Annotated in this window: 56 protein-coding genes, 1 tRNA gene and 1 pseudogene (2 of these 58 running past the window's edge); 23 read left to right on the forward strand and 35 right to left on the reverse strand. The window is 32.9% G+C overall.

Features of this window, described 5'->3' with window-relative positions:
* The 7 genes in view from scpA to ACFFGA_RS12995 are tightly spaced (at most 46 nt apart) and all read right to left on the reverse strand, a layout consistent with a single transcriptional unit that may run on beyond the window.
* Positions 1–714 carry the 5' end (the start) of a methylmalonyl-CoA mutase gene (gene scpA / locus ACFFGA_RS12965; RefSeq protein ID WP_386064706.1) on the reverse strand. 1,473 nt of this gene lie to the left of the window's left edge, so only the first 714 of its 2,187 coding nucleotides appear in the window; its start codon is at positions 712–714; the stop codon falls past the left edge of the window.
* Entirely contained in the window at positions 711–1,355 is a 645-nt protein-coding gene (locus ACFFGA_RS12970; RefSeq protein ID WP_386064708.1) for a hypothetical protein, read from the reverse strand. The genes scpA and ACFFGA_RS12970 overlap by 4 nt, the downstream gene beginning before the upstream one ends.
* Before the next feature lie 3 nt (positions 1,356–1,358).
* Positions 1,359–2,777 carry a methylmalonyl-CoA mutase subunit beta gene (locus ACFFGA_RS12975; protein WP_386064710.1) on the reverse strand — a complete coding sequence of 473 codons (1,419 nt, stop codon included), beginning with the start codon at positions 2,775–2,777 and terminating at the stop codon, positions 1,359–1,361.
* Positions 2,770–3,096, reverse strand: coding sequence for an FtsB family cell division protein (locus ACFFGA_RS12980; protein ID WP_386064712.1), 327 nt, complete (start codon positions 3,094–3,096; stop codon positions 2,770–2,772). The genes ACFFGA_RS12975 and ACFFGA_RS12980 overlap by 8 nt, the downstream gene beginning before the upstream one ends.
* Complete coding sequence (gene udk / locus ACFFGA_RS12985) at positions 3,096–3,701, reverse strand: uridine kinase (RefSeq protein WP_386064714.1); 606 nt, start codon at positions 3,699–3,701, stop codon at positions 3,096–3,098. Before udk ends, ACFFGA_RS12980 begins: the two co-directional genes overlap by 1 nt.
* A 46-nt stretch (positions 3,702–3,747) precedes the next feature.
* Positions 3,748–4,206: a c-type cytochrome gene (locus ACFFGA_RS12990; protein WP_386064716.1), complete on the reverse strand. Its 459-nt coding sequence runs from the start codon at positions 4,204–4,206 to the stop codon at positions 3,748–3,750.
* Positions 4,203–5,303 (reverse strand): PQQ-dependent sugar dehydrogenase, encoded by a 1,101-nt coding sequence (locus tag ACFFGA_RS12995; RefSeq protein ID WP_386064718.1) that lies wholly within the window; start codon positions 5,301–5,303, stop codon positions 4,203–4,205. The genes ACFFGA_RS12990 and ACFFGA_RS12995 overlap by 4 nt, the downstream gene beginning before the upstream one ends.
* 102 nt (positions 5,304–5,405) lie before the next feature.
* Here ACFFGA_RS12995 and ACFFGA_RS13000 point away from each other — a divergent pair.
* A tRNA-Pro gene (locus ACFFGA_RS13000) sits at positions 5,406–5,480 on the forward strand.
* Positions 5,481–5,520: 40 nt separating this feature from the next.
* On the opposite strand, the gene ACFFGA_RS13005 is transcribed toward ACFFGA_RS13000, so the two are convergent.
* Entirely contained in the window at positions 5,521–5,673 is a 153-nt protein-coding gene (locus ACFFGA_RS13005) for a hypothetical protein (RefSeq protein WP_386064720.1), read from the reverse strand.
* Positions 5,674–5,728: 55 nt separating this feature from the next.
* Positions 5,729–6,208 carry a hypothetical protein gene (locus tag ACFFGA_RS13010; protein ID WP_386064722.1) on the reverse strand — a complete coding sequence of 160 codons (480 nt, stop codon included), beginning with the start codon at positions 6,206–6,208 and terminating at the stop codon, positions 5,729–5,731.
* Positions 6,209–6,367: 159 nt separating this feature from the next.
* Here ACFFGA_RS13010 and trxB point away from each other — a divergent pair, with 159 nt between their 5' ends.
* The 4 genes from trxB (at position 6,368) to ACFFGA_RS13030 (ending at position 10,065) form a co-directional block, all read left to right on the forward strand.
* The gene (gene trxB / locus ACFFGA_RS13015; protein ID WP_386064723.1) at positions 6,368–7,351 is read left to right on the forward strand and encodes a thioredoxin-disulfide reductase; all 984 of its coding nucleotides are present in this window, start codon (positions 6,368–6,370) and stop codon (positions 7,349–7,351) included.
* A 163-nt stretch (positions 7,352–7,514) separates the two neighbouring features.
* Positions 7,515–8,102 carry a YceI family protein gene (locus ACFFGA_RS13020; protein ID WP_386064725.1) on the forward strand — a complete coding sequence of 196 codons (588 nt, stop codon included), beginning with the start codon at positions 7,515–7,517 and terminating at the stop codon, positions 8,100–8,102.
* Between the two features lie 33 nt (positions 8,103–8,135).
* A complete protein-coding gene (locus ACFFGA_RS13025; RefSeq protein WP_386064727.1) occupies positions 8,136–9,413 on the forward strand; it encodes a hypothetical protein in 1,278 nt (425 codons plus the stop codon).
* A 58-nt stretch (positions 9,414–9,471) separates the two neighbouring features.
* The gene (locus ACFFGA_RS13030) at positions 9,472–10,065 is read left to right on the forward strand and encodes a hypothetical protein (RefSeq protein ID WP_386064729.1); all 594 of its coding nucleotides are present in this window, start codon (positions 9,472–9,474) and stop codon (positions 10,063–10,065) included.
* A 7-nt stretch (positions 10,066–10,072) separates the two neighbouring features.
* Here the strand turns inward: ACFFGA_RS13030 and ACFFGA_RS13035 are convergent, their stop codons facing one another.
* From ACFFGA_RS13035 to ACFFGA_RS13060, 6 genes are all read right to left on the reverse strand, one after another.
* Positions 10,073–10,903, reverse strand: a complete 831-nt coding sequence (locus tag ACFFGA_RS13035) for a GIN domain-containing protein (protein WP_386064731.1) — start codon at positions 10,901–10,903, stop codon at positions 10,073–10,075.
* A 185-nt stretch (positions 10,904–11,088) separates the two neighbouring features.
* On the reverse strand, positions 11,089–11,817 hold the full coding sequence (locus ACFFGA_RS13040) for a head GIN domain-containing protein (RefSeq protein ID WP_386064733.1): 729 nt from the start codon (positions 11,815–11,817) through the stop codon (positions 11,089–11,091).
* A gap of 46 nt (positions 11,818–11,863) precedes the next feature.
* Positions 11,864–12,388, reverse strand: a complete 525-nt coding sequence (locus ACFFGA_RS13045; protein ID WP_386064734.1) for a nuclear transport factor 2 family protein — start codon at positions 12,386–12,388, stop codon at positions 11,864–11,866.
* Between the two features lie 83 nt (positions 12,389–12,471).
* Entirely contained in the window at positions 12,472–14,262 is a 1,791-nt protein-coding gene (locus tag ACFFGA_RS13050; protein WP_386064736.1) for a PspC domain-containing protein, read from the reverse strand.
* Positions 14,259–14,600, reverse strand: a complete 342-nt coding sequence (locus ACFFGA_RS13055) for a PadR family transcriptional regulator (protein ID WP_386064738.1) — start codon at positions 14,598–14,600, stop codon at positions 14,259–14,261. Before ACFFGA_RS13055 ends, ACFFGA_RS13050 begins: the two co-directional genes overlap by 4 nt.
* A 106-nt stretch (positions 14,601–14,706) precedes the next feature.
* The gene (locus tag ACFFGA_RS13060; RefSeq protein ID WP_386064740.1) at positions 14,707–15,153 is read right to left on the reverse strand and encodes a DUF4870 domain-containing protein; all 447 of its coding nucleotides are present in this window, start codon (positions 15,151–15,153) and stop codon (positions 14,707–14,709) included.
* A gap of 146 nt (positions 15,154–15,299) precedes the next feature.
* Between ACFFGA_RS13060 and ACFFGA_RS13065 the strand changes: the two genes are divergently transcribed.
* The 7 genes from ACFFGA_RS13065 to ACFFGA_RS13095 all read left to right on the forward strand — a co-directional run bounded on the left by ACFFGA_RS13065 (position 15,300) and on the right by ACFFGA_RS13095 (position 27,228).
* Positions 15,300–15,755, forward strand: coding sequence for a DUF4442 domain-containing protein (locus tag ACFFGA_RS13065; protein WP_386064742.1), 456 nt, complete (start codon positions 15,300–15,302; stop codon positions 15,753–15,755).
* Between the two features lie 101 nt (positions 15,756–15,856).
* Complete coding sequence (locus tag ACFFGA_RS13070) at positions 15,857–16,684, forward strand: TIGR00266 family protein (RefSeq protein WP_386064743.1); 828 nt, start codon at positions 15,857–15,859, stop codon at positions 16,682–16,684.
* Between the two features lie 404 nt (positions 16,685–17,088).
* Positions 17,089–19,635: a DUF8694 domain-containing protein gene (locus tag ACFFGA_RS13075; protein WP_386064745.1), complete on the forward strand. Its 2,547-nt coding sequence runs from the start codon at positions 17,089–17,091 to the stop codon at positions 19,633–19,635.
* A 429-nt stretch (positions 19,636–20,064) separates the two neighbouring features.
* The gene (locus tag ACFFGA_RS13080; RefSeq protein ID WP_386064747.1) at positions 20,065–22,374 is read left to right on the forward strand and encodes a T9SS type A sorting domain-containing protein; all 2,310 of its coding nucleotides are present in this window, start codon (positions 20,065–20,067) and stop codon (positions 22,372–22,374) included.
* Between the two features lie 214 nt (positions 22,375–22,588).
* On the forward strand, positions 22,589–22,786 hold the full coding sequence (locus ACFFGA_RS13085; RefSeq protein WP_008270989.1) for a hypothetical protein: 198 nt from the start codon (positions 22,589–22,591) through the stop codon (positions 22,784–22,786).
* A gap of 226 nt (positions 22,787–23,012) precedes the next feature.
* Positions 23,013–24,506: a helix-turn-helix transcriptional regulator gene (locus tag ACFFGA_RS13090; protein ID WP_386064749.1), complete on the forward strand. Its 1,494-nt coding sequence runs from the start codon at positions 23,013–23,015 to the stop codon at positions 24,504–24,506.
* A gap of 151 nt (positions 24,507–24,657) precedes the next feature.
* Positions 24,658–27,228 carry a T9SS type A sorting domain-containing protein gene (locus ACFFGA_RS13095; protein ID WP_386064751.1) on the forward strand — a complete coding sequence of 857 codons (2,571 nt, stop codon included), beginning with the start codon at positions 24,658–24,660 and terminating at the stop codon, positions 27,226–27,228.
* A gap of 153 nt (positions 27,229–27,381) precedes the next feature.
* On the opposite strand, the gene ACFFGA_RS13100 is transcribed toward ACFFGA_RS13095, so the two are convergent.
* Positions 27,382–28,320 carry a LysR substrate-binding domain-containing protein gene (locus tag ACFFGA_RS13100; protein ID WP_386064753.1) on the reverse strand — a complete coding sequence of 313 codons (939 nt, stop codon included), beginning with the start codon at positions 28,318–28,320 and terminating at the stop codon, positions 27,382–27,384.
* A 105-nt stretch (positions 28,321–28,425) separates the two neighbouring features.
* Between ACFFGA_RS13100 and ACFFGA_RS13105 the strand changes: the two genes are divergently transcribed.
* Positions 28,426–28,905, forward strand: a complete 480-nt coding sequence (locus tag ACFFGA_RS13105; protein ID WP_386064755.1) for a Dps family protein — start codon at positions 28,426–28,428, stop codon at positions 28,903–28,905.
* Positions 28,906–28,993: 88 nt separating this feature from the next.
* Here the strand turns inward: ACFFGA_RS13105 and ACFFGA_RS13110 are convergent, their stop codons facing one another.
* From ACFFGA_RS13110 to ACFFGA_RS13140, 7 genes and pseudogenes are all read right to left on the reverse strand, one after another.
* The gene (locus ACFFGA_RS13110; protein WP_386064757.1) at positions 28,994–29,416 is read right to left on the reverse strand and encodes a DUF2141 domain-containing protein; all 423 of its coding nucleotides are present in this window, start codon (positions 29,414–29,416) and stop codon (positions 28,994–28,996) included.
* 221 nt (positions 29,417–29,637) lie between these two features.
* Positions 29,638–30,969, reverse strand: coding sequence for a DUF58 domain-containing protein (locus ACFFGA_RS13115; protein WP_386064758.1), 1,332 nt, complete (start codon positions 30,967–30,969; stop codon positions 29,638–29,640).
* Positions 30,969–32,021: an AAA family ATPase gene (locus tag ACFFGA_RS13120; RefSeq protein WP_386064760.1), complete on the reverse strand. Its 1,053-nt coding sequence runs from the start codon at positions 32,019–32,021 to the stop codon at positions 30,969–30,971. Before ACFFGA_RS13120 ends, ACFFGA_RS13115 begins: the two co-directional genes overlap by 1 nt.
* Positions 32,021–33,226, reverse strand: coding sequence for a DUF4350 domain-containing protein (locus ACFFGA_RS13125; RefSeq protein ID WP_386064762.1), 1,206 nt, complete (start codon positions 33,224–33,226; stop codon positions 32,021–32,023). Before ACFFGA_RS13125 ends, ACFFGA_RS13120 begins: the two co-directional genes overlap by 1 nt.
* Complete coding sequence (locus tag ACFFGA_RS13130) at positions 33,219–33,908, reverse strand: DUF4129 domain-containing protein (RefSeq protein ID WP_386064764.1); 690 nt, start codon at positions 33,906–33,908, stop codon at positions 33,219–33,221. The genes ACFFGA_RS13125 and ACFFGA_RS13130 overlap by 8 nt, the downstream gene beginning before the upstream one ends.
* A 31-nt stretch (positions 33,909–33,939) precedes the next feature.
* The gene (locus ACFFGA_RS13135; protein WP_386064765.1) at positions 33,940–34,860 is read right to left on the reverse strand and encodes a hypothetical protein; all 921 of its coding nucleotides are present in this window, start codon (positions 34,858–34,860) and stop codon (positions 33,940–33,942) included.
* Positions 34,857–35,865, reverse strand: a pseudogene (locus ACFFGA_RS13140) (stage II sporulation protein M). Before ACFFGA_RS13140 ends, ACFFGA_RS13135 begins: the two are co-directional and overlap by 4 nt.
* A gap of 35 nt (positions 35,866–35,900) precedes the next feature.
* Here ACFFGA_RS13140 and ACFFGA_RS13145 point away from each other — a divergent pair.
* Complete coding sequence (locus tag ACFFGA_RS13145) at positions 35,901–36,626, forward strand: RDD family protein (RefSeq protein ID WP_386064767.1); 726 nt, start codon at positions 35,901–35,903, stop codon at positions 36,624–36,626.
* A gap of 181 nt (positions 36,627–36,807) precedes the next feature.
* A complete protein-coding gene (locus tag ACFFGA_RS13150) occupies positions 36,808–37,425 on the forward strand; it encodes a trimeric intracellular cation channel family protein (protein ID WP_386064769.1) in 618 nt (205 codons plus the stop codon).
* Positions 37,426–37,438: 13 nt separating this feature from the next.
* On the opposite strand, the gene ACFFGA_RS13155 is transcribed toward ACFFGA_RS13150, so the two are convergent.
* The 4 genes from ACFFGA_RS13155 to ACFFGA_RS13170 form a co-directional block, all read right to left on the reverse strand.
* Complete coding sequence (locus ACFFGA_RS13155; protein WP_386064771.1) at positions 37,439–38,065, reverse strand: dioxygenase family protein; 627 nt, start codon at positions 38,063–38,065, stop codon at positions 37,439–37,441.
* Positions 38,049–38,636: an SRPBCC family protein gene (locus tag ACFFGA_RS13160; protein WP_386064773.1), complete on the reverse strand. Its 588-nt coding sequence runs from the start codon at positions 38,634–38,636 to the stop codon at positions 38,049–38,051. The genes ACFFGA_RS13155 and ACFFGA_RS13160 overlap by 17 nt, the downstream gene beginning before the upstream one ends.
* Positions 38,637–38,682: 46 nt before the next feature.
* Positions 38,683–40,827, reverse strand: a complete 2,145-nt coding sequence (locus ACFFGA_RS13165) for a M3 family metallopeptidase (RefSeq protein ID WP_386064775.1) — start codon at positions 40,825–40,827, stop codon at positions 38,683–38,685.
* Between the two features lie 112 nt (positions 40,828–40,939).
* The gene (locus tag ACFFGA_RS13170) at positions 40,940–41,635 is read right to left on the reverse strand and encodes a peptidylprolyl isomerase (RefSeq protein ID WP_386064777.1); all 696 of its coding nucleotides are present in this window, start codon (positions 41,633–41,635) and stop codon (positions 40,940–40,942) included.
* Positions 41,636–41,637: 2 nt separating this feature from the next.
* On the opposite strand from ACFFGA_RS13170, the gene ACFFGA_RS13175 reads away from it, so the two are divergent.
* On the forward strand, positions 41,638–42,279 hold the full coding sequence (locus ACFFGA_RS13175) for an NUDIX hydrolase (RefSeq protein ID WP_386064779.1): 642 nt from the start codon (positions 41,638–41,640) through the stop codon (positions 42,277–42,279).
* A gap of 48 nt (positions 42,280–42,327) precedes the next feature.
* Positions 42,328–43,128 carry a lysophospholipid acyltransferase family protein gene (locus tag ACFFGA_RS13180; RefSeq protein ID WP_386064780.1) on the forward strand — a complete coding sequence of 267 codons (801 nt, stop codon included), beginning with the start codon at positions 42,328–42,330 and terminating at the stop codon, positions 43,126–43,128.
* A 99-nt stretch (positions 43,129–43,227) separates the two neighbouring features.
* On the opposite strand, the gene ACFFGA_RS13185 is transcribed toward ACFFGA_RS13180, so the two are convergent.
* Genes ACFFGA_RS13185 through ACFFGA_RS13195 form a run of 3 tightly spaced genes read right to left on the reverse strand, consistent with a single transcriptional unit; the run spans position 43,228 to position 45,077 of the window.
* Complete coding sequence (locus ACFFGA_RS13185) at positions 43,228–43,860, reverse strand: DUF8845 family protein (RefSeq protein WP_386064782.1); 633 nt, start codon at positions 43,858–43,860, stop codon at positions 43,228–43,230.
* A 4-nt stretch (positions 43,861–43,864) separates the two neighbouring features.
* Positions 43,865–44,359: an RNA polymerase sigma factor gene (locus ACFFGA_RS13190; RefSeq protein ID WP_386064784.1), complete on the reverse strand. Its 495-nt coding sequence runs from the start codon at positions 44,357–44,359 to the stop codon at positions 43,865–43,867.
* A gap of 31 nt (positions 44,360–44,390) precedes the next feature.
* On the reverse strand, positions 44,391–45,077 hold the full coding sequence (locus ACFFGA_RS13195) for a lysoplasmalogenase (RefSeq protein WP_386064786.1): 687 nt from the start codon (positions 45,075–45,077) through the stop codon (positions 44,391–44,393).
* A 210-nt stretch (positions 45,078–45,287) separates the two neighbouring features.
* Between ACFFGA_RS13195 and ACFFGA_RS13200 the strand changes: the two genes are divergently transcribed.
* Positions 45,288–47,438, forward strand: coding sequence for a TonB-dependent receptor (locus tag ACFFGA_RS13200; RefSeq protein ID WP_386064788.1), 2,151 nt, complete (start codon positions 45,288–45,290; stop codon positions 47,436–47,438).
* 165 nt (positions 47,439–47,603) lie between these two features.
* A complete protein-coding gene (locus ACFFGA_RS13205) occupies positions 47,604–48,329 on the forward strand; it encodes an energy transducer TonB (RefSeq protein ID WP_386064790.1) in 726 nt (241 codons plus the stop codon).
* Between the two features lie 85 nt (positions 48,330–48,414).
* On the opposite strand, the gene ACFFGA_RS13210 is transcribed toward ACFFGA_RS13205, so the two are convergent.
* The gene (locus tag ACFFGA_RS13210) at positions 48,415–48,939 is read right to left on the reverse strand and encodes a GNAT family N-acetyltransferase (protein ID WP_386064792.1); all 525 of its coding nucleotides are present in this window, start codon (positions 48,937–48,939) and stop codon (positions 48,415–48,417) included.
* Entirely contained in the window at positions 48,936–49,490 is a 555-nt protein-coding gene (locus tag ACFFGA_RS13215) for a thioredoxin family protein (RefSeq protein ID WP_386064794.1), read from the reverse strand. The genes ACFFGA_RS13210 and ACFFGA_RS13215 overlap by 4 nt, the downstream gene beginning before the upstream one ends.
* Before the next feature lie 91 nt (positions 49,491–49,581).
* On the opposite strand from ACFFGA_RS13215, the gene ACFFGA_RS13220 reads away from it, so the two are divergent.
* Positions 49,582–49,917 (forward strand): tRNA-binding protein, encoded by a 336-nt coding sequence (locus tag ACFFGA_RS13220; protein ID WP_386064795.1) that lies wholly within the window; start codon positions 49,582–49,584, stop codon positions 49,915–49,917.
* 59 nt (positions 49,918–49,976) lie between these two features.
* Here the strand turns inward: ACFFGA_RS13220 and ACFFGA_RS13225 are convergent, their stop codons facing one another.
* From ACFFGA_RS13225 to ACFFGA_RS13235, 3 genes are all read right to left on the reverse strand, one after another.
* Positions 49,977–52,484: a M14 family zinc carboxypeptidase gene (locus ACFFGA_RS13225; protein ID WP_386064797.1), complete on the reverse strand. Its 2,508-nt coding sequence runs from the start codon at positions 52,482–52,484 to the stop codon at positions 49,977–49,979.
* A gap of 83 nt (positions 52,485–52,567) precedes the next feature.
* The gene (locus ACFFGA_RS13230) at positions 52,568–52,957 is read right to left on the reverse strand and encodes a PUR family DNA/RNA-binding protein (RefSeq protein WP_386064799.1); all 390 of its coding nucleotides are present in this window, start codon (positions 52,955–52,957) and stop codon (positions 52,568–52,570) included.
* 70 nt (positions 52,958–53,027) lie between these two features.
* Positions 53,028–54,782: an ABC transporter ATP-binding protein gene (locus ACFFGA_RS13235; RefSeq protein ID WP_386064801.1), complete on the reverse strand. Its 1,755-nt coding sequence runs from the start codon at positions 54,780–54,782 to the stop codon at positions 53,028–53,030.
* A 131-nt stretch (positions 54,783–54,913) separates the two neighbouring features.
* Here ACFFGA_RS13235 and ACFFGA_RS13240 point away from each other — a divergent pair, with 131 nt between their 5' ends.
* The 3 genes from ACFFGA_RS13240 to ACFFGA_RS13250 all read left to right on the forward strand — a co-directional run.
* A complete protein-coding gene (locus tag ACFFGA_RS13240) occupies positions 54,914–56,017 on the forward strand; it encodes a Glu/Leu/Phe/Val family dehydrogenase (protein WP_386064802.1) in 1,104 nt (367 codons plus the stop codon).
* A 127-nt stretch (positions 56,018–56,144) separates the two neighbouring features.
* A complete protein-coding gene (nusB, locus tag ACFFGA_RS13245) occupies positions 56,145–57,056 on the forward strand; it encodes a transcription antitermination factor NusB (protein WP_386064804.1) in 912 nt (303 codons plus the stop codon).
* Between the two features lie 127 nt (positions 57,057–57,183).
* Positions 57,184–57,671: the 5' portion of a DUF1573 domain-containing protein gene (locus ACFFGA_RS13250; RefSeq protein ID WP_386064805.1), read on the forward strand. It continues 64 nt past the right edge of the window; the window shows 488 of its 552 coding nt (coding positions 1–488); the start codon lies at positions 57,184–57,186; its stop codon lies off the right edge, out of view.

A 57,671-nucleotide genomic window follows, 5' to 3' on the forward strand; every position in this document is an offset into this window, starting at 1 on the left:
ACCAGCTTCTTGCATGTGGTAACCCGAAATACTGATACTATTGAATTTTGGCATATACTTACTCGTATATTCAAAAATATCTGAAATGATTTTCATTGACGGAGTAGGTGGATAGATGTACGTGTTTCTCACCATAAACTCCTTTAGGATATCATTCTGAATGGTTCCTGCCAATTGTTCTGGTTGTACCCCCTGTTCTTCAGCTGCAACAATATAAAATGCCATAATGGGTAAAACAGCACCATTCATGGTCATAGAAACAGACATTTTATCTAAAGGAATCTGGTCGAAGAGCGTTTTCATGTCTTCAACCGAGTCTATAGCAACACCAGCTTTACCAACATCACCTACAACACGTTCGTGATCTGAATCGTAACCTCTATGTGTCGCCAAATCAAAAGCAACAGACAATCCTTTTTGTCCTGCAGCAAGATTACGTCTGTAAAATGCGTTACTCTCTTCGGCAGTTGAAAAACCTGCATATTGCCTAATGGTCCAAGGTCTGCGAACATACATAGTTGAGTATGGTCCACGAAGGTTTGGCGCAATACCAGCTACAAAATCTAAATGCTCTAAGTTTTTAATGTCATCCTTTGAATAGGTTGATTTAACATCGATATTTTCAGCAGTTAAATAGGTTTTGCTGTTAGTGTCGGATGTATGACCTGAAGATTTAGAATTGAGTTCTATATGTTGAAGGTTTTTTCTGCTCATAATATCATTTTTTCTAAAAATGGATCAAAATTCACTTCAAAAGGTGCCATTAGATTTATTAATACGGTTTTTTTATTTGAAGAAATAAAATAAGCATGCTGAAATGCTTGTTGTTGTAATTTTTGATTTTCGAGCTTAAAAATGGCTTTGAAAACTTGAGCTTTGCCATTATCATTATGTTTGGCAGTTATCTTGGTAAATTTTAAATCCGTTGCATCAGCTACCATATCTTGATTCTGTCTAATCATACCTAGAATGAACTTTGCGTCTTGTCGAGATATTGGTGTGTAAGGAACTGTATTGATGGTATATGTTGAGTTGATTGAATTATCAAAAAACACATAATGATTGCCTTCCATTTCTCTGATATGTCTAAACCTTGTGCGCTCAATTTCTAAATCTTTATTATTTGGAATCATTGAATCTAGCAATGCCAAATATTCCACAGAAGCATATTTTTTAAATGTTTTTGGCAAGAAGATTTTTATGCCATCATCACTTAACAAATGTGTTTGACCATCAATAGAATCCATGTCTTCAATTTGGGTCCAATTAGAAATTTCTTTTGCAACTTCTAGACATGAGGTTGTAATGACGCAAAGGATGCTCAAAATTACCACTATAGGTTTTCTCAATATCATGTTTTACTCTTCTTTTAATCTATTGATTTCCAATTTCTCTGATAATCTTTTTTCTATAATTGGTTCAATAAGCGTTTTTCGTTTTTCAATTTTTAAAAAAGGACTAATTTCTAACTCATTTTTCATTTTATCAGTAGGGTTTGGATGCTTGTTTGTGCCTAAAAGCACTAATTTTTCAGCATCAAAATCTGCCTGTTCTTTTGAAGCACTTTCTTTAATTTTTCGTTGAATAGTTCCTTCTTTCAGTTGGTTTAAAAATCCACCATTTGCTTCAATATCCTTAAAAAGATTTAAGGCTTTTTCGGCTAATTGTTCTGTAAGACTTTCAATATAATAGGCTCCATCTGCTGGGTTGTTTACCTTGTCAAAATAACTTTCATTTTTTAAAACTAAAAGTTGATTTCTAGAGATGCGCTCTCCAAATTCATTTGAATTATGGTATAAGGCATCATAAGGTAAATTGTAAATAGCATTTGCTCCACCAATAATAGCACTCATACATTCTGTGGTGGTACGAAGCATATTGACGTTGTAGTCATAAATGGTCTTGTTTCGTTTGCTTGGTGTTGCTATTATTCTGCATTCAGGATTAATACCATATTCAGAAGCTAATGTTGACCATAATTGACGTAAAGCTCTAAGTTTAGCAATTTCGAAGAAGTAATTTGAGCCAATTGATACGTTAAAGGTAACATTTAGTGCTTTAGCACTTCGACTCCGCTCAGTGTGACAGTATAGTGATTTTAGTGTTTCTGTATTATGGATATGATCTAGATATTCATTGGCATGTGCAAGTCCATAAGCCAATTGTTGTACAATTGTTGCTCCTGCATTTTGGTATAATGTTATATCAACACTGAGTTGATTGGTGCGTTTAATAATCGTTTCAAACGTTTTGTGGTCTTCATTAAGGTTTTTGAACCAATTACCTGTTTTGGCTAAATTACCTATAATGTCGGTCTGAAAAACTAAAGTGTCATTGGTATTATCGGTAATGCTTGAAGTTGTAGATAGTACGTTATTAATGAACTCGTCCGAAAGAAAATCATAAGATATATCTACAGGAATTTTTGCTAAGTTCATATCCTGAAGCAAGGTCTCAATAGAAATTGTTTCAGATTTAATATGGAATAAAATATGTTCTGCGCCACGGTTAATGGCATCAAGAGCTATTGTATTGGCTACTTTAGCATCAGAAACTTCAATATACTGACAGATGTTCCATTCTGTAGCTTTGCTAGCTGATACTTCTGGAAGTGTTTTAAATTCGTCTGAATGGTAAAACGGTTTTACGTCTATACCCTCATTGGTTTTCCAAATTAAGGTGTCGTTGTAGTCAGCACCTTTTAAATCGACTTGTATTTTTTGTTTCCAGGCTTTTGAAGAAACGCTTTCAAACGCATTAAATAAAGGTTTACTCATCTTGCTTTTGTTTGGCTATGCTGTCTTCATACTCAATGATAAAGATGTCTTCGTTAGGTTTTTTCATGTAATAGTTTTCGCGAGCAGCACGTTCTATACCTTCCTCAGTACTTAGTTCTTTAATAGCTTTGTTGTCGTTTGCCATTTCATTTTTGTAATGCTCTTTCTGGTATTCTAACTCTTCTATATCTGAGTTAAGTTCGTAATGAAATAATAATGAATGCGCATCAAAAAACAGCATCCAAACAATAAAAACAATGAGTACAAGAAGGTAAATATTCTTAAAAGGTTTCAGGTATTTATTGTTTAAAATCTTCATTATAAACGCTCGTTAATTATTGTTTTAACGATATCTACGGCAACAGTGTTGTATTTGTTGTTGGGAATAATGAGGTCTGCGTACTCTTTCATAGGCTCTATGAATTGCTGATGCATTGGTTTTAAGGTATTTTGATATCTTGTGAGTACTTCATCGATATCGCGTCCACGCTCAGTAATATCCCTTTTTAAACGACGAATTAGACGCTCGTCGGAATCTGCATGTACAAATATTTTAATATCAAACAGTTCTCTTAGCTCAGGATTTGTAAGGATTAAAATTCCTTCCACAATCATTACTTTTCTTGGTTTTGTTGTAATGGTGTCTCCTGTGCGGTTGTGTTTTACAAAAGAGTAAACAGGTTGGTCTATGGACTCGCCTTTTTTTAATTGTTTTAGATGACTCTCCAGTAAATCGAAATCTATGGATCGTGGATGGTCAAAGTTTATTTTTACACGCTCTTCGTAGCTTAAATGCGAGGTGTCTTTATAGTAAGAATCTTGAGAAATAACGCCAACTTCGCCTTCTGGAAGTTCATTAAGAATTGTGTTTACAACAGTGGTTTTTCCACATCCTGTTCCACCTGCAATTCCGATTATTAACATTGTTGTTTATAGATTAAGTTAGTTCTGCAAAGTTAGTTAAATAGCATTATTTTTTGATAATATTTGTAACTTCTTCAGCGGTAATGAATTTACCGTAATTATTTCCCCAACTATTGTTGATGTAGTTCATAACATCTGCAACTTCTTCATTGGTAAGTCCAAGTGGAGTCATAACGCTGTTGTATGTTATACCATTAACAATCATTTCGCCAGACATGCCATTCTTTATACCTATGATGCTTTCTTCTTGTTTGTTTTTTAAGTAGTCTGAATCTGCTAATGGAGGAAAGGCCTTAGGAACTCCTTTACCGTTAGCCATATGACATGTAATGCACATATCATCATAAACAGATTTTCCTCTATCCATGCTGGTCTTTAATTCTTTATCAAATTGCGTTGTTATTGATGTTTTTTCAGGATATTCAACTTTGGTGGTTTTCTTTTCTTTTGAGTTACATGAAGCTATTATGAATAACAGCAATAGAAGTTTTATGGTTTTTATCATTTTCTTATAAGTTTTACTATTCCTAAATTTTCTATACCAACATACATATAGCCATCTGGTCCTTGCTCTACACAACGTACTCTACCTAATCCGTCAAGCAAACGTTCCTCTTTCGTTACTTTATTGTTTTTTATGGTACACATGTCTAAATATTGAAATTTTAAAGATCCAACTAAAAGATTACCATTCCAATCTCCATATTTGTCGCTATTAATGAATGCCATACCGCTTGGAGCAATTGACGGATCCCAGTAATGTAATGGTTGTTCCATACCTTCCTTTTCTGTGAGTTCCGTGAATTTTGTACCGCTATAATTTACACCATAGCTTATTATTGGCCAGCCATAATTACTTCCAGCTTTGATTATATTAATCTCATCACCACCTTTTGGACCATGTTCGTGGGTCCAGATTTCTCCTGTTTTTGGATGCAATATCATACCTTGAGGGTTTCTGTGGCCGTAAGAATATATAGCTTTTTTTGCATTTATGCTTTGTGCAAAAGGGTTGTCATTAGGAATAGTGCCATCATCATTTATTCTGTAAACTTTGCCACAATCCCTTGTGATATCCTGAGGGTTAGTATCTCTGTCTCCACGATCGCCAATAGTAAAGTATAAGTAACCAGCATTATCAAAAACTAATCGTGATCCAAAATGTTGTCCTCTTCTAGAATTTGGTTCAGCTTTGTACAACACTTCAAAGTTTGTGAGTTTTTTGTCGTTAAGTTTTGCTCTTGCAATTGTGGTATTTCCTCCGTCACCTTCGCCTTCAGAAGATGCATAAGAAAAATATACCCAACCATTGTCTTTATAGTTTGGGTGCAAAATAATATCCATAAGGCCACCTTGACCACGAACGTAGATGTCTGGCAATCCTGATATGGTTGTTTTATTTCCGTTCTTAAAATGAATGAGTTTGCCTTCTTTTTCATTGATAAGTATTGCTCCATCAGGAAGAAAGGTAAAGCCCCAAGGAATGTTTAAATCAGAAACTACAACTTCGTGGCTATTTTCTTTATTTATAGGGTTTTTATCTTGAGCACAGGTTAGTATGCTAATTAAAATTAAACCAATAATTGGAAGTTTTAACTTCATATTTAAAGCTTGTTTAAGAATGAGTTTCTAAAGTTAGAAAAATGTTATTGGTTTTTAAAGAAAAACTCTATATTTGCAGTCCTTAAAAAGATAGCCAATTTTCGGGGTGTAGCGTAGCCCGGTTATCGCGCCGCGTTTGGGACGCGGAGGTCGCAGGTTCGAATCCTGCCACCCCGACTTTAAGTGAAAAAGCTCAGCAAATGCTGAGCTTTTTTTATTAATACCATTCAAATAATATACCTGAAATTACAACTGCTATTATTAAAATTATCAGTACAGTAATTATAAATCCAGCTCCAAATTTCGTTTTGGTATCTTTTTGTAATAAATAATTTTCTCTGTCTTCGTCTTCTTCTTTTATAAATTTCATGATGTTGTTTTTTAATGTTACTATTTAGATATTGGTTAAAGCTATAAGTATAGTGTTATTCTACTCTAACATAATTTTCAGAGTAAATTCTATTACCTTCTTCATCTAATTCTATTTGCTGAAAGCTGTTTTGTTGAAGTGTTAATTCAAACGTGAATTGTTTTTTCTCAGCTATAACTTGATTCATAACTCTAGAACCAAAATCTAGAACTTCGGTTAGTCTATCTCCATCGTATTTGTAGGTTCCATAGCCAAACCATTCTGATGAGTCAGCTGGTCTGTGCTTACACCACATCACTTTGGTATCTGTGTACATTTTTAATTGCCTAGAACTTGATGAGGTGTCAAAAGAATCCACAACAACGTTATCCTTGTAATTATAAAATCCTGTAAGTTCCCAAGTGCCTTTGAGACTCTTGTTGTTTTCATTTAATGCAGTTTCCGTTTTAGAATTTTCTACATCGCTTTTTGGTTCGTTTTTGCATGAGAAAGTAAACAACAATAACATGCATAAGATTAAAGAATTAGATTTCATAATGGGTTAGGTTTACTATTAAACACTTATAAATTAAGAAATTAAATTGAGATAGAGAAAAGGATTAAGAAATTTTATGATACTATAACAAGTGTTAATAACTTATAAGTAAGGATTTATACAAAAATCCTACTTTTGTCCTGTAATAAAATACAAGATATGTCTGATACAATTGAAAAAGTAAAATGTTTAATAATAGGTTCTGGACCTGCTGGTTATACAGCTGCTATTTATGCATCCAGAGCAAATATGGCACCTGTGCTATATCAAGGAGAACAACCTGGAGGTCAATTAACCACAACTAATGATGTTGAAAATTTTCCAGGTTATCCAGATGGTATTACTGGACCAGAAATGATGATTCAACTGCAAAAGCAAGCTGAGCGTTTTGGTACTGATGTACGTAATGGTTGGATTACTAAAGTTGATTTCTCGGGTGATATACATAAGGTATGGGTTAATGAAGAAAAAGAGATACATGCCTCTACAATAATTATTTCTACAGGTGCTTCTGCTAAATACTTGGGCTTACCTTCAGAACAAAAATATTTACAACTAGGAGGTGGAGTTTCTGCTTGTGCTATATGTGATGGATTTTTCTATAGAAATCAAGAGGTCGCTATTGTTGGTGCAGGAGATAGCGCTTGTGAGGAAGCACATTATTTGTCTAAGTTGTGCAAGAAAGTGACCATGCTAGTGAGAAGAGACGAGTTTAGAGCATCAAAAATTATGGCTAATCGTGTTAAGAATACCGAAAACATAGAGATTCTTTATAACACAGAAACCGATGAAGTTTTAGGCGATGGACAAGTTGTAACTGGTGTTAGAGTATTTAATAACAAAACTGGTGAAAAGCATGAAATTCCTGTTACTGGATTTTTTGTAGCTATAGGCCACAAACCAAATACGGATATCTTTAAAGATTACTTAGATTTAGATGAAACTGGTTATATAATTAATGCAGTACCAGGAACAAGTAAAACTAATGTTGAAGGTGTTTTTGTAAGTGGAGATGCTGCAGATCATGTTTACAGGCAAGCAATAACAGCAGCTGGCACAGGTTGTATGGCAGCATTGGATGCTGAACGTTATTTGGCAGCCAAAGATTCTGATTTTGAAGTTGCAACTTCAACATATAATTAAGATTTTAAATTACAATATAAGAAAAGCCGAAGCTAATTAGCTTCGGCTTTTCTTGTTTTATAATATTTAATGTTAAAATTTCTAGAGAAAATTGTAACATGATTTTTGTCATAATTTATTATGGTTTTTATGTGAATCTTTGCTGAAACATAAAAACATAACCATGATGAAATCAATTAAGTTCCCAATTTTATTTTTAGCAGTTTTATTAAGTGGTTTTTACTCACTTCAAGTTACTTCTCAATCATTTATATTAAATAAAAGCAACTCAACTTTAGAGGTGCATGGTACATCTTCTTTGCACGATTGGCATTTAGAGACCGAAAAGCAATCGGGTGAAATTGTGATTACTAATTCAGATGATTTAGCAATTTCTACTTTAAATTTTTCCGTAGAGACAGAAAGTCTCAAAAGTGGCAAATCTTCAATGGATAAGAATACTTATAAGGCGCTTAAGACAGACGATTATAAAACTATAGATTTCAAGTTCAAATCTATTAAACAAGTAAATAAGCTAGAAAACAACTCTTTTAAAGCCACTATAATTGGCGATTTAACTATCTCAGGTGTTACCAAATCAATTTCACTAGATATAACTCTTAATCTTAATGGAACAAAGGTTTTACTCGAAGGTGAAAAATCACTAAAGATGACGGATTATGGAATTGACCCTCCAAAAGCTTTGTTAGGCACTATAAAGACCGGTGATGCTATTAAAATCATTTTTAAGTCTGAATTCGAAAGTAAATAAAAACACAATAAGTATAAATTAAAATAAAAAATTATGAAATCAATATTAAAACTTACAAGCCTTGTTTTTGTATTAACAATTGGGCTTAATTTATCTGCACAAAATACAAATAAAAGAGATTTGGATAATTATAGACAACCAGATAAAAGAGGTATAAATGTTTTTGAATCGCCAAAAGATTCAGTGACAACCTTTGAAGATGTTTATGTTAGAATAGGAGGGTCTTTTGCATTGCAATACCAAGCTTTAGACAATGAAAATTCAGGTGTTACGCCATTAGCGGAAGTTGGAAGTAATTTTAATTTGGCTACTGCAAATTTAGATTTAGATGTAGCGTTATACGACGGTGTAAGTATGCACTTAAGAACTTATTTATCTTCTAGACACCACCATGAACCTTATGTTAAAGGAGGTTATTTTCAAATAGATAAGTTAGATTTTATAAGCGAAGGTTTTATGGAAGATTTTATGAAACATACAACGATTAAAATCGGACATATGGAGAATAATTATGGTGATGCACATTTTAGACGTAGTGATAATGCACAAGCGCTTTACAATCCTTTTGTTGGTAATTTAATTATGGATTCTTTTACAACCGAAGTTGGAGCAGAGGTGTACTATAATACTGGTAATGGATTTTTTGGAATGATTGGTTTTACCAATGGAAAACTAAATCAAAGCACAACAATCTCTGATGGGTCAACTGGTGGAGCTGCATTTTTAGCAAAATTAGGTTACGATAAACAAATTAATGATGACTTCAGATTCAGATTAACAGGATCTTTATATAATACAGGTTATGCTCCAAACGTATATTTATATTCTGCAGACAGAGCTGGTTCTAGATATTATAGTATTATGCAAGATGCTAGTGCTACTAGCGATAATTTTAGATCAGGACGTTTTGATCCTAGCTTTAAAAATAAGATTACTGCTATTATGATTAATCCATTTGTAAAATATGGTGGACTTGAGGTATTTGGAACAATAGAGCTAACCTCTGGTAGAGCTTTAGCTGAAACTGATAGAAGGGATGCTAATCAATATGCAGGTGAAGTTCTTTATAGATTTGGTGAATCAGAAAATTTATTTCTAGGTGCTCGTTATAACACTGTTAGTGCTGAGTTAGCTTCTGGTGATGATGTAGGTGTAGATAGATTTCAGTTAGGAGCTGGTTGGTTTTTAACAAAGAATGTTCTGCTCAAAGCAGAGTATGTAACACAAAAATATAACGATTATCCGACAGGAAATCTTCTAGATGAAGGTAAGTTTGATGGGCTTATAGCTGAAGCTGTAATAAGTTTCTAAATAATAATCACTAATGGCCTTTGTCTTACAAGACAAAGGCCTTAAACTTATTTTAATTATGATTAGGATATTATTATCTGCAATATTGTTATTAGGGTTTACGCATGCTTTGTTTGTTGAAGAAGAATTTAATTCTAAAGAAGTAAAGGTGTTTCTATCTCCCGACAGTTATTTAAAAATTAATGGCAAAACAAATGTTAGTACATTTCAATGTCAATTTGATATTGCTACCTTTTCAAAAGGAGTTAGTTTAATGTATAAAGATTATGATAGCATTATAAAATTTGATGCGGCAAAATTAACGCTTCCAAATTTAAAGTTTGATTGTGGTGGAAAAGCTATAAATAAAGATTTTAATAAGCTACTTAATACAGATGAGCATCCTGAAATAATTCTTAATCTAAGAGAGATTTCAAAACAATTAAATGATAAAAATACTGTAAATGCTATTATAGAAATTACAATTTGCGATATTATAAAAACCTATACAATTCCAGTTTCTGTAGCTAATGAAGGTGGTATCTGTGTAAGTGGCTTATTGCCTATTAACATAAATGATTTTAACTTAACAGCACCAACAAAAATGTTAGGTATAGTTAAGGTCTATCCAGAAATTGAAATAGATTTTTTACTTCAAATTTCTAAACCTTAAGTTCTCGCTAACGTTTTTTCTTTTGAAGCTTAGCTGTATCTTCAAACTTAGTGATTGTAATTGCAGGACTTCCATATAAGTAAATTTCACTATCACCTGAAGCTGCAATTGTTATACTCTCGGTAGCAGCAATAGTTAAATCTGAATTATCCTCTAATGTTGCATCAACTGTCTTAACATCAAATTTTGGACTGTTGAAGTTGGTAGAATTATCTAATCTAATTATTGAGCTATTTGCGGAACCTTCAATAACTGCGTCTGCACGAAGATATAAATCAAAATTAGCTACTTTGCTATTTAATAAAGCATCTAGTTTACTGTTATCGCTTAATTCAATTTTTGTAGAATCTGCAGTAAGATTTAAACGTGTTTTTGATTTACCAGAACTTTTATAAGTAAAGTTTTTTGCTCTAATATTTAGATAAGCTCTAGAATTATCTGATGTTGTTAAGGTAGCATCTTTAAGTTCCATAGATGTTAATGATCGTATTTCGCCATCACCTCTAGTTTCTATATTTTGCAATGCCTCACCATAATTTACAGTAATACTGAGTTTCTTTTTTGATGTAATTCGCATCGTTTCCACAAATGTAAGAACTCCATCAACCACATCAAACTGAATGACCTCATGTAAGTTATCATCTGCTTCAACACTCACGGAAGGCTTACTATTGTAAACAATTTCAATAGAAAATTCACCATTTACAACTATCGTATGAAAGTCATCAATATAAGTTTGCTTAATGGTAACATTTCTGTCTCCCTTAATTTTTTCTTGTGCTAAAATGGTTGGTGCAGAAACCATCATTGCAACTAGAATAAGTAATATTTTTTTCATCTATTTTGTTTATTACACTATAAATATGACACAAATCAATGAGAATGTCACTTTTAAAGCTATTAAACAAAGATATACAAAAACCGTCCCAAACTCTATAAAGAATTTAAAACGGTTTGTAATTGATTGGCTGTAAGGGTTTTGTGGTTGGTTATTTTGTAAAAATATTTTAATTTATGGTAAGTTTAATTACCTCTTACGCTTCCTGATGAACTATCGGTTTTATCAACTCTTTTAGGGCTGCCAGAGTATCTAATATCAGCTCCACTCGTAGCTTTTGCGGTTAATGCTTTTGAGGTGTTTACTGAAATATCAGCTCCACTTGTAGCTTTTACCATAGATGTTTCAGCTTTTAGGTTAGAGGCTTCTATATCACTGCCACTAGTTGCCTCTGCGGTTAGATTTGTTGTTGTTCCACTAAGCTTTATATCACTACCACTTGTAGAGTGGCAGTTTAATGTTTTAGTGTTTACATCTAATTTCATGTCTGCGCCACTTGTGGTGTTTAGCTCTAAGTAATCGACTTCAATAGTGTTTGTAGAAAAAACATCACTACCGCTTGTTGCTTTAATTGCAGATATATCGGTAATATTTAAATGGACTTTTTTAGCTGCTGCGCGTCTAATATTTTCTGTGCAATAAATGCTTAACACACCGTTTTCTACTTCGGTTATAATTAGGTCGTGAAGATTTTCATCTGCTTCAACACTAAGCGCTACATCATTACTTTGTGTAATGTAAAGATCTAATCCTTGACTTACTTTAATCGATTGAAAGTCGCTGGAAATAGTTCTGTCTTCGTTCACGACATTTCTGTCGCCATCTACTCCTGTTCCCAAATTCATGGAAAAATTACAGGATAGCATTATGATGCCTAAAATACTGGTTACTACAATTCTTACTAATGTGCTCATGATTTTTATTTTTTTTATACTGAAATAGTTCAGTTTTGATTGATGTTTAATTTTCGGTAACTTCTTTTGAAGTATGACTATAACTAATAACACGTTTTAATTTCCACTCACCAGAATCGATAATCCATAAATGCGAAAACAATGCATAGTTATTACTTTTTTCATAGGTCATTTGCTCATCAGTTGAAAAGAAATGCTTCCCATTTTGCAAAGCTCCATAAAGCTCACCATTGTTGTACATAGGGAATACTTCCAAGCTCTCTACTACCAGAAATCTATACACGTTTTCAGTGTTGTCTGCTTTACAAGGTCCTTTTTTCATTGCTGTTACAAATTCTTCTTTGGAATTTGTAATTCCGCCTTTATCATGATAAAACTCTAAATCGTCAAACATAATCTTAGCACTTTCTTCAATTTTACATTTATTAAAGCCTATTTTAAAGAGTATGCTATCCTTTGCTTTTAGTGTTTTAAAAAGATCAGAACTTTTGTCCACTTGGGCTGTTGCAATACCGGAAGCCATTAGGAATCCGATACTGCACAGCAAAAGTGATTTGATTGATTGGTTCATTTTTTGATTGATTGATGGTACAAATTTGTATGATTTAATTATGGTATTCAATTTAAAACTGACGAACTGTTGAATTCTTGTTCTCAATTGTCTATATCAACACCATCTTCATTAATTTTATAGTCTACTTCAGACTTTTCTTTATTAGACGATGATTTTTCTGTTGAGGTTTCAATAAATGGCGAATCACCATCTATTTCTAAAACTTCAGCTTCAATAACTTCCTCTATACAGTCTAGACATTCTACATCGTCTCTTACTACTTTGTAATAATTTCCTTTTTCAATTTTTCTCAAAATATTATTGTTACTTAGATAACTGTAATACTTTGGGAAATTTTTATGGGTATGAATAACCGTGCCTTCAGGTAAATTAATAATTAGTAACACTTCTTGTTCACTATACTTATTGTCCACATCAGTAGATAGGTAAGCATCTAAGTCTAGATTGCCATTAGACAATGCGTAATTATAGTTAATGTTTTCAGCTCTGGTTCTGGCAATATTATAATTACTTCCTGTAGCTTTTTTTTCTATAGTAATAGATGCAACAGAATCTGTCGTAGATTTTACGATATATCTTATATCTGATGATATAATACTTTTTCCGTTGTCGTCTTCTACGATTTTAAACTCATTATTACGACTATAAAAAGAGCTGCTATATTGGTCAAATTTTAATCTACTTAATTTTATAGTATCGTTAGATTTAATGTTTAGGACTTCGGTATTGGTTACCTTGGCATCAAAAGCATGTTCTGTTGCTTGTTTTACTCCGGTAATTACAAGACCAATAATTGCCATGAGCCACAATCCAAGTAGTGTGAATTTTGCCACATTACCAATGGATTTTAAATTGTTTACCAAAATCTTAAGTCCTAAATAGAAGACAAAAAAGAATGGTATTGCAAAAGCAAAGAATAGTAGCATTGATATTAACCAAATAGGAATATTTGCAGCATTAGCAACATAGAGTAAATCCATACCTGGAAAGTGAATAGAATCTACTAAACCAACTGTGAAAAGTGCAACTATTAAAGCGATTAAAGTGCTTATGCCTACAATGATTAAGATTATTCCAATAAACTTTGCAATCACTTTTAAAAAGAACATTAAAATGGTACCAATGGTATCAAAAAAAGTTTGGGAACTCGATTTAATTTTATTTCCGTGTTTTTTGTAATCGACACTCTTTACCGTTTCCGAGATACTATCGGTAACGCTATCGAGCTCATCCATTAATTTTCCACCCTTCTCTTTAAGATTAACATTTCTTACACTTTCTGATACGGTGTCAATGCTGTCTTTAATTTTTTTTTCAATATTACTGATGTTCACAGGATCACCAGTCATTGTTAGTTTCTCGGCAGTAGTTTTGGCTTCTGGTACTAATGCCCAAAATATAAGGTATATAAATATAAATGTACCACCAGAGCCTATAGCTAATAACAACCATATTAATCTTACCCAAATACTTTCTATACCCAAATAATGACCTAAACCTGCTGCAACACCACCAACATAAGAGTTGTCAGTGTCTCTATAGAGTTTTTTAGAAGATTTAGAACTATACCTTTGTCTTGGTTGTGGTTCGTCTTCAAAGATTTCGTCATCAACCAAATAGTCTTCTGGCTGTCCCATTATGGTAATAACTTCATCTACGAGTTTAATACCTACAACTTGTTTTTCGTTTTGTATGCGTTCAGAAAAAAGCTCAGCGATACGTGCTTCTATATCTGCTATAATTTCTGACCGTCCTTGAGAGTCTGTAAATGAACGTTTTATAGCCTCAAGATAGCGCTGTAATTTAAGATATGCATCTTCGTCTATGTGGAAGAATATACCTGCTAAATTTATATTGACTGTTTTATTCATTTCTTTGATGTTTTTGTACTGGTTACTAGGTTAACTGCATTTTGTAATTCACTCCAAGTCGTGTTTAACTCATTGAGAAACAGTTTTCCTGTTTCTGTAAGACCGTAATATTTTCTTGGTGGTCCTGATGTGGATTCTTCCCAACGGTAATTGAGCAATCCTGCATTTTTTAATCTTGTTAATAGTGGATATATTGTTCCTTCTACAACAAGCATTTTTGCGTCTTTTAGTGTTTCTAGGATTTCTGCAACATAAGCATCTTCATCTTTTAAGATGGATAGTATGCAGTATTCCAGAACACCTTTTCGCATTTGTGCTTTTGTGTTTTCTATCTTCATATTAATATTGTCTTAAATTCGATTAAACTGTTCATTTTTTGATTGATTATTGATGAAATACTGAAATAACACTTCGACTGCGCTCAGTGTGACAAATCAGTTTAATTTATTTTAAAAAATTGATTGTTAATGGGTATTTATAATCGTTTCCATCTCTAGCTGCCAAACTTGCTCTTACAATAAGTGCTAACTCAACTATAAAGGCGATAATAGCTAAAGCACCTAGTCCACCTCCTATATATAACAGAGGAGAAGGTTCCCCAACATTAATATGAAAATTATCAAACCCGTGAAAATCGATAACATCTAAGCCCCTAAATAGTTTAAAGATGAAAAACGGAACACTAATAGTTCCTATAATAATGGCATATAGCAAAACACTAATCTGAAAATTAATGGCTTGCTTACCATGGGTATCTATAAACTCAGATTTCTCTTTATTGGCTGCCCATAATATTATTGGACCTATAAAATTTCCAAACGGAATTATAAATCTGGAAAAGGTTGAAAGATGTATAAATGTTGCTAAATTTTTGTGATGATTGTCTACCATTTTAAAAAGTATATAATAGTTTCTTATACAAATATATGTCTTTAAAAAGGTATTATGTTACGCATAGTACTAAAAATTAACATTTTATTAACATTAGTGAAGTTGAATATTTTCGATTATTTTAGTGCAAAATATGGTTAATACTTATGAATATAACTCCATCTAAACTCAATAAATATCTAATGTTTAAGCTGCCTGCTGCTTATTTTACAGGTGTGAGAACCAAAGAAATAAATAAAAACTCTTGTGTTGTCACCGTTAAACATCGTTGGGTAAATCAAAATCCTTTTAAGTCTATGTTTTGGGCAGTACAAGGTATGGCTGCGGAGCTAACCACTGGTGCTTTGGTGATGCAAAAGATAAGAGAGAGTGGAAAAAAAATATCTATGTTAGTGGCCAGTAATAATGCTTCATTTACAAAAAAAGCAACAGGAATAATAACTTTTAAGTGTGAAGAAGGGTTAAAAATAGATGAGGCTATAGCAAAAACTATTGAAACAGGAGAAGGACAAACGGTTTGGTTAAATGCTAATGGAGTAAATGAAGAAGGTGTAGAAGTGTCGTCTTTTAATTTTGAGTGGACTTTGAAAGTGAAATCCTAATGTCATTAAGAACAAAGTGAAGCAATCTTTTTTATTGTAACAAAATGTAATTTTATACAACATATAAAGGAATCAATCAAAAACATTAAAATAATAGAATCATGGAAAAATTACCAGACTTTTCAGATAGAAATGCCCACGAAATAGATTACCGCATTTATGGCGAAGAAATGCAGTATGTTGAAATAGAGCTCGATCCGCAAGAAGCAGTTATTGCAGAATCAGGAAGTTTTATGATGATGGACGATGGTATTAAAATGGATACCATTTTTGGTGATGGTTCTCAAAACGATAAAGGGTTTTTAGGAAAAATATTAGGAGCAGGTAAGCGTATATTAACAGGCGAAAGTTTATTTATGACAGCCTTTTACAATGACCTTACAGGCAAACGAAATGTCTCTTTTGCTTCACCTTATCCAGGAAAAATTATTCCAATTGATCTTAATGAATATAGAGGAAAGTTTATCTGTCAAAAAGATGCTTTCCTTTGTGCAGCCAAAGGAGTAAGTGTTGGTATAGAGTTTTCTAAAAAATTAGGACGCGGCCTTTTTGGAGGTGAGGGTTTTATAATGCAAAAGTTAGAAGGAGATGGTATGGCATTTGTACATGCAGGTGGAACCATGGCCGAAAAAACTTTACAACCAGGTGAAACCTTACGCGTAGATACGGGTTGTATCGTTGGTTTTACCCAAGATGTGGATTACGATATTGAGTTTGTAGGAGGTATAAAGAATTCTATTTTTGGTGGTGAAGGTTTGTTCTTTGCTAAGTTAAGAGGGCCAGGAAAAGTCTATATACAATCTTTACCATTTAGTAGATTGGCAGATAGAGTTATAGCTTCAGCTCCGAAAGCAGGAGGTAAGAGTAGAGGCGAAGGAAGTATTCTAGGAGGTTTAGGTGATTTATTGGATGGTGATAACCGGTTTTAGATTTTAAAAAAAGATAAGAAAGCTTTACAAAAGGTTGTGTTTTAACGCAACCTTTTTTGTTTTGATTAAATTAATTGGGTTCGAAGCTTTTATTTGGGATTGCCTATTTACAGGCATAAATAAAAAAATAGCCGGTTTACTAAATATTTTCAATAAGAGTTGTAGTACCTAAGCGTTTTGTAGGATAAATAAAAAATTAGAAATTGATATAAAGCGAGTATTGCTTGTTTATTATTTTAAATCTGGTTTAAATTATTCTTTAAAAAGTAATTTACCAATCACACTTTTTTTTATCCCTTTTAACGATAATTATTGCCATGAGTAGTCTTTGCGTAGCAATAGTTTTTTACTGGGTTTTGGTTTTTATGATATTTGATAGTAATAACATATTAACCAATTTAATTATGAAAAAAACTACTACTTTACTATTGCTATTACTTTTTTGCATTGGGTTTGGTCAATCACAGCAAGATGTTGATTGGACGAAAATGAGTAATAACAAAGGAGCTACATTCTACGAGGTGCAAAACAACTTTAATGATTATTGGAGAAATAAAACTGTTGAAAGAGGTAAAGGTTATAAACCTTTTAAACGTTGGGAAAGTTATATGGAGTCAAGAGTATATCCTTCAGGTGATATGAGTTTGCCTTCTCAAACTTACAGTAATTTTTTAAAATGGGGAAGAGCTAATTTTACACTAGCACAAAGATCAAAAGCTGCTGTCAGTAATTGGAAACCACTTGGGCCAATAGGTGCAGCTTCAGGACCTTCGCCATACACTACGACTGGAGCTGGTCGTGTTAATTTTTTACGTTTTGATCCAAATGATTCAAGTATTATGTATCTAGGAACACCAGATGGAGGTTTGTGGAAATCAACCAATTCTGGCTCAACATGGACAACAAATACCGACTTTTTAAGCGTTATAGGTTGTTCAAGTTTAGCAATTGATCCTACAAATACGTCAACTATGTATTTGGTAACGGGAGATATAGAAGGCAATACAAATAGTATTGGAATATTAAAATCTACCGATGGCGGCATAACCTGGAATACAACAAGTTTAGCTTTTCCAGTGTCGAATTTATGGAGTTTAAATAAGTTATTAATGGATCCTAATAATCCTCAACGAATGATTGTTTCTAGTAATGTGGGTGTTTGGTATACAACAGATGGCTGGGCTACAAATTCGTATTCAGATGTTGGAAGTGCATTAAAAGATATGGAATTTAAACCTGGTGATGCAAATACAATCTATGCTTCAGGTACAAAACTCTATAGATCTACAGACTTTGGGTCAACTTGGACACAAGTAACAAATGGTATACCTACAACAGGTGTTTCACGAATAGCACTTGCAGTAACGCCTGGAAATAGTTCTTATGTATATGCATTAATTGGAAAGTCGAGTGATCAATCGTATATGGGTACATATCGCTCTACAAATAGTGGAGTTAGTTTTACGACCATGTCTACTTCACCAAACTTATTGGGTTATGCTGAAGATGGTTCAGATTCAGGTGGTCAGGCATTTTATGATTTATCAATTGTAGCTTCACCATCAAATGCAAATAATATCACGGTAGGTGGTGTTAATCATTGGAGATCATTTGATGGAGGTGCCACTTGGGAGAATACTTCAGTATGGGATTCTGGTGAAATACACGCCGACGTACACGAACTTGTTTATCAACCAGGAAGCTCAACAACAATGTATTCTTGTAATGATGGAGGTATTTTTATTTCTACGGATAATGGTAATCAATGGACAGATATTAGTGGTGATTTGGCTATTGGTCAAGTTGTTAAATTAGGGTTGTCTGCTAATAACGCAAACAGAATAGTTGCAGGAGAACAAGATAATGGAACTATACTAAATACATCAGCATTAAATGACTGGTATGCTATTAATGGTGGTGATGGTGGTGAATGTTTTATTGATTATACTAACAATGATATAATATATGTGCAGTATGTTGAAGGTAAGTATAGTCGAGTAGAGTATCCTGGGCCTACAAAAACAGATATACAAACAGGACTTCCGCCTAATATAGATTTTTATAGTCCATTTAAAATGGATCCTGTCAATCATTTGAAGATTTACTCAGGTGGTACACCAACTTTATATGCGTCTACAAACCAAGGTGATAATTGGTCAGCTTTAGGAACATCTTCAGGGACTGGAAGTATAAAAGATTTTGTTGTTGCTCCTAGCGACCCAACAGTAATATATACCATACAACATGATGCTATTTCTAAATCAACTAATTCTGGAACTTCATTTACAGATATTACAGGTTCTTTACCAACATGGGCAGCTTCGTTGTCTAGCGTAACGGTTTCAAATATAGATGCTAATAAAGTTTGGGTTACGTTTTCTGGTTATTCGAGTACTGATAAAGTGTTTAAATCATTAGATGGTGGTGCCACATGGACTAATATTTCTGCAGGATTGCCTAATCTACCAATGAATACTTTAGTTTTTAGAAACGGAGGTAATGCTGATGAAATATATGTCGGAGCTGATGTTGGTGTATATATTATTAATAACAACATAAGTGAATGGCAGCCTTATTTAACTAATTTGCCAAATGTTACTGTAAGAGATTTAGAAATCTATTATCCAACTAATAAATTAAGAGCAGGTACTTATGGTAGAGGTGTGTGGGAAACTGATCTTAATACCGAAACATTGGGAGTTGATAATGTAAGTATAGATAGTTCAGTAAATGTCTTCGTTGATAATAACGATAACTTGCAAATAAAGTCTTCATTACATCTTATTAGTAATGTTGAAATTTATGATATTCTAGGAAAGAAAGTATTTGAAAAAGAAAATATTAATTCTTTAGTTTTAAATCAGCAATCCATCACTAAAAGTCAACGTATATTATTTGTTAAAACCTCATTATCTAATGGTTTAACAGTTACAAATAAGATAGTGTTTTAAACTTTAAATTTAAGTTAGTAAAAATGTCCTAGTTAAAGGTTGCTAGGACGTTTTTTTTTTTTTTTTTTAGTCATTGGAAATCAAGATGATGATAGATTNAAATCAAGATGATGATAGATTTTATTTTGGAAATGAAAAAGAGTTCATTATTGTAGGTTTTTACTTTTGTTGGCAATCGTACGGTAGGTGTTATTGGTGAAAATAATCTGCAAATTCTTTATTTAGAATTACAAGATGGTATATTATCATTGAGCTACCAAACTATAGTAAGATGTTTGGTTTTTTGATATAAAAATGTAAGAAAGTTATTCAAGAGGTTGTGTTTTTAACGCAACCTTTTTTATTTTTTACATCTATTAGTTATATTAGATATCAATAAACATTAATTTTTAACGTTGTTATTATTGCTGTTAATCAATCTTTATTCTTATGAAATTACCTTTTTCAACATTAGTCCTGTTCTTTTTCTTTAATTATGGTTTTGCGCAAATTGTAAATATTCCTGATGCTAATTTTAAGAATGCACTTTTAAACCACAATCCAGTTATAGATACAAATGGAGATGGGGAAATTCAGGTTGCTGAGGCAGAACTTGTGACAGTAATTGATATTGGCTCCGTAAGTATTTCTTCTATTGAAGGTTTGGAGGCTTTTGTTAATCTTATGGAATTAGAACTCAGTAGTCTTGCTATTAACGATTTAGTTATTGGTAATTTGCCAAATTTAGAATCATTGCACATCTTTAGTTTTTATGCTTCTAGCTTAGCTTTAAATAACCTACCAAATTTAAATGAATTAAACGTTGGATCTAACCAAAATGAACTTTTTGATACAATAGATTTTAACAATTGTAATAATCTTGAGGTTTTGATTTTAAGTGATACATTTTTTATATCTAGTTTGGATTTGAGTCAGTTGATGAATTTGAAAGAGATTCATTTATATGCTCTAAGTTATTTAGAAAATTTAGATATATCAAATAATATATATATCGAAACGTTTAGTTTATCAGCAACAGGAATCACTCAATTAGATTTCAGCAACCAGCCAAATTTAGAATCATTAAATGTCTATTGGCAAGGTTTAAATTACTTGGATATTTCTAGTAACTCAAATCTTATTGATCTTCAAATCGATGGAGGTAATTTTGATAATTTAGATTTAAGTCAGAAGCCTAATTTAAACGTTTTAAATTTAGGCGCAATCACTGCGGAGTGGATTAATTTAAAAAACGGGCATACACCAAGTCAGTGGTTTAATGTTTCAACATATATTAATGTGGATTATATTTGCGCAGATGAAAGCGATATAGAGATATTAGAGAACCTTAATTTAATTTACAACCCTATTATTAATTCTTATTGCTCATTTACACCAGGTGGAGAATACTACACTATAGAAGGTGAAAGCAGAGTAGATGCCAATAACAATGGCTGCGATGCTGGCGATAATTTTTACCCAAACATAAAATTCAACATTACAGATGGCACTAATAGCGGAACCTATTTAGCAGACAATTCGGGCAGCTACAATATACCTATCTCAGAAGGCACTCATACCATAACACCTGTTTTAGAAAACAATGGTTACTTTACTGTATCTCCAAGCACGGCTACAGTAACTTTTCCAGATGATGGTAATCCATACATTCAGGATTTTTGTATAACTCCAAATAGTGTACATAACGATGTAGAAGTATTTATAGTACCTACAACTGGCGCAGTTCCAGGTTTTGATTCTGAGTATAAAATTATTTATAGAAACAAAGGCAATACTATTCTAAACGGAACAATAGATTTGACTTTTGATGATGATTATATGGATTTTCTATCAGCAAACCCAACAGAAGCTGCTAACAATACTGGAAACCTTCAGTGGACTTATGTAGATCTTCAACCTTTTGAAAGCAGGGAAATATGGGCAAGTTTTAATCTTAATACACCAACTGATACCAATTTTCCTTTAAATAGTGATGATATTTTAGACTTTGATGTATCCATAAGTCCTAATACCAGTGACGAAACACCAAGTGATAATACATTTGCATTAAAACAAGTCGTTGTTAATTCATACGACCCAAATGATATTAGATGCTTAGAAGGCGATACTATATTGCCAGAGCAAGTAGGTGACTTTGTACATTACATTATTCGCTTTGAGAATTTAGGAACAGCTAATGCCACAAACGTAGTTGTAAAAGATATTATTGATGAAAGCAAGTATGATATTTCAACACTTATGCCTCTTAATGGCAGTCATAATTTTACAACAAGAATAAGAGAAGGCAATATTGTAGAATTCATTTTTGAAGGCATCAATTTACCTTTCGACGACGCTAATAATGATGGTTATCTTGTTTTTAAAATCAAAACATTAGAAACGCTGGTTTTGGGCGATGCATTTATCAACCAAGCCGAAATTTATTTCGATTTTAATTTTCCTGTTATTACAAATGACTACACAACAACAGTTCAAGAAAATTTGGGTGTAAATGATTATGACCGTTTTGAATTTAATCTTTATCCTAATCCTGCAGAAGATGTTGTAACAGTTACATCAAATATAAGCTTGGACACAATTAGAATTTTCGATGTTAATGGTAGGCTAATTAAAACTGTTAATTCAATAAGTCAGGATTTTGAGAATTCAATTAATGTTTCCTCATTAACGTCTGGATTATATTTTATAGAGTTAAAATCTGGTACAAGTCTTAAGACTTTAAAATTTGTAAAAAACTAACAGATAGTTTAAAATATTTGATTATCAGATACTTAAAATGTAGGAATTCCCTTTTAATATCATTTAGGCTAAACGTTGTAATTTAACTTTTAACATAATAAGGTGTTAAACTTCCCGAATTGTTTTAATTTTTTCATAACTTCATATCGTTAATTGAAACAATAGCCTATAGAGAAAATTACTTTTTGTTGAACCTAAAAACTTAAAATTACCTATGGCGAGAGCAATGTACGAGTACACTAAAACTGTGCTCAGCAAGGTTAGTTTTGATGCGACATTATTCTGTAAAGAAGTACAAAAAGCGGTAAAAAGACTACTGCCTCACGAACTTGAAGAATTAAGAATTTTTATTCAGTCCCTAATCAATCAAAACCCAGAATTAAATCAATGTTTAATATATTTAAAAGCATAAAAAAAGAGCGACTTTAAAGTCGCTCTTTTTTTTGTAGATATTTTAATCCCTTTTTTGTTGTACGAATTTGTTTTCATTTGTTAAAAAAAGTTTAGATTCGTAGTTCATATTTCCATATAAGCTAATGAATTTCAGGGTTACTATATCCAAAACTTGTATTTTATTTTTGGTTGTAATGTGCCATTCCTATATTGGATTGGCTCAGAAAAACCAACAAAAACAGTATTTGAGATATCTAGACTCTGCCGATTCTAAAATATCCTATAAGCCAGATACTGCTATGCGGTACTTAGACTCTATACCTTTTCCCTTAGAAAAAAGTATAAAAGGTAATTTAGGTTGGTATTATCAACTTAAAGCCTTGGTGTATGAAAGTAAAGGGGAACAAGCAGAGCTCTTTAAAAACTTTTTACTCTCACTACAGTATGCAGAGAAAGAAGAAAATTATAAGATTGCTGGATTTGCCAGTTGCGAATTATTCTATAATCTCTATATCACTGATAAGGATTCAGTTGCCTATGAATACTTAGACAAAGCTAAATACTATTATGAAAAAGCGAATGATAAATTTGGACTTTTAGATGTAATGCAAGCACCGGCAACAGTAGAATTTCATGATGGTAATCATAACAAGAGTAATGAATTAATCTTGTCAAAGCTAGATTATTATAAATCCATAAAGGAAGATGGCTATTATTACATGTTTTCTGTGTTTATGTTGGCTTCAAATTATATACATCTGGATGATAGTGTTAATACCAGAAAGTATTTTAGAATCTTTAAATCACTTGAAAATGACAGTACTATTTCTTCAAGTTTGTACAAAAGACATAAAGTTTCCTTGCTTATATGTTCTACAGAACCATTCTTAAAAACAAAAAAGATGGATTCTGCTGCATATTATTTCAACGAGGCCAAAGCGTTAAGGCAGTACATGAATGATGCTGATGTAAAAAATTATTTCAATAATCTTATTACTTACTACGACAAATTAGGTAATAAGGAAGCCCGAGAAAGTTATACTGATTCTTTGGATAATTATCAAAATGAATTATTTAACAGTGCAATGAGCGTGAATTTTAATGTAAGTTCTTCTTTGGCTCAAACCAAAGAAGAACTTATAGAGGCATCTCATAAAAAAGAGTTAAATCGGTTTTGGATAGTTATTCTAATACTTCTTCTTATTGTTTTAATCGCTTTTGTGTTGTTGAGTTATAAGCAGATTAGAAATAAAATATTAGAACTAACTAAGCGGAAGAAGGACTATAATTATTTGCAGGAAAATCATGAAAAACTAAAAGCAAAAACCAAAGGCTTAGAAAGTTTTATAGAACAAATAAAAAATAACATTAAAGAAGTTTCCAAAATAGACGATAAAGATGTGCAGAGGCAACAAATTAAAGAGTTGTACACGAGTATTCGTCAAAATTCTTCAACCTTGTTAATTGAAGGTGAAAGCCATTTTCAGTTAATTAATAAACTTAATATCGATTTCTTTAACAACTTGTCTCAAAAGCATCCAGAATTAAATGAGTCGGAAATAATCATTTGTTACTATTTATTCACAGGTTTTAAAAATAAAGAGATTGCGGCATTTCTTAATACGTCTATTAGGTCTGTTGAAAGTAAAAGGTACCGTATCAGTAAAAAGCTTCAGACCAAAAAAAATGGAAATAGCCTTGTTCAATACTTAGTTGAGACTTTTAAGGACTTTTCATAAGAGATTCTTCTGCTTTCCATTTGCCATGTGGCAAAATGTTAAAATAACATATCATTTTTTTAACTGCGTAGTTAGTGCGTAGTAATATTTATTGCGGTTTTAGGATGGTTAGAGATATTTGTATTAGCTATTTTAACCAAATTATTTACTTATGAGAAAAATTTACATTTTAATTCTATGTCTATGTAGTTCAGTTGTATTTGCACAATCCTTGGACTATAAAAAAGCTTCCGCAAAACCAGGAAGTAATTACTTCGAAATTGTTAATGAAGTACGAAATGAAATTGCAATGAAGAAAAGCGCTACAGCTTTTTCTAAAGCTGATATCAAAGCAGAAAAGCAATTTGAAAGATGGGCTTACTACTGGAAAGATAGGGTAGATGCTCAAGGGAATTTTCCAAGCGAGTTAGAAGGTTGGTACAATGCCGGTCTAATCAACGCTGATGGCTCTATTAATTTCCCATATACTACGATGTCAAAGTCTAGCCAAAGTTTGCAACAATGGACTAATGTTGGCCCACAAACTGTGCCAGATGCTAATGGTTATCCTAATTTCCCACAAATGGGTAGGTTGACCAATTTTATGCGATTTGTAAAAGTGCCTACGGCAGAAAATGTTCTTTTTGTTGGCGCTCCAAATGGTGGTATATGGAAATCAATTGATAATGGGAATACTTGGGTGCCAAAATTAGACTTTGTTGCAGGTATCGGTGTTACAGATATAAAGAGTGCTTCTACTGATGCTAATAATCCAGGCACTATTTATGTTTCTACAGGAGACTATGATGCTGACCATATTAAATCTATTGGTGTCTTAAAATCAACAGATTTTGGTGAAACGTATCAATCCACGGGATTAACATTTAGCCTTGCAGACAGAGAATCTACATCTAACCTTATTGTAATTGATAACAATACGGTAATTGTTGGTACTAATAAATATATTAAGAAAACTACAGATGGAGGTGCTACTTGGACTAATGTATATACACACCCATATCCTGATGCGCAAATAGGAAAATTTCATAGACATGGTTCAAATATTATGTGTGCCGATAGTTGGGGAGGTTTAATGTTTTCATCAGATAATGGTACGACATGGACAGCCATAAAATCTGAAGGAGTCAGTTATGAGCGTCATTCGGTAACTGCTGATGCTGCAACTGGTATTTTTTATGTGCAAGCAAAATCAGGGCAAATATCTACATACAACCCGAGTGCAACGACTCCAGCATTGACCACATTGGGTAATCCTACTACAAATTATAACCCTCAAGGCGCATATAATATGGCTTTGGTAGTAAAAGATGGTTTAATTATTAGTGGAGGAGTAGATGCCATTAATTCTGATAACAATGGAGGTGTTTGGTACACGACTTTAAATAATGCATGGGAAGATAATAGCTCTGCTGGTTCTTATGGGCATGCAGATATTCATGAAATGGGTTATTTAGATTCTGGTTATTCATTTTGGGCTGTTAACGATGGAGGCTTAATATATGTTACGTACCCAACCAAATCAGAAGAGAAACCAACAGTAGATTATAAATCTGACGGAGTTATTATTACACAGTTATATTCAGTAGCAATTTCTCCACAGAGTGAAGACCATAAAATTATGGGTAACCAGGATAATGATGGTTATAGCCTAGAGATGAAGGATGGTACACTTAAATGGGTTGCAGCATTGGCTGGTGATGGTACATGTACAGCAATTGATTATAATAACCCAAGTATTAGATATTTAGGGGCACAAAACGGAGCACTTATTAGAACTGATACAGGCTTTGCAAACAATTATGATGGAGATGTAGATCTTACGACACCGACTTCAGGTGCACCTTTCGTTTGGACTTTAAAAATGAATACGACCACTTCAACAACTTTGTATGGTGGTTTTGCAGAAGTTTATAAGTCCACAAATAAAGGAGATACTTGGACTAACCTAAACTCTGGTGCTGGTCAAATAGAATATATTGATACCTACGGTAACAACTTATTTGTTATTGGAGAAAACGGAGGAAGAAAATCTCTTAACGATGGAGGTGCATGGTCAACCCTTGTGGAACCTGAAGCATCAGCCAGAATGAACTCAGTAACCTTTAATCAAACCAATGCAAATATAGTTTATGCTACTGTAAGAGGATATGTTGACGGTTCAAAAGTATTTAAGTCAACTGACGGAGGTGGTACATGGACTAATATCTCAGCAGGATTACCTAATATTTTAATGAAGCAGGTTATTTTAAAGCAGAACCAAACTGAAGAAATTTTGTTTTTAGGCACCGAACTAGGAGTTTACTACAAAGTGGGTACAGATAATTGGTTGCCATTAGGTCAAGATTTACCAAATGTTATTATCAATGACCTAGAAATTAATTACACAGTAGATAAATTGGTTGCTGGAACCTATGGAAGAGGTCTATGGGAAATAAGTATCAACAACAGTACTTTAGGTGTTGATGAGGTTGAACTAGAAGGAAGTATTGCACCATCTATTTTCCCTAATCCGGTTTCAAACGGTGTATTAAATATAAAATTAGATTCTGCGACACCAGAACTAGATTATGTAATGTATAACGTTATTGGAGGTATTGTAAAACAAGGAAAACTTGTAATGGGTAATAATGAGTTAGATGTTACCAATGTTTCATCTGGAACTTATGTTGTAAGAATGACCAGTGGTAAGTACACTTCAACTCAAAAAATTATAATTGAATAAGATAATACCAATTTGGTCGTCCTAAAATAGGTTGACAGGTTTTATAAAATTAGATCAAACCGTTGAAGATATCTTCAACGGTTTTTTTGCATATAAATTTCTATGTATTCTTTAGTTAATCGTATTCATTGAAAACAATGATGATGTACAATTTTACTTAGCTACTGGACTAATTATTTCTACATTCTGAAAAGCTATTGCTCCTCGTATAATTCCTGAAATAACATTATGCATAGCATCTATAATCTGCATTTTTAATTCACTTTTATGATAAATTATACTGACTTCCCTAGCTGGAGATGGTTCCTTAAAATGTTTTAGATTAGAATTTAGTTTTTCTTTAATATCCAAAGTATGCAAATAAGGCAGAAGTGTCATTCCCATGCCTTCATTAGAGAGCTTTATTAATGTTTCTATACTACCGCTTTCTAACTGAAAATGATCATCTGTTTGATTTTTAAACGCTTTGCATAGGTTTATAACTCCATCTCTAAAGCAATGCCCATCTTCTAGAAGTAACATATCCTCAATGTCTAAATCGTCTACTTCAATGGTCTTTTTATCTCTTAGTCTATGACTATTTGGTATGTATGCTACAAAAGGCTCGTAATACAATACACGCTCTTTTATGTTATCGCTTTCTAATGGAGTAGAAGCAATGGCAGCATCTAAATGCCCATCACTGATACGTGTTATAATTTCCTCGGTGGTTAGCTCTTCTATCTTTAATTTTATCTTAGGATACTTCTTTATAAAGTTATTTAGAAACATAGGTAAAAGCGTAGGCATTACTGTTGGAATAATTCCTAGCCTAAATTCACCTCCAATAAAGCCTTTTTGCTGATCTACGATATCTTGAATGCGATCGGCTTCATTAACAATATTTCTGGCCTGAAAAACAATTTTTCTGCCAACATCTGTCAATTCTATAGGTTTTTTACCTCTGTCAAAAATGGTTATATCTAGTTCATCTTCAAGTTTTTGTATTTGTGTGCTCAAAGTTGGTTGCGTAACAAAACATTTTTCTGCAGCCTTTGTAAAATTTTTATGTTCTGCTATAGCTAGCACGTATTTTAGTTGTGTGATTGTCATAGGTATTCATTTAGACTATAAAAATATAAAAACTATTTATAAAAACTATAGTAAAATAATTTTAATTGTGATGTAAATTTGTACTACACAAAAAAAGATATAATTATGACATTAAATAGTATAGGTTTAGATACCAAAAAGACCAAAGCATTGGCTGATGATTTAAACCAATTGTTAGCAAATTTTCAATTGTATTACCAGAATTTAAGAGGTATTCATTGGAATATAAAAGGTAGAGCTTTCTTCGATTTGCACGTAAAATTTGAAGAATTATACACAGATGCAAATCTTAAAGTAGATGAAATAGCAGAACGTATTTTAACTTTAGGTGCCACACCATTGCATACGTTTGAAGATTATACAAAAGCAGCCAAAGTACCAGTAGGAAAAAACATATCTAAAGATGAAAAAGCTGTAGAGCTTATTGTAGAATCATTAAGTGAGCTATTAAAAATAGAACGTTCAATTTTAGAAGCAGCAGGAGAAGCTAATGATGAAGGGACAAATTCTATGATGAGTGATTTTATTACTGAACAAGAAAAAACGGTTTGGATGATGAAGGCATGGTTGGGAGAAACTGTGTAGATTAGATTAATAGTTAGTAGATTAGTAAAAAAAGCCAGCATATTTGCTGGCTTTTTTGATTGATTGATTGATTGATGCTATTTAGGTTTTAGAACCTGATATTTAATTCTAAATCTTTGTCTTCAACTTTAAATTTAGCGTCATCATACTGTGGTGGTCCAAAAGACATAACGTTGTTAGACATTCCATAAGATTCTAAAGGCATACCGTTTTCTTGAAAATCCATTCTTTCGTTTCCATTTTCATCGTGTAATGCCATAATAGCATAGTCTCCAGGTTTAACGTTTTCAAAAGTTATAGTTACTTTTCCGTCTTTTATTTCAGATTCCGCGTCTACAATGCCTTTCCCTTTCATAAAGGTGTCTGATGTATGTAACGACATCAATACTTTGCCTTTGTCATTTTTTGCATTATCTATTGTTACTGTAATTGTGATGCCTTTATGCTCTTCTTGAGAAAATCCAAATGCTGAGGTTAAAACTAGTGCGATGGTTAAAATAAAATTTTTCATGATGATAGTGTTTTAATTGTTATTTGTTTATTGATGATTCAAATATCCAATAAAACTAAAGGCTTAACTAATAGCAATTACCGAACTGTAGTTTTAATAGGATGAGTTGTGGTTTAAAAAGTTTATGTGAGGATTTGTTTATTCGTTTTGAGCTGCGTACTATCACTAACAACTAACAACTAACAACTAACAACTAACAACTAACAACTAACAACTAACAACTAAATCAAACCTCTAGCCTTAATCTCTAAATACTTATTAATTGTATTAATAGTTAAATGCTCTGGAGCAGTTAATATAGATTGAATACCATGTTTTTGAAGTTCATTAACGATAAGCTTCTTTTCGTACATAAATTTTTCAGCTATGGTTTTTTGAAATATTTCAAAAGTATTTTGAGCTTCTACATTAGTAAGTTTATGTAATTCTGTATTTTCAAAAAAGATAACTACCAATAGATGATTTTTTGCAATAGCTTTTAAATATGGTAACTGTCGATGCAATGCATCTAAAGTTTCAAAATTGGTGTATAGTAGAAGCAAGCCACGCTGCGTTAGGCTCCGTTTAATGTCTATATATAACCTTGAAAAATCAGATTCAGAAAAATCGGTGTTGACATTGTACAAAGTTTCCAGAATTTTGTTCATCTGAGATGGTCTGCGTTCTGCAACTACTTTATTTTCAACTTTACGAGAAAAGGTGAACATACCAGCTTTGTCTTGCTTTTTTAATGCAACATTACTAATCACTAAAGTGGCATTAATAGCATAATCCAGAAGACTTAATCCTTCAAAAGGCATTTTCATGGCTCTGCCTTTATCAATAACACTGTATATTGGTTGTGAACGCTCGTCCTGAAACTGATTTACCATTAATTGATTACGCTTGGCTGTAGCTTTCCAGTTAATGTTTCTTATATCATCACCAGTTACATAATCCTTTATCTGTTCAAACTCCATGGTATGGCCAATACGTCTTATTTTCTTTAAGCCATACTCAAATAGTTTATTAGAAAATGCCAGCAGCATATATTTACGTAGCTGTAAAAAGGAAGGGTAATTTGGTACCATGGCATCTTTGGCAAACTGAAAGCGTCTGGTAATTAAACCAATTGGTGAATTGGCATAGACATTTAAACTGCCAAAATGATACTCGCCTCGCTCTAGAGGTCTTAAGGTGTAAGTTATTTTCTTCTTTTCATGCTTATTGAGTTGCGTCAGAATTTCAAAATCGCGCTTTTGATATTGAAATGGCATCTCATCAATTAAGGTTAGAGCTGTTTTAAAATTATAGTTATTCTGTAGTGTTATTTCTATTGGGTTATCGTCTCCATTGCTTAGTTTTTCTGGTAGAATTCTTGAAGCCGAAATACCTTTTTGTTTAAATAATAGAATAATATCTACAAGCACTAGACCTAAAGCTACAAAAAATAAAAGCATAACAATACCTAATAATCCTGGATATATGTATGCCAGAATAAATAGTGCCACAAAAATGATAGCAACTATAAAAAACCGAAAGGTTAAATAGGTATGTTTAAAAAAGCGTTTCACTATCTAGGAATCTCTATAGTTTCTAATATTTGATCTACAACTTTATCTACTGTAAAGGCTTCCATTTCGCGTTCTGGTGTTAGTACAAGTCGGTGTTTTAAAACGGCTTTTGTGCAACGTTTAATGTCATCTGGTGTTACAAAATCCCTTCCATTTATTGCTGCATTGGCTTTAGCTGCATTTAAAATGGCTATAGATGCTCTAGGTGAGGCACCTAAATAGAGGTTAGCATTGTTACGTGTATTATTTACAATGCTGGCGATATAGTTTAGCAAATTGTCCTCTACTACGATATGTTTTATTAAGTCTTGGTATTTTTTAATAGCATTTGCAGTAAGTACAGATGTAATGGTACTAAAGTCCATATTATCTTGCCTTTTGTGATTGTCCACCAAAATCTGAACTTCGTCTTCTAAAGATGGGTAATCGACTTCAATCTTAAACAAAAAACGGTCTAGTTGAGCTTCTGGTAAACGATAAGTGCCTTCTTGCTCAATAGGGTTTTGTGTGGCGAATACTAAAAATGGTGGCTCCATATCGTAACGTGTACCATCCATTGTAATTTGGCGTTCTGCCATAACCTCAAACAATGCGGCTTGTGTTTTTGCAGGCGCTCTATTTATTTCGTCAATTAAAACTATGTTAGAAAAAATTGGCCCTTTTTTGTACTCAAACTCGCTATTTTTTACATTAAAAATTGAAGTCCCTAAAATATCACTAGGCATTAAGTCTGGTGTAAACTGTATTCTACTAAAATCTACATCCATGGTTTTTGCCAATAATTTAGCAGTAACTGTTTTTGCAACACCAGGAACACCTTCAATTAAAGAATGGCCATTGGTAAGTATAGAAATGATTAATAGTTCTATCATTTCGTTTTGCCCAACAATAAATTTAGCTATTTCCTGCTTTATTTGTTCAACACTATCTTGTAAAGGCTTTAAGTCTATACGATTCTTAAAGTCTTCAGAATTATTTTCAGTAGTGTCATTTAGGTTACTATTAGTTGTTTCATCTAAATGATCTGACGATGGTATGTTCTGTTCTTCCATTATAGCTTCTGTTTTGTGAAATGTTCAATTTTTTTATTGAGCTCTATAAGTTCTTGCTCTGTGTGATTTGTTTTAGATTTTAAAAAGACCAAGTAATCTATTAAAGCTTTGGCATCTTCTTTAGTATTACTGGATTTAACGGCTAATTTTTCAATAAAATTTTGATTAAGTTGATTAGTATCTAGGTAATAATTTCTACGAACAAACTCTAGAAAATACTGAATCTTTTTCTCTATGATGTTAGTAAAATCACCATGTTGGTAATATAGTTCGCCAATGGTTCTGGTAAAATCTACTGTAGCGTTTTCTAATTTGTTGATAACAGGTGTAATGCGTTGGGTACGTTTTCCTCTAAAAATCACAAATAAAATAAGGCTAAACATACTAATGTAAAATGCCCATTTCAATGCTGTGTTATTAAGGATATATCGCAAAGGGCTTGTCACAACTTTTCTGCCACTTTTATAGTTGTTGTCCCAAATAATTTGCTGTTTAGGTAGATAAGATAAAACAGTAGCTGCATAATCTTCATTATCTGCCATAAGATGGTAATTGGTAAAGGCGAAAGGGTTGGTGTGTAAAATAAATTGTCCGCCTTTTTCACCAACGTCAACTTTTATAAAATTCGGATATGTTTCGTCATAATTGTCTTCATCTTTAGTTGTTACAGTACCTAAAATGGTGGTGTTTAAAGTATCTATAGAACTAAAGTGACTATTCTCTATAACGTCTTTAAATAAGCGATTGTTTTTTTGAAGACTTGGACTTGTAAATTTATGATTGGATTCTTTTTTATAGAGGTTACTGTATTGACGTTCAACAACAATGTTTAATGAATCTAAGGCATTACCATAAAAATAATTGCCACTCAAAAAAACGGTGTTCCCTTTTTTTGCAAAGTCCATTAAAGTTTTAGATTCTTCTGACCCAAAACTTAGATAATTATTAATAAACACTAAAGATTTTGAAGCTGTTGTATCAACGTCTTTTAAATATTCATACACAGAACGCTCAGATATGAGTACTTCACCATCAGAAAATGTTTCAAGTTCATTAAAAAGAATATAACAACCTAAAGGAATTTTATCTGCTGCAGAGTAGGAGTCACGCCAATTGAGTGCTTTGGGTTTAGTGACTTCTGCAATTATCATAAAAAGAATCACAGCACCAATAACGTACAACGCTATTTTAGAACGCTTATCCATGCTGTGTGGTTTTTATAAGTTGATTAAAATCGTCTTTATTTTTGTTGAAACTTACTTCGTCTATTGGAAATTCTCCATACCAAACATAATCGTAGATATAGGATACACGCTTAAATAGGCTTTTTAGCTTTGAGTCTTTAATTTCATTAAGATAGTCTGTATTGGTTTTGTCATAATGCCACTCAATAGTCTTTTTACTAGCTAAAACTTTAAGTGTTTTTAGATACATATAGCGTGTGGCCAACCTGTAATTGTTGGCTTTTAAGGCTTTTTTAATGAGCTTATCAAAATCAATCTGTTCAATATTTTCCTCAACATAAGTAAAGCCTTTAATAGTTTTGTCTTCGGTTTTAAAAACCGAACTAATAGGGTTTTGCAGTAAGAATTTTATCAAAAGATATAGCACAATAATACCTAACAGACCGTAAACTATATATTCCATAGTTTGATAATCTAACCAATCAATATCAAACCCAAAAACATCTCCCAACCATGTAAAAAATGATCTAAGAATACGCTGTATTAGGTTGATACCTCCAGTATCATTTATGGAATAGTTAAAATCGTTTCCGGAGTAATTGTCTTTAAAATTATCCTTAAAGTAGGTGACATCTAAGTTTGATGAATCGCGTTTTACCACATTATCTTGAGCCCATACCAATGAAGTACAAAAAAATGTCAAAAGCGACCCGTTTATATGTTTGAGCCCTTGTTTACTCATTAACACCAATTTGATCTATTTTCTTTTGAAGGAATATATTATACTTCACTTCATAAAGGTTATAATAAAGAATACCATAAGACAATTGAGATAGCGCTTGGCTGTAGATAAACGCAAGCAAAAAGCAGGCAAACCATAAAGTGAGAACTATTTTTGCAAATACACTTGTAGCTATATCAACACCACTGTCAACAGAAAAGTAAACATAAATTCCCATAATAACTGATGGTATTGAAGATAGCATTGCTAAAATCATCATATTAAGAATACCAATAACCAAACCATACAATACAACACGCCAAAAGTTAGAAAACGTAAAATCGAAACCTTCGGAAATAGCTTCTCCAAATCCTTTTTTATTTGCAAAAATTGACATGAACGTCAATCCAAAAATAGCTGTTATGGTAAAACTTAAACCATACTGAATAATCATTCCTAAGAATGGAATAAACGTCAATATACCAGAAACAACAAGATATGCGATATATAAAAGCCCACCTATAAGAATAAAAATGATGATGGTTCCTATCTTACTCAAAATGCTTCTCCAAATATTTTTTGAAACAATTTCACCTTCATTATTAACGTATTCGGCCACATAAGCACTAGAAAAGCTATAATTAATTAAAGAGGTAACAAAGACAATTAAAAAAAGAATCACTGCACCAGCAATAAAATAACTATCTGTGGCAACATTGTTGCCCATGCCAAATCTAAAATCTCTACTTGCCAAGCCCATAAAACCTGTAACCAATAAATAAGAACAGATTAATGTTAGGATAATACTAATGGCATTATATCTTAGATATAAATTAGTATAGGATTTAAAATTATGTTTTAGGAATAAAAAGTAGGTATTTATAATATCTCCAAACGTACTTCTTGTTCTTAGTTCAATATACTTCTCGTTCACGATTTATTAGGTTTGGGTATTAATTCAGAATTTGTTTTAGTAACCTCAGTATTCACAGCTTTGTTTAATAGTATTGGATATATGATATAATAATATATGATAACAAAAAGTGAAATAAATATAATGCCATAAGCCAAAAATGAAGGCATTTGTTCTCCATAACGCGTTATAAAGCCTTCAATAAAACCAGCGATAATAAAAAAAGGAATAGTACTCACCACAATCTTTAAACCATCTTTTGCACCTTTCATAAAGGCAACACGTCTAGAGTATGTTTTAGGAAATAAAAAGCTATTACCCATTACTAAACCAGCACAACCTGCAATGACAATTACAGAAATTTCAATGGTGCCATGTAGCCAAACGGTCGAAGTTTTTTCTAAAATACCATAGTTGTAAAAGAAAGTAATGAAAGATCCTAACATAATACCATTACTAAACAGAACCCAAACCGTACCAACACTAAAAAAAACACCAAGTGCAAAAGCAATAATCGCAACTCTAATATTATTAATCGTAATACCTAAAAATGAACCAATATTACTCCCGCTTTTATAAACAGCCATAGGTTCTCCTTTTTCAATATTTTCAATAGTCATGTTTACATAACCATCACCAAGAATTAGTCTTAAAAAGGAATCGTCATTTAAAGTAGAAACAGCACCAATAATCACTGCTGCTATAAAAATTAAAAAAGCATAAAGTAACGTTTTGTGATACTGTCTAAAAAATAAAGGAAATTCGTCTTTCCAAAACGAAACAATCTTGTTTTTAGATTCTTTTTTTGTGATATAAATTTTTTGGTGCGCTTGCGAAGCCAATGAATTTAAATACAACAACGTCTTACTGCCAGGATAATAGGTTTGGGCATAAGATAAGTCATTAGTAAGTTGAATGTAGTATGAAGCTAAGTCATCTGGATTTATTTTTGCATTATTCTCCAATGCCGTTTTCAAAACCAATCCATTTTTCCTTATTTTGCTTCACGAAAGACGCTTCGCGCATAAATCATTTCAATTTAAAAACGAATATACATTTCAATGAGCAAATTAGCAATTAACACAGCACAAAATGTCAACCTGGATTATAAGTTAATTGGTTTAGGTGAGCGCATGGTTGCTTTCTTAATTGATGGTGTTATTTTGATTACCTATATAACCATAATGGAAAACCTAGTAAACTTGTCAGAAATATTTGATGCAGATGGTTGGACAAAAAGAGGTTTTACAGGTTTATTTTTATTACCTGCGTTTTTCTATTCGGTAATTTGCCATATTGTTTTTGGAGGACAAACCGTTGGAAAAATGATTATGAAAATAAAGGTGGTAAAAGTTGATGGTTCTCCTACAGAATGGTATAACTTTTTTGTACGCTGGATGTTAAGAATTGTGGATTTATGGATTTTTTCGCCTTCTATAGGTATTCTTTCAATATTATTATCAGACAAAAAACAAAGAATTGGTGATGCTGCTGCGGGAACTGTAGTGATAAGTGTAAAGAAAAAACATAAAATCACCAGTACAATCCTTGAAGAGATTAATGACGATTACGAACCCGTTTTTAGTAATGTAACGCAACTAACAGATAAAGATATTCGTATAGTAAAAGAAGCATTTTTAATAGCAAAGAAGAACAATGATTTTAAAACGCTTACCATGCTGAAAAATAAAGTATGTGATGTTTTGCAGATTGAAACAAAACTTTATGATGTAAAGTTTATTGATACTATCCTCAAAGATTATAATTACTATACCCAAAATATGTAAACAGGATTCCAATTTTGGCAAGCATGCGCAGACAAAATTGTGAATATCGTTTATCCCGAATTTATTTCGGAATCTTTTGACGCTAAAGTTCAACTGTTTGTAAAAATTTGTAGTTGACAAAATTTAACAAACTAACTATATAAATAGATTCCTGCTTATGCAGGAGTGACAAAACAACAATATGTTTTTTCAAATTATAGACATCTTAGGAACCATTGCTTTTGCCATTTCAGGTGCTTTAGTTGCCATGAGCAAACGGATGGATCCATTCGGAGTACTTATAATTGCGTTTGTAACTGCCGTAGGAGGTGGAACCTTACGTGATGTGATGGTTGGTATAGAGCCAGTCTCTTGGATGAAGAACATGACTTTTGTTTATGTAATTATCGGTTCTGCCGTGTTTGCTGTAGTTTTTAGAAAACGCATCAGTTACCTTAGAAAATCGCTCTTTTTGTTTGATACTATCGGGATTTCACTCTATACAGTAATTGGTATAGAAACAGGGCTTATTGCAGGTTTGCATCCTTTAATCTGTATAGCGTTGGGTACGATGACAGCTTGCTTTGGTGGTGTGATTAGAGATATTTTATGCAATGAAATTCCTGTTATTTTTAGAAAGGAAATTTATGCCACAGCCTGTATTTTAGGTGGGTTAACTTATTTTCTGTTACTACATTTTTTTGAAGATAGAAACTACCTGTTTGTTATTGTAGCCGTAGTTGTAATTACAGTACGATTAATTGCAGTACGCTACAAAATTAGTTTGCCTAGTTTGTATAAAAAGGAGGAATTAGAGTAGTTAATTGATAAATTCAATCATAATCAGGAATATTCAAGCCTAATATTACATCTCGTTTTACAGTTAAAATTCCATTTTCTAATTTGGGCAGCACAACTCCAGATCCTGCTCTGCTACCCAAACGTTTTTTGAATTCATCGGTAAGAAACTTGTCATCTTCAAACATGATGTCATCAATATAATAGGCATTGGTATTTGGTTCCTTTACTGTTATATGAATATGTTGAGGTGCATTAGTGTTTGGGTAGGACGCTGGTCTAAATGTGTAAAACGTATAAGCACCATCAACATTCGTTTTTATCCAACCACGAATATAACCATGGCGTTTTGCCCAGCCTTTTTCGTCACCTTTGGTTTCGTATATGCCATTTTCATTGGTGTGGTATATGTAGAGAATAATATTCTTTGCTGGAGTTACACCATCCTTTTTGTAAACCGTACCTGTAATTTTTAATTTAGGTTTAGAGGCTTCAAATTTTGGCAGTGTATCAATTGAAGACAGTTTTTTTTCACCATATTCATATAGTGCTTCGCAACCTTCGCATGGTCCGCCAACTATTTTGTCAGTTTTGTTCTTCGCTTGTGATTGACAAGAAATAATAGTTAATGCTATAATTGCTATGTTAATTAATTTCTTCATTTTCAATGGTCATTTCACCTTCTTTCATCGTTTGTTCAACTGGGAAATAATCCTTAGTGTTTTGTTCAATTGCTTTTTTAAGATTTTCAAGATTGGTTTCTTCTTGTGCCTTAATCGAGCTTCCTGCCAATGCCATCATGGATTTAGCAAGTATGCCATTTCCCACAGTTGTGGTACTGGAAGTTATTTTTGTTTTACCATCCATTGGAGCCATGTTCAGTTTATAGTCCATATTCATAAAATCTGAAGTAAAGGTCATTTCAATGGTCTCGTTAGGTACTAGGTTGGTAATCGTTTCCCGAATTACCATTTCTTGACCTTCATTGATGAAATAGACATCAGATACAGCGCCAACTGTACCAGGTGTGCCGCTGACATGTTCAACTTTCTGAAAGCCTGGCAACCAATCGGCCATTTTAGCCTCATCTTGTGTTACAGCCCAAGCCTCAGCTAAGGGTTTGTTTACAACAATTTCACTGTCGTAAGCTACTTCTGGTTTTAGTAGTCCCAACAATAAAAAGCCAATAATTAAAATGGCTATAACAATGACGATGTACTTTAAGATTTTCATGGTTCTATGTTTTAAAATGGTTAGTTAGTATCAATTTTAGTAAATATTATTCCTGCGGCACAGGAAACCCTCTATCTCGCATTAAGGCTTCAATCTTGGCATCACGTCCTCTGAATTTTCTGTAAGCTTCAGCTGGATCCATAGCATTTCTTGGAGCGAATAAATATTTTACCAATTTATCAGCAATTTCACTGTCGTAAAAACCGCTTGGAGCCTCTCTGAATGCTTCCGAAGCATCACTTGTTAACACATCTGCCCACATATAACCGTAGTAAGCTGTAGCATAACCTTCACCTGAGAATACGTGACCAAAATGTGGTGTTCTATGACGCATTGGTAATTCCTTTGGCATACCTAATTCGTCTAAAGTTTCACGTTCAAATTTATCAATGTCAATATTGGTTGGGTCTGCTAAGTGTAATTTCATATCGATTAAAGCTGATGCCAAATATTCTGTTGTAGAAAAACCTTGGTTAAAGGTTGATGCCTTTTTAATTTTTTCAACCAACTCAGCTGGAATAGGCTTTCCAGTTTCATGATGAACCAAAAATTGATTAATCACTTTATCCGTAGATAACCAACGCTCTAATAATTGCGACTGAAATTCTGTATAATCCCTAACTCCACCTTGAAGTGTCGGATACTTTACATCTGCTGCGAAGAAATGCAATGCATGACCAAATTCATGGAAAAACGTAGTAGCATCATCCCAAGATACTAAAACTGCTTCGCCTGGAGCTGGTTTTACAAAATTAGAATTGTTGGATGCCAATACATTGGTTTCACCTTCAAACGTTGTGGAACTTCTGTAGGTTGTAGCCCAAGCACCAGAACGTTTACCTTCACGAGCATAAGGGTCTAAATACCAAAGGCCTATGTGTTTGCCAGAGTCTTTATCTGTTACTTCCCAAACCTTCACATCTTCATGAAATACAGGAACTGAACCTTCTTCTACAGGTGTAAATTTATAATTAAATAACTCACCAGCGACAAAGAACATGGCTTCTGTCAATTTATCTAATTGTAGATATTGTTTTACTTCGTCACTATCTAAATCGTATTTCTTTTTTCTCACTTTTTCAGCATAATAGCGATAATCCCAAGGTTCAATAGTAATATTATCTCCAAGCTCATTGGCTACAGCTTGCATGTCAGCTACTTCTTCTTTAACTCGTGCAGTAGCTGCTGGCCAAACTTTTAGCATTAATTCCATGGCATTTTCAGGAGTCTTTGCCATGCGGTCTTGCAATCTCCATTCGGCATAATTGTCGTAACCCATTAAGCCAACACGTTCTTTACGAAGTTTTAGAATTTCAGCAATCAATTTGTTGTTATCGTATTCATCTCCATTATCTCCTCTTGAGTAATAGTTTTCCCAAACTTGTTTACGTAATTCACGATTGGTAGAGTAGGTAAGGAAAGGATCCATAGATGAACGCGTATTGGTAATAGCATATTTACCATCCTGTCCTTTGTCTGTTGCTATTTTTGCAGCAGATTTTATAAAACCATCAGACAAACCACCTAACTGATCTTTAGTTAAGTAAGTGACGTAGTTTTCTTCATCATGCAATACATTATTGGAAAATTTGGTGTATAAGGTTGAAAGCTCTTTATTGATTTCGGCATAGCGCTTTTTCTTTTCGGCATCGAGGTTAGCACCATTCATTTCAAATTGCTTATAGGTTAAATCTACAACACGTTGCGCTTGAGGTTCAAGAGGCTTTTTTTGAGAAGCTTCATAAACAGCTTTAATACGTTGGAATAATTTTTCGTTTTGTGAAATCTTAGACCTAAACTCGGATAATTTTGGTGCTAATTCCGTCTGAACCTCCCTGAACTCTGGTGAAGACACATTGCTACTCATAATGCCATAGTATGCAAACACTCTATTAAGTGGTTTGCCTGCACTTTCCATAGCAACTATGGTGTTTTCAAAAGTTGGTGCTTCCTCATTATTGGCAATGGCATCGATTTCTTTGAGTTGAAGCTCCATACCTTTTTCTACAGCTTCTTTTATGTCTGCCACATTCATTTTATCAAAAGCTGGAACACCTTGGTATGGTCCTTCCCACTCTTGTAAAAGTATATTGTCTGTCATGAGCTTATCTTCTGTTTTTGGTTCTTCTTTACAGCTTGTAAATAGAATTACACTGCCTAGTACGGCAATTTTGATTGATTTAGAAATCATTGTAGTTAGTTTATTAGTACTAAAATGAACTTTCGACTGCGCTCAAGGTGACATTCTAGAAAAAAATTAATAGGTAAACAAGGTACTAAAAACTTAAAAAAGGAAGTCTTAATTATTTTATAATTTCTACTTTCCTAATGTACACATTCTGCAAAGGCCAATCTCCATCGTCCGTTTCAACAGCATTGATTTTGTCCACCACATCCATGCCTTCAATGACCTCACCAAAAACCGTATAATCTTTGTCTAAATAGTCAGCTCCTCCAGGACGATGAATGATAAAGAATTGAAATGGGGATGCTAATTTATAAGCATTTTCAATTTCGCTACTTGGCATGGATATCGCTCCTCGCTTATGAGTGTAGCCGCGTTTGGTATCTGGTGGTAATAGATACTTGCCTATTTTTCGTCGTTTTTTGTATAAATCTACTGCATCGCTACTTCCGCCTTGAATCACAAAGTTTTTAACCACACGATAAAACTGCGTGCCATCAAAATACTTGCGTTTGGTGAGGTAAATAAAATTAGCACGATGAAACTTGGTTTTGTCATAGAGTAGAATGTCTATATTTCCAAAATCAGTATATATCCGCACTTTGTTTTCCTTGTGTTCTTTTTCGTATTCCAAAAAGAACTCCATGGCATTGTTGTCTGTAAGTATAGGAAATTTGGGTTTCTTTTCTGGTTTTTGATCTATAGTTTCAACAACAGAATCTTTTGTAGTGGTCTTCTTTGTTTGTTTTGAAGTTTGTTTATCTTCACAATTCCATAAAAATAAAGTTAAAAGTATAACCAATCTAATTTTCATAAATGCGTTTTGATACGTTTTTAAAATCTGTAGTAAAAATAAGGCATCTAGAACTTTTTGGCGAAATTTCGCATGCTAAAATGTCTCCTCCATACCGCTTAGAGTTGGCCGAACGCATGAAAGAAAAGGCAAAACAGGCAAAAAAAGCAGGAGTTATGGCACTGTTTTATCCCAATACAGAAGGCGAAACGTATTTGGTGCTAATTTTACGTAAAACCTATAAAGGTGTACATTCTGCACAGGTTGGTTTTCCAGGCGGCAAGTATGAAAAAGAGGATAAGGACTTAATGGTTACTGCAATTAGAGAAACGGAAGAAGAGGTTGGTGTGCCTAAATCTAAGTTAGAAATTATAAAGACCATGTCGCCATTATATATTCCGCCTAGTAATTTTATGGTGCATCCTTATGTTGCTATTTCTAAATCTGTTTTAAAGTTTATAAAACAAGATGATGAGGTAGAAGCAATCATAGAAGTAAATATCGATAGTTTTCTAGATGATACTAATTCCATAACTACAAGAGTGCCAACGTCTTTTGGTGTTGAGGTGGATGTTCCTGCATTTCATCTTAATGGTCATATTGTTTGGGGAGCAACAGCAATGATGCTGGGTGAAATTAAAGACTTGTTAAAACAAGTCTTGTAGCTTATCATATTTCTTACATTTGTAGTTGACAAAAACTGAATACTAACTATGGGATTATTCAAAAAGAATCCTTTTGGACATATACTCTTTGTAAAAAAGTGGCTTATTAGAATCTTAGGCTTATTAACACATAGGCGTTTTAGAGGCTTTAATAACTTACAGATAGAAGGCTCTGATATTATAAAGAATTTGCCAGATACTAATGTGTTGTTTATTTCTAACCATCAAACGTATTTTGCTGATGTTATAGCTATGTTCCATGTATTTAATGCGAGTTTAAGTGGTCGGTTGGATAATATAAAAAATGTAGGTTATCTCTGGAATCCTAAATTAAACATGTATTACGTTGCTGCTAAAGAGACGATGAAATCTGGATTGATACCCAAAATATTTGCCTACACTGGCTCAATTAGTATTGAGCGTACGTGGCGTTCTCAAGGTAAAGATGTTAATCGCCAAGTGAAAATGAGCGATATTACTATGATAAAAACAGCTTTGGATGATGGTTGGGTAGTAACATTTCCTCAGGGAACCACAACACCTTTTAAGCCTATAAGAAAAGGTACAGCTCATATTATTAAAACTTACAAACCTATTGTTGTGCCTATTGTTATTGATGGTTTTAGACGTTCGTTTGATAAAAAAGGACTTCGGATTAAAAAGAAGAATATTTACCAAACATTTGAAGTGAAAGAACCGCTTCAAATAGATTATGAAAATGAATCTATTGCTGAAATCGTTGAAAAGATTGAATATGCCATTGAACAACATCCTTCATTTTTAAAGGTTATTCCACAAGAAGAACTAGAGGAAAAGGAACGTTTAAATAAAGAGCTTAGAGATTGGTAAAGCCCCTTGACTTATTGTTTTGATTTACTAAAGGTTTCTGAGATTTACCAGAAAGGGAAATAATGTCTATTTGGCTAGCCTGAAATCGTTTAAACTTATTTATACCTCAAGCTTTTTAAGTTCGTCATAATTTCTGTTAAGACGTTTAAGTAATATCCCATAAATAAGTCTGTAGAACAGCCATATTAGTAGTAGAAATATTCCTGCAATTAACACTACAATACCATAGATCATTAACATCTGATTGGTGTTTGCATCAACTATTTGTTGATGAAACTCAGGATTGTCTTGGTATTCAAAGTAAAGTGAAAGCGGTATAGATAGAAAAATCATTGCTAAATTAAAAACCACGTAATACTTAATCACTTTTCGGGTTCTTAATATGGTTTCCATTAATCTTTTAGCACTATCTGTTGTAGATATTGATTTGTAAGATCTATATAAAAGGTAAATAAATGTAAGAATTACAACATAACTGAATATACTTATACCCAAAAACAGAGGGTTTTGGTAACTTTCGTCTAATGTTTCTTTAAAGCTAGGAGATAGAAAATAAGGTAGTATGCCAGCCAACAGCCAAAATACTAATTCCGCAATACTGATATAAAATAACGTCTTTACAATAGAAGACGATTTTTTGTGCAACATTGGATAGATATCAGAATCAGCATAGCTTTTAAACGCTGTACTTTCTTTATTCCAATCTTTCTTTAATAATTCTAATTCATCCATAGTCTTACGGATTTAATATTGTTTTTAACTTCTTTTTTACACGATTCATTTTTACACGTGCATTGACTTCACTTATACCTAAAGTCTCGCTTATTTCTCTATAGTCTTTGTCTTCTAAATACAAGAAAACCAAGGCTTTTTCAATATCATTTAGCTGATGTACTGCTTTGTATAAAAGTTTTAACTGTTGCTCTTCAGTATCATCATATTCTTCAGCTTTAATCTTAAACTCAACCGCATCAAACTCTTGCGTATTAATTCTTCTTTTAGACTTTCGGTAAAGTGTAATTGCTGTGTTTAAGCCTACACGATACATCCAAGTGCTAAATTTTGAGTCGCCTCTAAACTTGGGATACGCACGCCATAACTGAATTGTTATCTCCTGAAACAAATCGTTATGCGCATCTGTATTGTTGGTATATAAACGACATACCTTATGCACAATGTTTTGATGCTTTTGCAACTGTTCTACAAAACTATGTTCTAGTTCTTTGTTCAATTGATGAAATTGGTTAGTTACTTGTTAGTAGTTATACTTTAGAGTTTGTTACACTTATTTTTAAGATTCCTAAAATAATTAAAAATTGTGCCAAGGCATAGGTTAGCATGATGCTAATATTAGATAATGGAATAGGTTGATAAAACTTATTGAGTGCCAGAATACTATCCGAAATCATAAAACTTAAAGCACCTAAAAATACCAAGCCATAACTAAGAATATTAACTCTATTTTTTCTTAAGAATGCTGTGGTTGCCATTGTTAAAATTATAATCATATACACTATAACTGGTATAAGCATATCTCCTAAACCATCTTTTAAAAAGTTGAATAGGCAAGCAGCATAAATTAATAATATTGCAATAAAACCAAAAGGTGACTTTTCTTTATTTCTGTGCTTTAAAAACACAAGTACATACATAATATGAGCCGTTAAAAAAGCGACCAAACCAAAGGTAAAAAAATGTTCAGATGTATCTACAAACATTAGCAGAACATCACCCAATAAAGAAAATAACAAAGCTAATAATGTTAGTCTTTTAACTGATTTTGGCAGTGATATTGAAGTCTTTACAAACAAAAAGATAAGACTAATTACAATAGAAGGTTTTGCTATATAATGCGCTGTTTGCAATGCTGCTGTGCTTCCTGTTATAAGCTCAAAAAGAACAATGATAAAGAAGAGAATACTAAATTGTTTTTCGGTATTTGTAAGCATTATGGTAGTTGTATTAGTCTTTGGTTATTCCTTGCCAAATGTCCATTATTTATCAAATATATTCAATTCATCATTGAAATCTTACAGTTCGGTAAAATAGAATTCTTTGGGGCTTATAAATGCCACAAATTTGTCTCATCAATTTAACCTGAATTAATTTCAGTATCAAAAAACGAACTTTTAATCATCAATCAAAAAATCAAATCAAAAATGAAATATTTAATAACAATCGTCTGTTTATTTCTAATCAATTTTAGCTTTTCTCAAACAACTATTTCTGGAAAAGTTTTCGACAATAAAGGTGAACCTATAATTGGCGCGAATGTTTATTTAGATGGTACTTACGATGGTGATACATCAAATGATGAAGGTCAGTTTAGTTTCACTACAGACAAAGAAGGCACACAAACTTTAATTGTTTCGTTTTTGTCTTATGAAACCAAGACTATTGTAGATGATGTAACTAAATTATCTAATCTTCAGATTAGGTTAAGAGAAGATGTAGAAGCTCTAGATGCTGTAATATTGAGTGCTGGTACTTTTGAAGCTAATGATAACAGTAAGGTTTCTGTACTAAAACCGTTAGATGTTGTCACTACAGCAAGTGCCTTAGGTGATTTCGTAGGTGCTTTGCAAACACTTCCTGGTACTTCAAATGTTTCGGAAGATGGACGCTTATTTGTAAGAGGTGGTAATGCAGATGAGACTCAGATTTTTATTGATGGTATTAGAGTGTTCACTCCCTATACACCAACAGCTAACAACACGCCAACACGTGGTCGTTATTCTCCATTTTTATTTGATGGAATAACGTTTTCTACTGGTGGTTATTCCTCTGAATTTGGACAAGCGCTGTCCAGTGTGTTGCTGTTAAATACCATAGATGAACCAGACCAAGAAAAAACAGATATAGGAATTATGACCGTTGGCGCAGCATTGGGTAATACTCAAAAATGGGAAAAATCATCTTTGAGTTTTAATGCCTCTTATGTTAACCTTGCACCATATTTAGAATTGTTTGAAGATAGAAACGATTGGAAAAAGCCTTATCAAGGAGCGCAAGGTGAAACAGTTTTTAGACAAAAATTAGACAATGGAATCTTAAAGTTTTACGCAGCTTTTGATACTTCTAATTTTGAATTAACCCAAGACGATATTAACCTTGAGGATGGATTGAGCTATAAACTGAATAACAATAATTTCTATTTAAACACGTCTTATAGAGGCATTTTGAATAATAATTGGAGTCTACAAACAGGTCTTAGTTATACGTTTGCAAATACAAAAATTGGTATTGAAACTAGTGATATTTCTGATACTGAAAACTCAGCACACTTTAAATTAAAGCTAAAAAAGCGTTTCAATAGTAGATTTAAGCTAAGCTTTGGTGCAGAACAATTTATTACAGATTTTGATGAAAATTTTAAAGATGGATCAATTGATGAAACCTATGGATTTAAGAACAATATTACAGCAGGTTTTGTAGAATCTGATTTAATTTTTTCAAAAGATTTGGCATTAAAAGTAGGCTTGAGAGCAGATCATAGTTCTATATTCAATGAAACTAATGTGGCTCCAAGAGCTGCTATAGCTTATAAAACATCAACTAACGGACAGTTTTCATTAGCGTATGGTAATTTTTATCAAAACCCAAACAGTGCAATTTTAAAGTTTGAACAAAAGCTTAAAGCTCAAAAAACATCACATTATATTTTAAACTATCAATATGTAAATAATGGTAAAATTTTTAGAGCTGAAGCCTATAGAAAAGCCTATGACAACTTAGTGAAATTTGATACAGAATTTGAAAGTTTTGATAGTAACTACACTTCAAATGGAGATGGTTACGCGCAAGGTATTGATCTCTTTTGGAGAGACAACACAGGAATTAAAAATTTGGATTATTGGGTGAGTTATTCCTATTTAGATACAGAACGTAATTATAGAAATTTTCAAGAATCTGCTCAGCCTAATTATGCTACAACACACAATTTATCTATAGTTGGTAAGTATTGGATAGACGATTGGAAAAGCCAAGTTGGTTTAAGCTACAGCTATTCTTCAGGGAGACCATTTACCAACCCAAACACAAACAATTTTCTAAGTGAGCGCACTAAATCGTTTAATAGTATGAGTGTGAACTGGGCATACTTGTTAAGTCCTCAGAAAATCCTGTATTTTTCAGTAAACAATGTATTGGGCTTTAAAAACATTAACGGATATCAGTATGCCAATACGCCAGATGTTAGCGGTAACTTTAGTAGACGTGCTTTAACACCAGCTGCAGACCAATTCTTCTTTGTAGGTTTCTTTTGGACTCTTAGTGAAGACGGAACCGATAATCAGTTGGATAATTTGTAGGTTTTAAAAGTTGGAGGTTACGATGTCTCCGTTTGGCATTATCCGGTTTTAGCTTTTTTATTCTATATGAATGTGTTTTAAATGCTTGGTATTCAGGTAAACATGATAAATGTCATGCTTTATAAGGATTATGTTGGGTAACTTTAAAGTATAAAATTAAACGTTATGGAAGCTAAAAAAAACCCAAGAGCTAATGTAGGTCGAAACAGTAGTTTATATTTTGCTGTTGGCTTAAACGTAATGTTACTCATTACATACTTAGGATTAGAACATAAGACTTACCATGCAGAAAGCACTAAGATTGATGTCTTAATGTTAAACGAGCAGATTGAAGAGGATATTCCTATTACAACTATCGAAATTCCGCTTCCTCCTCCACCAAAGCAGGTTGTTACAGAAGCTATTGCTGTAGTTGAGGATGTTGAAGAAATAGAAGAAACGGTTATTGAAAGTACAGAAATAGGACAGGACGATGTTATTGAAGAACGTGTGGTAGGTATAGAGGAAGTTGAAGTAGAGGAAATAGAAGAAGATATTGAAGTACCGTTTGCTGTCATAGAGTTTGTACCACAATTTCCTGGTTGTACAGGCGATAACGCGGAGTTAAAAGCATGCTTCCAAAGAAAAATGCAAGAGCATTTGCAAAAACACTTTAAATATCCTGAAATTGCATCCGAATTAAATATTCAAGGTCGCGTATTTGTATTTTTCTTAATAGATAAAAATGGTAAGGTTTCTAATATACAAAGTAGAGGCCCAGACAAAATTCTAGAAACTGAAGCCGAACGTATTATAAGTTTATTGCCAACTATGGAACCAGGTAAACAACGAAACAGACCTGTAGGTGTACCATACAGTATCCCTATTAATTTCAAATTACAAAAACAGTAAACGATTTATTAAACTTAGTTTAGAAGACTGATTTGATTTAAATTGATTTTGAAAACAAAGCCTCTTATAAAAGAGGTTTTGTTGTTTATTGAAATCGGTTTTCCATCACATACCAATTACAATCCACGCTATCAAATTTAAAAGAGCCGTAGAGTTGCATGCCAATATTTTGAAGAATACGATTTGAAGCAACATGATGGTGTTCTGCTGCCGCACAAATTTTATCTAATTTCAAATCATTAAACCCATAATCTAAAGAAGCTAAAGCGGCTTCTGTAGCATAACCAATTCCCCAAAATTGTTCTTTAAGTCTGTAGCCTAAGTCGTAATAGTTAAATTCTTTACGTACTTCGCGCTCATATTTTAAACCAGACCAGCCAACAAACTCATTAGTATTTTTTTTAATCATAGCTAATCTGCCAATACCAAAGTTTTTATATTGGTTCAAAATATTTTGAACCATTTCTTCGGACTGTTCATAAGATGTCACTGGCTTATTACCTAGATAAATATGTACTTTAGGATTAGAGTCCATTTCAAAAAAATCTTGAGTGTCATCAAGAGTGACTGGTCTTAGGATTAAGCGCTGGGTTTCTATTTTGGCATTCACTTCCACTTAATATTACAACCCATGCTGGGTTTTTGATTTGGGTTTACAGTTTCATTATTTATTAAAGCATCCATAGCTGCTCTGATATCTTTTCCAGTAACAGGTATGCTGTTTCCTGGTCTTGAGTCGTCTAGTTGACCTGCGTAAACTAATTCCAATTTGTCATCGAATAAAAAGAAATCTGGTGTGCATGCCGCATCATATGCTTTGGCAACCTCTTGGGTTTGATCGTATAGGTATGGAAATATATAAGCATTGTCAATAGCATTTTTCTTCATTAAATGCGGAGCATCCTGTGGGTAATTATCAACGTCATTGCTAGAAATTGCAATACACTTTATACCTTTTGAGATATAATCTTTTGCCAACTGTGATAGTTGGGAACTGACGTGTATAACAAAAGGGCAGTGGTTACAAATAAACATAACCAATGTACCTGTAGTACCCTTTAATTCTTGTAGGGATTTAATTTTATCATCAACCGTATCCACTAATTTAAAGTCTGGTGCTTTAGTGCCTAAAGGCAACATATTTGATTCTGTTCTCGCCATTGTTTATTTATATTAATAATTTAGTATTTTAGTGTTTAATTAAATGGTTTTCGTCTTAACGAAAAAGATACTGAAATAAATTCAGCATATAATGGATAATATAATAACATTCGAGGACTTTACCAAGGTGGATTTGCGTATCGGTACCATTGTTGAGGTTAGTGACTTCCCAAATGCTCGTAAACCTGCCTATCAACTCGTAATTGACTTTGGTGACTTAGGTGTTAGAAAATCTTCAGCACAAATTACAACACAATACACTAAAGAAGATTTAAAAAATCGTCAGATAGTGGCTGTTGTAAACTTTCCAAAAAAACAGATAGCTGATTTTATGAGCGAGTGTTTAGTAATGGGAGCCGTAAAAGAAAATGATGTTTTTTTACTACATCCAGAGACTAAAGTAAAGAATGGTATGGTGGTTTCTTAGTGAAATGTTGGTGCGTTGAGTTGTTTATTTGTTGATACGTTTATTAGTTTCACTAATCATTACATTTCGTCACGGAAGAAAATAGCATTCATCAACAACTTGTTTGTGCCATACCAAAAGGCTCTAAAATTAGTATTGTCTGTAAACGCAATAATATTTCCACGACCAATACCACCAATTTTTAAAGGTATAGTGCTACTGATGCTATCCAAGTTCTCTTCTGAAATATAGCCACTCAATAGTGGTTTTTTGGTGTATTGTATAGGATTGTTATAGCTATTCTTATCTGCTTTAATGAATAAAGTTGTATTTCTAAACATAGCAAGTTTATCGTTTTTATAGCCAAAATTTATAGGATGAGAACGGTCTAATTTTGTTTCAAAGATTGCACCACCAATTACTTGAGCTCCTCTAAAATCACGGCGTTGTTCATAACTAATGTTTTTAGCCGTTAAATTGTTTTTCTTAAATTCAATTTTCATGAGTTCTTTACTGTTTAACCAACGTAAAGCGTTTCTGTAAGCTATCAAAGTCCCACCATCTTGAATCCAAGATTTCATCTTCTTTGTATTACTGTCGTTTAATCCAGAAGATGAATTTACCATTATTATAGTATTGTATCGGCTTAAATCCGCACGTCCAAAACGTTTTGTGTCTAGTTTTGTGGCCACAATATCATAGCGTGTATCTAGCAAATGCCATATTTCGCCTGCATCATAAGAGGTTATACCATCACCGACCAAAATCGCTACTTTTGGTAATTCCAAGCTTCTAAAATTATTACTACCTAGATCGATACCATCATTCAATCCTGTTGAAACAGCATCAATTTTAATATGGCATTCTTGAGCTACATCATTTAAAAATGAATAAATCTCTGATGTTGACATATCCTGATTTTTAGCTGGAATCATTACCGTTCCGTAATCATAAGATTTACCATTGGCCTTAAAAGTTTTCATGCTTACTTTAGCTCTTAAGCCTTTCTTTAAAATCTTATTTAGAAGTTTAGGCGAATAATATTCGTTCCACTCAAACAAATAGGCATATTCACTTTTAGTACTTACACCACCAGTTTGATGCTGTAAATTTTCAATACTATTACCCGCATTAGCTGTTGTCGTTTCGGTATAATCTAGATTAAATGCTAAAGGAAAAGTCCAAGCCGAAATATCATAAAATAAACTGTCTTTAAACGTGGTTCGCGTCTCAAACATCGCATTAATCAGTCGTGTGTTTTTTTGATTTTTTGGTACAATGTAACTGTAACCTTTTTTGTAATTTTTTCCATTTAGAGAGAAGTCCGATTTTACATCATGAAATTTAATTTTATGTCGTTTTAATATCTCTGCTAAATGGTAAGTTTTAGCTGCATCTTTTTCATCACCAAATACAATAGCACTGTTGCCTTCTTTTGCGGCTTCATTACGTGCATTTTTAAAGAAATTATGTTGGTATTCTAATATCTCTTTTCGCATGCCATTTGCTGCCTCAAGAGTTGATAGTGCGGCAGTAAATTGATTTCTTATAGTAAACGGAAAGGTTAATAGGCCGTTATCACTTTCTTGTATGTGACCACGAGAGCTGGCTTGTTCAAACAAAATACCAATGCTTCCATTTATATCTGGGAATGTTGAGCCCTTACCATAATAAAAATCATCAAAACTTTCTTCGGAATAGTATAACGAGCCAATTTTATCTAATGCTTTTGCATGATACTCAGCAATACCTTTTGTTAGTTCTTGATTTAATTTTGGTGTTAATGGATGCGTACGCGATGGAATACCAGGTTGAAAAAAGAAACTGGAGTTGGTACCCATCTCATGATGATCGGTTAAAATATTTGGCATCCAATTATGAAAGGTTTCTATACGTGCTCTAGATTCTGGCAACTGTACAGGCAACCAATCTCTATTCATATCAAACCAATAATGATTGGTACGTCCTCCAGGCCAAACTTCACTATATTCTCTATCATTTGGGTCAGGATTAAGATTCATGCTTCTGTTGGTATTTGCCCAATATGCGAAGCGTTGTAAGCCATCTGGATTAAAAGCTGGATCAAAAAGTATCACTGTATTTTTTAGCAAATTGTCAATTTTAGCACCTTCAGCAGCGGCTAAATAGTAAGCAGCTACCAATGCAGCATTAGAACCACTTGGTTCATTACCATGAATGGAAAACCCTTGGTAAACAACTATTGGTCTGTTTTCTGTATTTGTAGTGTTGCTTTCTGTAGCTTCAATATGAGCAGATTGAATCTTGTCAATATTCTCATGATTGTTTGGTGATGTAATGGTTAACAGAAGTAAAGGCCTGTCTTCAAACGTTTCGCCTCTGTTTTCTATAGTTATTCTATTTGATGCATTTGCCAAGGCATACATGTATTGCACGAGTTTATCGTGAGTAATGTGCCATTCACCAACCTCATGGCCAATAACACTTTGAGGTGTTGGTATAGATGCATTATAGGAAACATCTTGTGGTAAATAGTAAGACAAATCTGTTTGTGATTGTGAAAAAAGCGCAGTTGTTGCTAATACTAAAAGATAAACTATACGTTGCATAATTAGAGGTTGGTTAAAGTCTAAAAATAAAAAAACCGTTACTAAGCGTAACGGTTTTTATTATAATTTAACAGAAATTAATTTTAAATATCATCGAAACTGATATCAGTAAAACTGTCTGTTCCTTTTGTGTCTTCTGGTGTTTTAGCTTCTTGAGCTACAAAGTCATCTTCGCGTTTAAAGTCTTTTTGATGACGTTCGCTTATAACTTCTTCACCTTTTTCATTGATAATGTAATCGGTCATTTCAGCTAAAATCTCTCTAAACTCTGTAAAGTCTTCTTTATAAAGATAAATTTTATGCTTCTTGTAATGGAAAGATCCATCGTCATTAGTAAATTTCTTGCTTTCGGTGATGGTTAAATAATAATCTCCTGCTTTAGTAGCTCTTACATCAAAGAAATAAGTACGTCTTCCTGCTCTTAGTACTTTAGAATATATTTCTTCTTTGTCCATCATTTCATAATCGCTCATAACTCAATTTTATTTTTTAAAAATTTTCAATCCAAAAATCTAAAAAAAAAGTAACCTAGCCAACTAATTATTACATTTCTTTTTCAGAGAGTTGTTTGGTGTAAAGCTCTTTGTAGTAACCATCAGTATTTATAAGGCTTTCGTGGTTTCCTGACTGAATCACTTTTCCATCATCAAGAATAATAATTTGATCAGCATTTTTTGCCGAAGAGACTCTATGGCTTACAATAACTGTTGTTTTATCCTTAGTAAGTTTCACTAGGTTTTTAAGGATTTTTTCTTCGGTTTCGGTATCTACTGCAGATAAGCAATCATCAAATAATAAAATATCAGGCTTTTTAATTATTGCTCTAGCTATAGATACACGTTGTTTTTGTCCACCAGAAAGTGTGATGCCTCGTTCACCTAAAATAGTATCGTAGCCTTTATTAAAACCTATAATATTATTATGAACTTTAGCATTTTTCGCAGCTTCAAAGACTTCTTCGTCTGTTGCGTCTTCTTTGCCAAACTTTATATTATTTTTTATGGTATCTGAAAACAAGAATGCATCTTGTGGTACATAACCAATGCTTTCCCTTAAACTATATAGATTCAATTCTGAAATAGGCTTGTTATCTACTAAAACACTATTGTTATCCACATCGTAGAGTCTTCCTATTAAATCTAAAATTGTAGATTTTCCTGAACCTGTTTTTCCTAAAATGGCTAAGGTTTCACCGGACTTTAACTTAAAACTTACATCCTTTAATGCCTCAATATTAGTATCATCATAGGTAAAGGATACATTTTTAAATTCAATATCTCCTTTTATAGGTGTTGGTTCGTTAATCTTATTCTGAATTTCTGGCTGAGTATCCAAAAATTCATTGATGCGCTCTTGCGATGCTTCTGCCTGTTGCACCAAAGATGTTATCCAACCTATCATTGCTACAGGCCATGTTAGCATGTTTACATACATAATAAATTCAGCAATCGTTCCTATATCTTCAATTTCACCATTTATATACTGCATACCTCCAACGTAAACTACAATAAGATTGCTAACACCTATAAGTAGTATCATCATTGGAAAAAATAAAGCCTGTACTTTAGTTAGATTGATTTGTTTTTGACGGTTTTCAGCTGATAGCCTATCAAATTCTGAATTGGTCAACGGTTCTATACCGTAAGATTTTATAATAGAAATACCGCTAAAATTCTCTTGTGTATAGGCAGAAAGCGTTGATAACGATTGCTGTACAATAGTACTACGATTGTTAATCAATCGGCTTAATTTATATATAGCAAATGAAAGTATAGGTAATGGCAATAATGTGTATAACGTTAGTTTTGGTGCGGTACTTACCATGTAAATAATTGCAACCGTAAATAATGTAATGGTATTCATGGTGTACATTATGGCTGGTCCTACATACATTCGTACTTTTCCAACATCTTCGCTAATACGGTTCATTAAATCTCCAGTTCTATTGGACTTATAAAAATTTAGAGATAGAATTTGATAATGCTGATAAATTTCATTTTTAAGATCGTATTCAATATAGCGAGATACATTTATGATGGTTTGACGCATTAGAAATGTAAAAATACCAGCAATAACAGCAGCTCCAATTAAATAAAGAATATTGGTCATTAGCTCAGCCCGAAATACAGCATCAGTTACTTTTCCATCTAATCGGTCAGAAATTATATTAATAGAAGCTCCAACAAGTCTTGGAGTAAAAAGCGCAAATACCCTAGATATTATGGTAATTAAAATACCAATAATAAGTTGGTATCTGTATTTATAAAAGTATTTATTTAGGTGTTTTAGTGCTTTCATGTTGCATTTGGTCAGGCAAAAGTATTACGATAATCTTATTTTGACGTTAATATTTTGCTAATCCTCTATTATTAATTTATTTTTGCTCGCTGTTTTTAGATTATCTTCAAACAGCCTTAAATCCTAACTTAATGACTACAGATGTTTTAAGCTCAAAGGAGCTATATAAAATTGATCCAGTTTTTGGTCAGAATTCTTTTGATGACCACGAGCAAATCGTTTTTTGCAACGACAAAGATACTGGTTTAAAAGCAATAATCGGAATACATAATACCGTATTAGGACCAGCTCTTGGTGGTACAAGAATGTGGAATTATGCCAATGAATGGGAAGCTCTCAACGATGTGTTACGTCTGTCGAGAGGTATGACCTTTAAATCTGCAATTACAGGTTTAAATCTTGGTGGAGGAAAAGCCGTAATTATTGGTGATGCCAAAACACAGAAAACACCAGAGTTAATGAGAAGTTTTGGTGAGTATGTACATTCTCTAAGTGGTAAATACATAACTGCTGAGGATGTTGGTATGACTACCGAAGATATGGATATCGTAAGAGAGGTTACGCCTTATGTTACTGGTATTTCTGAAAGTAAAGGAGGTGCAGGTAATCCATCTCCAATTACAGCCTATGGTGTGTTTATGGGAATGAAAGCGGCTGCAAAATTCCAATACGGTTCAGAAATCTTAGAAGATAAAAAAGTATGTGTTCAAGGTATTGGACATGTTGGTGAAGCTTTGGTAGAGCACTTGGTTAACGAAGGTGCTATTGTAACCATTGCAGATATCAACCAAGAACGTTTAGAAGAAGTACGCTCTAAATATGGAGTTACAATTTACGGAGGTAACGATATATATAGCGAAGCTATGGATATTTATGCTCCATGTGCTCTTGGTGCTACTATAAATGATGAGACCATACATAAGTTGCAAGCTACAATTGTTGCTGGTGCAGCAAATAATCAATTGGCAGACGAAAATAAGCATGGCAAAATTTTGCAAGAACGCGGCATTGTCTATGCTCCAGATTTTTTGATTAATGCAGGTGGAATCATTAATGTTTATGCAGAGTTAGAGGACTATGATAAGCAAGAAATAATGCGTAAAACAGAAAATATTTATAATACTACACTAGAGATTTTAGATAATGCCAAGGTGAATAACATCACCACACATACAGCAGCATTAAATATCGCTAGAGAACGAATTGAAACTCGAAAAAGAGAAAACTCTAAATAATTTTTTTCGGAATTAAATAATAGTATTTTTGCAAGGTGAATCTTAAAGATTCACCTTTTTTAATCACACAAAATATTAAAGTAGTTCTTTGCACATGTTAAACAGGAGACACATCAGAATAAAAGTAATGCAATCTTTGTACGCTTTTAAAGGTACTGAAAGTGATAATCTTGCTAAAGATGAAACATTTTTATTACACAGTTTAGATAGCATGTACGATTTGTATCTATCTACTTTGGCCTTGCTCATAGAGCTTAAAAACAAAGGTGAGGACTATAATCAAAAACTTAGAAATAAGTTAACAGGTTCTGACTCTGATAAAAATCCGAGTACTAAATTCCAAGACAATCAATTATTAGCACTTATAAGTGGTAATAACATGCTGAAAGAGATTGTAAATAAGCGAAAGCTTAATTTCTGGGATTTAGATTTTGAATATGTTGACATAATTTTCAAGGAAATATTAAAGAGCGATTTGTACGCTGACTATATCAGTGAACCTGAAACCTCCTTTAAAGCAGACAAGAAATTTATTTTAGATATTTATTCTGAAATCATTGCACCAAACGAGAAGCTGTACGACTATTTCGAAGACAAAAAACTAACATGGGTAGACGATTTTCCTGTGGTAAACACAGTACTTCTCAAAGTATTACGCAAGCTAAAACTTACATCTCCCGAAACAGCGTTGTTGCCAGATTTGTACAAAGATGAAGACGACAAGGATTTTGCCAAGGACTTATTCAAAAAAACAGTTTTAAACAATTCTAAATTTTCAGAAGAAATTGCAAAGAAAACGACCAATTGGGACTCAGAACGCTTAGCAAGTATTGATGGAGTTTTGCTAAAAATGGCACTTTGCGAATTTCAAAAATTTCCTTCAATACCACATAAAGTAACTATTAATGAATACTTAGAAATTGCTAAGGAATATTCAACACCAAAAAGCAGTCTGTTTATCAATGGAATTTTAGATAAAATAGTGAAGGAATATCAGTCAGAAGAACGTTATCCAAAGGTTGGAAGAGGTTTGATGTAATTTTTAAGAGTATAAAAATTCCTACAAAACGTGTTAACACCGCCTTAAAAGTTTTAATTGGTTGAAATAATTCTTACCTTTGCCTGCTGAAAATAAACAGTACACAATAAATTAAAAAAATATAGTAATGAAAAAAGTAATCTTAGGACTTAGCGCATTATGTATGGTAGCTTTTACTTCTTGTAAAGAAGATGCTGCTAGTAAAGTAAAATCAGAAAATGTAGCAGTAGCAGCAGAAAGAGATGCTAATGCTGGTGATTTTCCAGTACTTCAATTAGACAAAACAGAGCACGATTTCGGAACAATTATGAACGGAACTCCAGTTGAAACTGTATTTAAATATACAAACACTGGTAATGCTATGTTGGTTGTTAGTAACATTAAGAGTACTTGTGGTTGTACAGTACCATCTAACTACACTAAAGAAGTTGCTCCAGGTGAAACAGGAGAATTTACAGTAAAGTTTAACGGTAAGGGTAATGGTAAAGTTTCTAAATCTTTAACAATGACTACTAATACAGAAAAAGGTACTCAAGTTGTAAAGATTTCTGCAATGATAGAGCAAGATCCTAATGCACCACAAAAGGCACCAGGTAAAGCTACAATAAACCCATT

The sequence above is a fragment of the Winogradskyella pulchriflava genome (assembly GCF_042434315.1).
Lineage (GTDB): Bacteria > Bacteroidota > Bacteroidia > Flavobacteriales > Flavobacteriaceae > Winogradskyella > Winogradskyella pulchriflava.

Bases quoted from the DNA above. Each gene is read 5' to 3' on its own strand.
- ACFFGA_RS12970 (WP_386064708.1), bottom strand. From the start codon at position 1,355: ATGATATTGAGAAAACCTATAGTGGTAATTTTGAGCATCCTTTGCGTC.
- ACFFGA_RS12975 (WP_386064710.1), bottom strand. From the start codon at position 2,777: ATGAGTAAACCTTTATTTAATGCGTTTGAAAGCGTTTCTTCAAAAGCC.
- ACFFGA_RS12980 (WP_386064712.1), bottom strand. From the start codon at position 3,096: ATGAAGATTTTAAACAATAAATACCTGAAACCTTTTAAGAATATTTAC.
- udk (WP_386064714.1), bottom strand. From the start codon at position 3,701: ATGTTAATAATCGGAATTGCAGGTGGAACAGGATGTGGAAAAACCACT.
- ACFFGA_RS12990 (WP_386064716.1), bottom strand. From the start codon at position 4,206: ATGATAAAAACCATAAAACTTCTATTGCTGTTATTCATAATAGCTTCA.
- ACFFGA_RS12995 (WP_386064718.1), bottom strand. From the start codon at position 5,303: ATGAAGTTAAAACTTCCAATTATTGGTTTAATTTTAATTAGCATACTA.
- ACFFGA_RS13005 (WP_386064720.1), bottom strand. From the start codon at position 5,673: ATGAAATTTATAAAAGAAGAAGACGAAGACAGAGAAAATTATTTATTA.
- ACFFGA_RS13010 (WP_386064722.1), bottom strand. From the start codon at position 6,208: ATGAAATCTAATTCTTTAATCTTATGCATGTTATTGTTGTTTACTTTC.
- trxB (WP_386064723.1), top strand. From the start codon at position 6,368: ATGTCTGATACAATTGAAAAAGTAAAATGTTTAATAATAGGTTCTGGA.
- ACFFGA_RS13020 (WP_386064725.1), top strand. From the start codon at position 7,515: ATGATGAAATCAATTAAGTTCCCAATTTTATTTTTAGCAGTTTTATTA.
- ACFFGA_RS13025 (WP_386064727.1), top strand. From the start codon at position 8,136: ATGAAATCAATATTAAAACTTACAAGCCTTGTTTTTGTATTAACAATT.
- ACFFGA_RS13030 (WP_386064729.1), top strand. From the start codon at position 9,472: ATGATTAGGATATTATTATCTGCAATATTGTTATTAGGGTTTACGCAT.
- ACFFGA_RS13035 (WP_386064731.1), bottom strand. From the start codon at position 10,903: ATGAAAAAAATATTACTTATTCTAGTTGCAATGATGGTTTCTGCACCA.
- ACFFGA_RS13040 (WP_386064733.1), bottom strand. From the start codon at position 11,817: ATGAGCACATTAGTAAGAATTGTAGTAACCAGTATTTTAGGCATCATA.
- ACFFGA_RS13045 (WP_386064734.1), bottom strand. From the start codon at position 12,388: ATGAACCAATCAATCAAATCACTTTTGCTGTGCAGTATCGGATTCCTA.
- ACFFGA_RS13050 (WP_386064736.1), bottom strand. From the start codon at position 14,262: ATGAATAAAACAGTCAATATAAATTTAGCAGGTATATTCTTCCACATA.
- ACFFGA_RS13055 (WP_386064738.1), bottom strand. From the start codon at position 14,600: ATGAAGATAGAAAACACAAAAGCACAAATGCGAAAAGGTGTTCTGGAA.
- ACFFGA_RS13060 (WP_386064740.1), bottom strand. From the start codon at position 15,153: ATGGTAGACAATCATCACAAAAATTTAGCAACATTTATACATCTTTCA.
- ACFFGA_RS13065 (WP_386064742.1), top strand. From the start codon at position 15,300: ATGAATATAACTCCATCTAAACTCAATAAATATCTAATGTTTAAGCTG.
- ACFFGA_RS13070 (WP_386064743.1), top strand. From the start codon at position 15,857: ATGGAAAAATTACCAGACTTTTCAGATAGAAATGCCCACGAAATAGAT.
- ACFFGA_RS13075 (WP_386064745.1), top strand. From the start codon at position 17,089: ATGAAAAAAACTACTACTTTACTATTGCTATTACTTTTTTGCATTGGG.
- ACFFGA_RS13080 (WP_386064747.1), top strand. From the start codon at position 20,065: ATGAAATTACCTTTTTCAACATTAGTCCTGTTCTTTTTCTTTAATTAT.
- ACFFGA_RS13085 (WP_008270989.1), top strand. From the start codon at position 22,589: ATGGCGAGAGCAATGTACGAGTACACTAAAACTGTGCTCAGCAAGGTT.
- ACFFGA_RS13095 (WP_386064751.1), top strand. From the start codon at position 24,658: ATGAGAAAAATTTACATTTTAATTCTATGTCTATGTAGTTCAGTTGTA.
- ACFFGA_RS13100 (WP_386064753.1), bottom strand. From the start codon at position 28,320: ATGACAATCACACAACTAAAATACGTGCTAGCTATAGCAGAACATAAA.
- ACFFGA_RS13105 (WP_386064755.1), top strand. From the start codon at position 28,426: ATGACATTAAATAGTATAGGTTTAGATACCAAAAAGACCAAAGCATTG.
- ACFFGA_RS13110 (WP_386064757.1), bottom strand. From the start codon at position 29,416: ATGAAAAATTTTATTTTAACCATCGCACTAGTTTTAACCTCAGCATTT.
- ACFFGA_RS13120 (WP_386064760.1), bottom strand. From the start codon at position 32,021: ATGGAAGAACAGAACATACCATCGTCAGATCATTTAGATGAAACAACT.
- ACFFGA_RS13125 (WP_386064762.1), bottom strand. From the start codon at position 33,226: ATGGATAAGCGTTCTAAAATAGCGTTGTACGTTATTGGTGCTGTGATT.
- ACFFGA_RS13145 (WP_386064767.1), top strand. From the start codon at position 35,901: ATGAGCAAATTAGCAATTAACACAGCACAAAATGTCAACCTGGATTAT.
- ACFFGA_RS13150 (WP_386064769.1), top strand. From the start codon at position 36,808: ATGTTTTTTCAAATTATAGACATCTTAGGAACCATTGCTTTTGCCATT.
- ACFFGA_RS13155 (WP_386064771.1), bottom strand. From the start codon at position 38,065: ATGAAGAAATTAATTAACATAGCAATTATAGCATTAACTATTATTTCT.
- ACFFGA_RS13160 (WP_386064773.1), bottom strand. From the start codon at position 38,636: ATGAAAATCTTAAAGTACATCGTCATTGTTATAGCCATTTTAATTATT.
- ACFFGA_RS13165 (WP_386064775.1), bottom strand. From the start codon at position 40,827: ATGATTTCTAAATCAATCAAAATTGCCGTACTAGGCAGTGTAATTCTA.
- ACFFGA_RS13170 (WP_386064777.1), bottom strand. From the start codon at position 41,635: ATGAAAATTAGATTGGTTATACTTTTAACTTTATTTTTATGGAATTGT.
- ACFFGA_RS13175 (WP_386064779.1), top strand. From the start codon at position 41,638: ATGCGTTTTGATACGTTTTTAAAATCTGTAGTAAAAATAAGGCATCTA.
- ACFFGA_RS13180 (WP_386064780.1), top strand. From the start codon at position 42,328: ATGGGATTATTCAAAAAGAATCCTTTTGGACATATACTCTTTGTAAAA.
- ACFFGA_RS13185 (WP_386064782.1), bottom strand. From the start codon at position 43,860: ATGGATGAATTAGAATTATTAAAGAAAGATTGGAATAAAGAAAGTACA.
- ACFFGA_RS13195 (WP_386064786.1), bottom strand. From the start codon at position 45,077: ATGCTTACAAATACCGAAAAACAATTTAGTATTCTCTTCTTTATCATT.
- ACFFGA_RS13200 (WP_386064788.1), top strand. From the start codon at position 45,288: ATGAAATATTTAATAACAATCGTCTGTTTATTTCTAATCAATTTTAGC.
- ACFFGA_RS13205 (WP_386064790.1), top strand. From the start codon at position 47,604: ATGGAAGCTAAAAAAAACCCAAGAGCTAATGTAGGTCGAAACAGTAGT.
- ACFFGA_RS13215 (WP_386064794.1), bottom strand. From the start codon at position 49,490: ATGGCGAGAACAGAATCAAATATGTTGCCTTTAGGCACTAAAGCACCA.
- ACFFGA_RS13220 (WP_386064795.1), top strand. From the start codon at position 49,582: ATGGATAATATAATAACATTCGAGGACTTTACCAAGGTGGATTTGCGT.
- ACFFGA_RS13225 (WP_386064797.1), bottom strand. From the start codon at position 52,484: ATGCAACGTATAGTTTATCTTTTAGTATTAGCAACAACTGCGCTTTTT.
- ACFFGA_RS13230 (WP_386064799.1), bottom strand. From the start codon at position 52,957: ATGAGCGATTATGAAATGATGGACAAAGAAGAAATATATTCTAAAGTA.
- ACFFGA_RS13235 (WP_386064801.1), bottom strand. From the start codon at position 54,782: ATGAAAGCACTAAAACACCTAAATAAATACTTTTATAAATACAGATAC.
- ACFFGA_RS13240 (WP_386064802.1), top strand. From the start codon at position 54,914: ATGACTACAGATGTTTTAAGCTCAAAGGAGCTATATAAAATTGATCCA.
- nusB (WP_386064804.1), top strand. From the start codon at position 56,145: ATGCAATCTTTGTACGCTTTTAAAGGTACTGAAAGTGATAATCTTGCT.